The sequence below is a fragment of the Deminuibacter soli genome, assembly GCF_003412455.1.
Taxonomy (GTDB): domain Bacteria; phylum Bacteroidota; class Bacteroidia; order Chitinophagales; family Chitinophagaceae; genus Deminuibacter; species Deminuibacter soli.
Genome location: NZ_QTJU01000014.1, coordinates 57,672 through 100,891, shown reverse-complemented (window position 1 = coordinate 100,891; position 43,220 = coordinate 57,672). Strand labels below are relative to the sequence as shown.

Below are 43,220 nucleotides of genomic sequence, written 5' to 3'. Positions count from 1 at the left end.
AAAGCAATGTCTTTTGCAAATGAACCGCTTTAATCAGCTGTATCAGAAAAAACATTACTTTACAACGAGGTCTATTATCTACAAAAAAAGTCAACCTTATTCAGGCAAGTACATTCATTCACTATTGACTATTCACTATTCACTGAAAGATCTTCGATAACGTTTCCGTAAAGCGTTGGATGCGGTATTGCTAAATGATGTATTATTGGCGAAAAGATCAACAGGCGTATGCGATTAAAACAGTCATGGCGTTGGTTTGGACCCAACGACCCGGTTTCCCTTCAGGATGTAAAACAAACAGGCGCTACAGGCATTGTAACGGCATTACACCATGTACCGCATGGCGCTGTGTGGACAGTGGATGCCATTGAACAGCGCAAGAAAGAACTGGCTGCCTATGGCTTTAACTGGGATGTGGTAGAAAGTCTTTCCATACATGAAGACATCAAAACACGCAGCGGCAATTACCTGCAGTATGTTGAAAACTATAAAGTATCTCTACGCAATATTGCAGCATGTGGTATTCCTGTTGTAACGTACAACTTTATGCCGGTAAACGACTGGACACGCACCGACATTGCTTATCGCATGCACGACAATTCAAAGGCGCTGAACTTTAACTGGACAGATCTCGCCATTTTTGATATTTACCTGCTGAAACGTGCCAACGCCGCAGCTGCCTACCCCGAAGCCATTGTGCAGCGTGCTGCCAGCCGTTTTGCACAATTCACACAGCTGGAAACCGATACCCTGGTAGATACCGTTTTGTTTGGCATACCCGGTGAAGAAAGAAGAAGTGTGGATGCCATGCGCAAACAACTGGCTGCCTACGATGACATTAACCACGCAACGCTGAAAAGCAATATGGCTTACTTTCTGCAGCAGGTAGCACCTGTAGCAACAGAAGTGGGTGTGAAGCTGGCCGTGCATCCGGATGATCCCCCGTTTGACATACTGGGCCTGCCGCGCATTGTATCCACCCACCAGGATCTGCTGGATGTGCTCAGCGCAGCGCCTGAACCTGCCAATGGTATCTGCTTCTGCACCGGCTCACTCGGCGCCAACCCGGTAAACGATTTGCCGGCCATGATTAAAGCACTGGATACGCGCATTCATTTTGTACACCTGCGCAATACCAAACGGGATGCAGAAGGCAATTTTTACGAAGCCGATCATCTCGATGGCGATACCGATATGTATGCAGTAATGCGTGAACTGCTCACCATTCAGCAAAAGCTGGATACGTCCATTCCCTTCCGGCCAGATCATGGGCACCAGATGCTCGACGATATGGATAAGATCACCAACCCCGGTTATTCAGCCATTGGCCGTTTACGTGGCCTGGCCGAACTGCGCGGACTTGAATTAGGCGTATTGCGAAGCATGGGATGGGAGTGAGAATCGTGAGTGGTGAATAGTGAGCGGGTGGGGTCACTGTCCAAGGGCTCCTTCGGAGGTGAACAGTGAATAGTCAATAGTGAATGAAAAGCCGGCAAAAAGTATAATACTCGCTAAAATAGTCTCGACGTGTCGATGTCTCGGCTCTCGGAATTAATACTCGCTAAGGTCACTGACGACTGACGAAAAAAAAGGCTATCCGTTTTCGGATAGCCTTTTTTTGTTATGCGATCAAACCTGAATTAGTGGCCTGCTGGCTGCTGACCAGGTTGCTGTGGCATAGCACCACCGGGGAAACCGGGCTGTGCAGCAGCAGGGGCTGGTGTGGTTACATCGGTAACTTCGATGTCGAATACCAGTGTTGAGTAAGCAGGAATACCGGGCATTGCCTGGTTCTGGTAACCGAGCATGGCAGGTACATAGATAGTACCTTTACCGCCTTTACCAAAGAAAGGCAGCGCTTCGTGCCAGCCTGCAATTACCTGTGACTGACCCACTACTACAGGGTAAGGCTGTGTATGACCCTTGGTAGTATCCATGTTGGTGTCGAATACTTTTTTCTCGCCGCCTTTTGCATTGAACAGGTAGCCACGGTACATTACCAGTGCCTGTTTGCCGGAATCGGCTTTGTTGCTCTGGTCGCCGGGGTTGCTCACTACTACAAAAGTACCTTTCTTGCTTTTCTGTGCTTTTACGCCCATTTTGCTCAGGTCGCCTTCAATAGTTGCAATTTCACGGTTGGTTTCTGACTGAACTTCGTTCTGGTAGTCGGCAACCATGTCAGCTTCTGCTTTGTATGCTTTCAGTATTTTGATACGGCCGGTAATAAAACCGCCGCGTGTAAAGGTTTTGTTGTAGTCGGGAATAGCGCCGAGTTTTTTCAGGGTATCCACGCTGTATTTGAAGATAAGGCTGTCACCTACGCTACACAGGGGCAGCAGTTCCATAAATGTACCGCGGCCGCGCTGGCTGCTGTCAACGGTTAAGAAACCGGGCATTTTATCGAAAGTAGTGGCAAATGTGGTATCAGCTTCGGGGATACCGATGAAGATATTGAATTTGATAGCGGTGCCGCCTTTCAGCTTTTCACCACCTTTACCTTTGATAATTTTATACGTGAGGCCAGATTTTGTTTTTTCGTAGTTAACACCCTGGCAGGCAGTCATGGCAAACATAGCAAACGCTGCCACACCTAATAAGAATTGCTTCATGTTATTGTAGTTGAACTTCATATTGTTGAATAACCTGTTTGAATTTCTCTGTTGTTTGTTCGAGGCTTTCGCTGCTGCGGCCGCCTGCAGCGTTTTTGTGTCCGCCGCCTTCAAAGTGCGTGCGGGCAAAGGTGTTTACATCAAAATCGCCCTTGCTTCTGAAACTCCATTTTCTTTCTTCATCCCTGTCTATCACCAACGCACCAAAACGGATGCCTTCAATGGTAAGCAGGTAGTTAACAAGACCTTCAGAATCGCCGGTTTTGATATCAAATTTCAATAGATCAGCCTTGGTGATGCTCATGATGGCTGTATTGTATTCGTACAATACATCAAGGCGGTTAAGCAGGGCATGACCAATAAAGCGCAACCTGTTCTCCAGGAAATTATCATAAATGTTTTCGTGGATAGGGGTGTGCTTCAGACCAAGATCTTTGAAATGCGCAATAATGCGGTGTACCGATGCCGTGGTGCTGGGAAAGCGGAACGAACCGGTATCCGTCATTAAGCCGGTGTACAGGCAGGTGGCAATGGTTTCATTCAGCACTTCGTCATAACCTGCTTCGGTTATAAAATCGTACACCATTTCGCAGGTAGAGCTTTTCGCGGTATTGCTTGCGCCGTAAGCAAATGCTTCTACCTGTGGTTGCTGGTGATGGTCAATTAATATGCGTATGCCTTTTGCTGCAGCCACCACCGGCTCAAAATGACGGGTGCGGTGCAGTACATTAAAATCAAGACAGAAAATCCAGTCAGCCGCCTTTACCAGCGCTGCAGATTTTTCCCTGTTAAGATCATAATCAATCACCTGCGCGCAACCAGGCATCCAGTCCAGGAAATCAGCCCAGTTAGTGGGCGATATAACGGTAACATCATGCCCAATGGCTTTCAGGAAATGATACAGCCCAAGCGCAGAACCCATGGCATCGCCGTCAGGCTTCTGATGCATGGTAATAACGGCCTTTGAAGGCTTTGACAATAATGGATAGAAGGCTTGAATTGATTGCATAGGAACGGCGGCAAAATTCAGGGATTCGTCCCACACCTTCAAATCTAATTTCCGGGAACCAGCGGCATTATCCCGTTTCCCAAACTTTTTTCCCAAAATTGGTGCAGGGGTATAGTTAATTCCTGCTTCAATGACTACTTTTGCGCGCGTCAAATACGGCAAGTACAACTATGAGTAATAGAACATTCACAATGATTAAGCCTGATGCTACTGCAAAAGGCCACACTGGTGCTATCTTAGACCAGATTATTAAAGCCGGCTTTACTGTTAAAGCCATGAAATGGACCAAACTGACCAAAGAGCAGGCTGGTGCTTTTTACGCTGTACACAAGGAAAGACCTTTTTACGGTGAGCTGGTTGACTTTATGAGCAGCGGGCAGATTGTTGCGGCAATTCTTGAAAAAGACAATGCTGTTGCCGATTTCAGGAAACTGATCGGTGCAACCAACCCTGCACAGGCTGAAGAAGGCACCATCCGTAAAAAATTCGCAGCTTCTGTAGGTGAAAACGCCGTACATGGCAGCGACAGCGATGAAAACGCAGCTATTGAAGGCAGCTTCTTCTTCTCTGGTCTGGAGATATTCTAGTTGGCCCGGTGCCAACAGGCAGTAAAAAAGGTGATACAAATGCTATAATGGCTGTTTGTATCACCTTTTTTCATTGGAATTACACTAAAAATGACTGCCAAAGTTTGGAAACTGCCAAAATTACTGGCAGTCGATGTTGCGGCACTGATTCGCACTTGTTAAACTTTATTAACAGATGCCAGGCTGTCGGATGATCATTATGAATACGGTCTGGTTGTGCAAATGCTTTTAGCAGCTGCTTTTAGCGGCGGATTTGTGTATTAAATAATTGTGTACTATGAGCGATAACTGATTTTAAAAAAAGGCCTCTTTTTTCATATTGGCATGGTTTTTTCTAAAAAATCAATGTTTTTTAAGGGTTTAGGGTTGAAAAAGGGGCGGTTGTTTCCAACTGCCCCTATATTTTTTATAGCAGGTGCTCTGCTCAAAATTTTATCCCTTCACATACCAATTACCCGTTATCCGGGCCTGCAGTTCACAACTCCCGGCTGCAATAGCAAATTATCATTTTGGGCATTTCTAAACCTTCAGCTTTCCCAGGCTTCCATTGCGCGCAAACAAGGCGTCTACGCTTTTTTCTACTGCAGGGTCTTTTTCCAGCGGCGGCGCATGGTGCGGTTTAATGCGTGCATCAATAATCATCGGTCCGCGGCAGCCCCAGTGTTTGAATTGGGTGAAGGCATCAATACCATAGATATCGTGCGACGGATTGCTGCGTGTATACGTAACCCAGAGATAATTGTTTAACGTAGCGCCGGTAAAGGCGGCATCATCGGTAATCACCAGCAGGGGCACCTGCTGCAGGGCATCGGTTTTATCAACCAGCTGTTCATTTAACATAGCCATTTCACGCTGTGCCTCATCGTAACTGGTAAAAGGTTTTGCCTGCAAACAAACCACGCCGGGCATGGCCAGCACAGGATGATTAAACTGTTGCAGGTTGTACAAGGCAGCGGGTATTTCTGTACACAGCTGTCGCTTTATTTCACCATATGCAGCAAATACTACCTTGCTGCCTGTGTTGAGGCCGGTACCGGAGTAATCCAACGTATCAATAGTGGTATTGGTAAAGAAATGAATGTCACGGGTAAGATCCATACGTTCGAGTATGTACTGCATGGTAGCCTGTATATCGTGTATGGACAGGCGGTTGGTGGGGTCGGCTGTAATAAACAGGAATTTGGCCAGGCTTAGCTGACCTGTGCCGAGTATGCGATTGGCCAGCGTCAGCAATTCAGCAGGTTGTTTTACCTGCGCATACGGTGTGTAACGTTCGCTGCCAATAGCCAGCAGCAAAGGGTGTACGCCTGCGGCATCAACCGCATGTACTGCTTTAACACCCGGTATTTCTTTGGGAATAGCATCACCCGTAAGTGCATGAATCAGTTCGCCAAAGCTGGTATCTTCCTGCGGCGGGCGGCCCACTACAGTAAATGGCCAGATGGCATTATTACGTGCATAGACTTTATGCACCCGCATTACCGGGAATGGGTGCGTTAAACTATAGTAACCGAGGTGATCACCAAAAGGACCTTCGGGTTTGGTTTCGTTGGGATAGACTTCTCCTGTTATTACAAAATCCGCATCTGTGCTAATGCAGTAGCCATCTTTGTACGTATACCGAAACCTGCGGTCACCCAGCGCACCGGCAAAGGTAAGTTCACTTAAACCTTCGGGCAGGGGCATTACTGCAGAAAGGGTATGGGCCGGCGGGCCACCTGCGAATATGCTTACTTTCAGCGGTTGCCCTTTGGCATTGGCAGCAGCCTGGTGCACGCCGATGCCGCGGTGTATCTGGTAATGCAGTCCTATTTCCTTATTGGTTACATAGTCGTTGCCGGTAAGCTGAATGCGGTACATGCCCAGGTTCGATTGCATAATGCCGGGGTGATTGATGTCCTCGGAATACACCTGCGGCAGGGTTACAAAAGCACCGCCATCCATAGGCCAGTGCTGAATAAGCGGGAGATCACTGATCTGTATTTCCTGCGCCAGTACCGGCTTAGAGGCAGGGTTGCGCAAAGGCAGGGCCTTCCACGCGGCCATGGCGGCAGACAGGTTGCTGAAGGGCTTCTTTAAAGCCTGCATAGGATCATTCTTCAGTGCAATCAGCTGCTGAATGACAGGTATCGTGTCCCGGAAAATAAACCGGCTGCGCTCCAGCGTGCCGAATATATTCGATGCTGCCCTGAAACGGCTGCCCTTCACATTTTCAAACAACAAGGCCGGTCCGCCTGCCTCGTACACGCGCAAATGAATGGCCGCCATTTCGAGGTAAGGATCCACTTCTTCTTTAATGCGCACCAGGTGTCCGTTTCTCTCCAGGTCGGTTAAACAGGCTTCCAGCGATGAATAGGGCATACGTATATATTAAATGGTTGGGGTGGTTAGGATTGTTGTACGGCCTGCACCAGCGTTATGGCTTCGCGGGCCTGTTTTACATCGTGCACACGCAGTATGTGTGCGCCGCCCATTAGTGCAATGGTATTGAGTACGGTGGTGCCATTCAATGCCTCTTCGGCACTGATGCCCAGGGTGCGGTAAATGGTCGACTTGCGTGAAATACCCACCAGTACCGGTCGTTGCAGTACCGAAAATAAGGGTAATTGCTGCAGCAGGCGAAAATTATGTGCATAGGTTTTCGCGAATCCATAACCGGGGTCTATAATTACGTCGTTTATACCGGCCAGGCGGCATGCTTCGGTTCGTTCAATAAAGTAATCGATCACCTCGCTGGTTACATCTTCATAGCTGGCCAGCTGCTGCATGTTTTCGGGTGAGCCTTTCATGTGCATGCAGATATACGGCACCTGCAGTGCGCCTGCCGTGAGCAGCATGGCTTCATCAAGCAGTCCGCCGCTGATATCATTAATCATTGCAGCCCCTGCTTTTACCGCTTCACGGGCCACATGGGCATAATAGGTGTCTGCTGAGATAATGGCGTCCGGGAAAGCGCGGTGTATGGCTTCAATCACCGGCACCACGCGGTCAGCTTCTTCTTCGGCATTTACCTGCGGCAAACCCGGCCGCGTGCTTTGTCCGCCCAGGTCAAGTATGGCTGCACCCGCTGACAGCATTTTACCGGCCTGCGTTACAGCCGCGTCAATGGTGGCAATGCGGCTGTTGCCGTAAAACGAATCGGGCGTGGTATTAATAATGCCCATCACCACGGGCTGGTGGAGGCTGAGCAATCTTCCGCTGCAATTGATCGTAAACATTGTTTGCTTTCCTTTATTTTTGGTGCCGGATGCAAACTTAGCGTAGCATAAAGATATGAACAACACAATCCAACAATACGACGAGGCGGTAGCAGGCTGCAAGGACATATTTCTGAAGAAAACAAAAGATTACGGCACCTCATGGCGTGTACTGCGTACCATTTCCGTGGTTGATCAGCTGTTTATCAAAGCGCTGCGCATACGTACCCTGCAGGATAAAAAAGAGCAGAAAATAGGGGATAACATCACTTCCGAGTTTAAGGCGATTGTGAATTATGCCGTTATCGGCCTCATCCAGCTTGAACTGAAAGTGGCGGCCATTGAAGATGTGGAAGTGAGCAAAGTAGAGCAGTGGTACAACAAAACCATTGCACAAACCCGCGCCGTGATGGAAGACAAAAACCACGATTACGGAGAAGCATGGCGCGAAATGAGCCAGGAAAGCTTTGCCGACCTGATTCTGATGAAACTGATGCGCATACGCCAGATACTCGCCAACGACGGTAAAACCATCGTAAGTGAAGGCATCGATTCCAATTATACCGATATATTGAATTACGCCGTGTTTGCGCTGATACTGATTGGCGAAGGCAAACACGCTGCTTAACATAACCCTTAACAACAGGCAGCTGGAAAACACCTGCCGCAACACCGCAATGGCATGAAAACATTACTTACCCTTATTCGCTGGATTGTTGGTTTGCTGTTTATATTCTCCGGCCTGGTAAAAGCCAATGACCCGCTTGGTCTCAGCTATAAAATGCAGGAGTTTTTCGAGGTATGGGGCTGGCAATGGCTCAATAATTACGCGCTCGCACTTTCCATTGTAATGAATGTGTTTGAAGTGCTCGCCGGCGTGGCGGTGATTGTGGGCTGGCGTATGCGCCTGTTTAGCTGGCTGCTGCTGCTGCTCATTGTTTTCTTTACATTCCTCACGGGCTATGCACTGTTGTCGGGAAAAATAAAAACCTGTGGCTGTTTCGGTGATTGTTTGCCTTTAACACCACTGCAATCTTTCCTGAAAGACCTGCTGCTGACGCTGCTCATTGTAATACTCTTTATTAACCGCAACAGGATAAAATCTGCCCTGCGCACACCCGTACCGCAGGTGTTGCTGCTGGCCGTATTGGTAGGCGCTGCCGGTATGCAGGCTTATGCACTGCAGCACCTGCCGTTTGTTGACTGCCTGCCTTACAAAAAAGGCAACAACATTCTGCAGCAGATGGAACCGCCGGCAGGCTCGGTGATCGACAGCTTTGCCATCACGTTCAAATACAAAAAGAATGGTAAAGAAATAGAGTTTGACCAGGCAAATATGCCGGCAGATCTTGATTCTACCTATGAATACGTTGACCGTTACGACAAGCTGGTACGCAAAGGCAATGCAGTACCGCCCATTGAAGATTTCGCGATGACAGCGCACAGCGGTTTTGACACCACGCACGAAATACTGGGCCAGCAGCGCAAATATGTGCTGGTATTTGTGCAGCACTTCAATACCTGGAACAAGTCTGAGGCGGCTTACAAAGCCATGCTGCAAACCGCGCAGGCACAGCGTATGCCGGTGATCGTGGTTACACCTGCCGCATCAACGGCAGTCCAGCTGTTAGATACCACCAAAGTAGCCATTGTTACCTGCGATGCCACTGTGGTAAAAACAGCTGCCCGCGTGGTGCCTACATTCTTCCTGATGAGCCAGGCCAATGTACTGGAAAAGAACAGCTACCGTGACGTGGCCGGTTTTGTAGACGCCATGAAGAAATAATTTAACCGCTCATTGATTCACTGCTTATTTAATACCACACTATGCTTCGTTTTATTACACGCAAACTTTTATATGGACTGCTGGTACTGGCGGGCGTAGTGATGCTGGTGTTTTTCCTGTTCCAGGGTTTTGGCGATCCGGCACGGCTGGTGCTGGGCCAAACAGGCGACAGTGCCACCATGCGCAACATTCGCCGGGAGCTGGCGCTGGATCAGCCCAAATGGAAGCAGTTTGTACTGTACATGAACGATGTATCGCCTGTGGGCGTGCATACACGCGAAGAAATACAGCAAAAACAGCTGAAGGGCTTTTTTATTGGCGGTGAAACCAAACTGGGTATTAAACTGCCGTACCTGCGCCGCTCGTACCAGAGCAAACGCAATGTATCTGAAGTATTGCTGCAGGCCCTTCCGGCCACTTTTGTGCTCGCGCTCACCGCTATGCTTATCGCTACCGTGCTGGGTATTTTACTGGGTACGCTGGCAGCGGTAAAACGCGATACCTGGCTGGATACCAGCGCAGTGTTTTCCAGCGTGCTGGGCATATCGGTGCCTTCGTTTTTTATGGGCATCCTGCTGGCGTATATTTTCGGGTTTGTGCTGAGCAATTATACCGGCCTGCATATGACCGGCAGCCTGTTTGGTGTAGACGCTTTTAACGGCAGCACACTGCAGCTGAAAAATCTTATCCTGCCTGCCATAACACTGGGCATACGCCCGCTGGCCGTTATTGTGCAACTTACGCGCAGCGCCATGCTGGATGTGCTGAACCAGGATTATATCCGCACTGCCTATGCCAAGGGATTAAACAGGCGGCAGGTGATCTTCGGTCATGCCCTGCGCAATGCCTTAAACCCCGTGATTACTGCAGTTACCGGCTGGTTTGCCGAGCTGCTGGCAGGCGCTTTTTTTGTTGAATACATATTTGGCTGGAACGGCATCGGTCGCGTAACTGTAGACGCCCTGGAAAAGCTCGATTTCCCCGTAGTAATGGGCAGCGTGCTGATCACCGCGAGCTGTTTCATCGTCGTAAACATTCTCGCCGATCTGCTCTACGGCCTGGTAGACCCGAGGATAAGAATGTCGTAAATCGTGAGAGGAAAATACATCGAGAATCGAGACATCGACACATCGAGACTATCTTAGCGGGTATTAATGCTGCACTTTCGCCGCAGGTGACTTTGGCCAAACAAGCTCGCAGCTTAAGCCATTGAACCATAAAACCATTAAGCCATCCAACCATTGATTCGGTTCAAACATTGGTTCTTTCATTTTCAAATTTTCAAATCAGCACACTTTCAAATTATTCCCTCTCTCCCTTGCTGCTGTTGCGTTTTAGCGAAAATTTAATAATGCAGTTGTGCATTTTTATCGCTGTTTAATGTTTAACTTTAATCTCACTCCGTTCCCGATTGCATAAAAAATTGCCTGTTGATAGGATCCTAACAACGTACATGCTTCAATCCCTACGCCCGGTATTTCTTCCTGATCATTTAAAATCAATTGTATGCGTACTATCTCCGCTATTCTTGCGGCAAAGGGGCCGTTGTCAAATACCATGGAGGCAAGCGCTACCGTGCTCGAAGCCCTTGGATTGATGCAGTGTTTGAATACCCAGTTTGTAGTGGTGATGCGTTGCGGCAAATATGCCGGCGTGTTTACCGAAAGTGATTACACCCGTAAGGTAATTCTGCGCAACAGGCATTCGCACAATACCTTGCTGCACGAGGTGATGACAGCCGATTTGCCATTTGTATCTGAGCTGGATACCGCAGGACATGCGATTTTGATGATGAACCTGTATAAAACCCGCTACCTTCCCGTGTTTGAAGACTTTGCTTTCTCAGGCATGATTACCTTCAACGACCTGATGCGCGAAGCCATGCGCGACAAGGAGTTAATGCCCTTTATGGAAGAAACCATACTCAGCAGGTCTGCATCAGAAAGCATGAGCAGGGACGCACTGTATTAAGCAGTTCATTTGCTTGCAATAAAAATTCCGGGTGAAATATGCGGCGCAGTGCCGTAGGGATAATCATATAAACAGAACAGCGGTTACTGTATCACCACTTCGCGAACCATTTGTTCGCCCATTACTTCATTTACCCTTTCTATAATCTTCTTCTTCTGGTACATCAGCTCCTGCTTCAGTGGGCCTACATTTGTTTTGATAAACAGGGTGTGGTTTACAATCTGTACTTTCTCCGTGTACTTGGCAATGGTTTTACCCATAATCTGCTCCCATAATTCTTCTATCTGCAGGGCACGGATACCGTTCTTCAGCTGGCTTTTGTTGAGGAATTTTTTGATGGCTTCGCCGATGGTAAGTTCAGACATGGAACAAAGATAGTCAGATGTTTCAGAGTTTCAATGTTTCAAAGTTCCAGAGTTTCAAAGTTTCAGAGTTCCAATGTTCCAGAGTTCCAAAGTTCCAATGTTCCAGAGTTCCAATGTTCCATTTGGTGCCTAATTGAACTATTGAACAATTGAACTTTTTGAACAATTGAACCATCCAAACAATTGAACCATCCAACAGATTGAACCTTCTTCACAGCTCGATGATCCCGAATGGTACGGCGAGTTGTTCGAGCGCGATATGCAGTCGGTCATGATGCGTGTCGGTAATAAATACCTGGCCCTGTTCTTCTGTACATACTTTGTGCAGGAGGTTGTGCATGCGTTGGGCGTCGAGTTTTTCGAATACATCATCGAGCAGCAGCAGGGGGGCAAAGCCGTTGTGCTGTTTCAGGGTAATAAATTCGCCCAGCTTCAGGGCAAACAGCAGGCTTTTGCGCTGGCCCTGCGAGGCAATGGATTTAAATGGCTGTTCGCCCATTTTCATCACCAGGTCGTCTTTGTGAATACCGGCACCGGTACGCTGCAGGTACAGGTCGCGCTGGCGGTTTTGCTGCAGCAGGCTGGCGAATGACTGGTTATTCAATTGGCTGTCGTAATTGAGGGTTACACCATCGTTGCTGCCTGCAATGGATTGGTATTGCGCCTCCACAAGCGGGATAAACTCAGCGGCGAATTTTCTCCGTTCTGCGTAAATGTCCTGGCCTTTAGCGTACAGCTGTTCGTCGAGAATATCGAGCAGGGCCTCGTCGAGGCGGCGGTGCTCGGCTGCTGCTTTCAGCAATCCGTTGCGTTGCTGTAATATTTTGTTATAATCGATCAGTTGCTGCAGGTAGCCGGCAGAGAGCTGGGCCAGCAGGGTATCGATCATTTTACGGCGTTCTTCACTGCCGCCGGTAATGAGCTCGGTGTCGTCGGGCGCAATCATTACACAAGGATAGCGGCCAATGTGCGAGGAGAATTTTTTGTACTCGCTATCGTTCAGGTAAAATTCTTTCTTGTTGTTCTCGCGCAGTATGCAAACCAGTTTCGCGGTTTCGCCGTTTTTCTCGAACAGGCCTTCAATACGCAGTCCCTGCATGCCGTGGTGCACGCTCTGGCTGTCGGGCCTGGAAAAATAGCTGCGGGTGAAACAGAGGTAGTAAATAGCGTCGAGCAGGTTGGTTTTGCCGCTGCCGTTGGGGCCGCTGATACCGGTGACCCGGTTGGGAAACTGAAACTGCTGGTATAAATAATTCCTGTACTGTGTAACGGTTATGTGCGGCAGATACAACATAAAGCTGCAAGTTAGCCCTAAACAGCCAAACAGGGGCGGGGATAAAATTCACAAACAGGATATTTTTAACCATTAACCCCTATATTTGCCCCTCAAATTTTAATACCGTGGCTACCAAGTTTTCAAAAGAGACATATTTATACTGGTACGAGCTCATGCAGCTGATTCGCCAGTTCGAGTTAAAGGCAGAGGAAATGTATAAAATGGCCGGTAAAATTCGCGGTTTTTTCCACGCTTACATCGGTCAGGAAGCCATTGCAGCAGGTTGTATGACTGCAACACGCCAGGAAGACCCATTTATTACGGGTTACCGTGACCATGGTCTGGGTTTGGCGAAAGGTATTTCTGCCAATGCTGGTATGGCCGAACTGTATGGAAAAGCGACCGGTTGTGCGAAAGGCAAGGGTGGCAGTATGCACTTTTTCAGTAAAGAGCATTATTTCTACGGCGGACACGGCATTGTAGGTGCGCAGATTGGTACAGGTGCAGGTTTGGCTTTTGCTGAGCAGTACCGCGGTACAGACAATGTGGTGCTGTGTTTCTTCGGTGACGGTGCTGCCCGCCAGGGTTTGCTGCACGAAGCGTTTAACCTGGCCATGCTGTGGAAGCTGCCGGTTGTATTTATTTGTGAGAACAACAACTACGCAATGGGTACTTCAATTGAACGTACTTCAAACGTGGTGGATATTTATAAACTGGCCGATGCTTATGAAATGCCTGCTGATAAAGTAGACGGCATGAGCCCTGAGGCCTGTCACAATGCGGTTGCCCGTGCGGTAAAACGTGCGCGTGAAAAAGGCGGCCCTACTTTGCTGGAAATGAAGACTTACCGCTACAAAGGCCACTCAGTTTCTGATCCCCAGAAATACCGTACCAAAGAAGAAGTGGAAGAGTACAAAGGCAAAGATCCTATCCAGGTGGTATTACAAACCATTCTTGACAACAAATTCGCTACCAAGGAAGAAATCGCTGCGATTGACGCACGCATTAACGCCGTAGTGGAAGAAAGCGTTAAATTCGCTGAAGAAAGCCCATGGCCGGATGACAACGAATTGCTGAAAGATGTGTATGTAGACCAGAACTATCCGTTTATTGTTGACTAAGCGGAGTAACCTTATCATCTCTTATAAAAACATACTGTAAATTTTATGTCTGATAAACAAGTGCAGGAAGTTGAAGTAAATGAAGCGCTGGTTAAAGCGCAGAGTTTCTGGCACAAATATCAAAAGCCTGTTGTTTCGATTGCAGTTGCTGCAATAGTAGTAGTAGGCGGCTATTTCGGTTACCAGAACCTGGTAGTGAAACCGAAAGAAGAAAAAGCCGGTGAAGCCATATACAAAGCCCAGGAATATTTTGCAGCCGATTCGCTGCAGAAAGCCCTGAACGGAGACGGATCCAGCAAAGGCTTTTTGTATGTTGCACAAAACTATGGCGGTACTAAAATCGGTAACCTGGCTAAATATTATGCCGGTGTAAGCTATCTGCACCTGGGCGATTATGCCAATGCCATTAAATTTCTGAAAGATTTCAGCACAGACGCCAAACAGGTACAGATGATGGCCTACGGCTGTTTGGGTGATGCTTACAGCGAGCAGGATAAAAAAACAGAAGCAATTGAGTACTACACCAAAGCTGCTTCTACTTTTGAAAAAGATGAAACCAATTCATCTGAATACCTGTTCAGGGCAGCCTTGCTGACCGAGCTGTCTGGCAAAAACGAAGAAGCGCTGAAATTGTACAAACAGTTGAAAGAGAAATTTCCAAGAACAGATAAAGGTTTCCAGGCAGATAAATACATTTACCGCCTGAGCATCGAAAAAAACGACTTTAGCGTAAAATAATGGCAACAAAAGGAAATACGGCATTAAACGAAGGCATCCCTCAGTTGAAGGATGCCTTTGTAGTTATGGTGAAAACCGAGTGGAACGCAGCGATCATCAACAAGCTGGAAGCTGGCGCAAAAAAGATATTCAAGGCACAGGGTATCAAATTCAAAACCATTACCGTTCCGGGTGCTTTTGAAATACCGTTTGCCATTAAAACCTATGCAGAAAGCGAACAGCCTGCTGCGGATGCATTCATTGCATTCGGCACGGTAATACGTGGCGATACCCCGCATTTTGACTATGTATGTAAAGCCGTAACAGACGGCGTAGTGTCACTGAACCTCACGCTGGATACACCCGTTATATTCGGTGTATTAACCGTAGAAAACGAACAGCAGGCATTGGAGCGCGTAGGTGGCAAACACGGTCACAAAGGCGAAGAAGCAGCCGTTACCGCAGCGAAAATGATTGAGCTCACCAGGAAGCTGAGAGGAGGCAAGTAGGAACAATTTGGGAATTTGAAAATTTGAAAATGTGCTAATGAAAAGAATGGCCTGATGGCTATGTATTCATTCACTATTGACTATTCTCCAAAGGAGTCCTATGGACACTACTCACCCGTGCGTTGTGCTTACTTACCACTCACTACTCACCACTCACCACTCACTATCATGAATGTTCAATTATTTATTCCCTGTTTTATAGATCAGCTGTACCCGTCGGTCGCATTCAATATGGTTAAAGTATTGGAGAAGGCGGGGTGTACAGTGCAGTACAATACCAACCAAACCTGTTGCGGTCAGCCGGCATATAATGCAGGCTTCAGGAATGAAGCCAAAGAAGTGTGCACCAAATTTGTGAAAGACTTCAGTGGAGCCGATTATATAGTGGCACCCAGCGCCAGCTGTACCGGGTTTGTGCGCAATTATTACCCGCAGCTGTTCAACAACTCCTCTATGCACAACGAAGTGAAAACACTGGGTGAGCGTACGTACGAGTTGTCTGATTTTTTAATCAATGTACTGGGTGTTGACGACCTTGGTGCAAGACTGGATGGCAAAGCCACCTACCATGACAGCTGTGCTGCCCTGCGTGAATGCAAAATCAAACAGGAGCCGCGCAGGTTGCTGCAAAAAGTAAAAGGACTTGAACTGGTAGAAATGAACGACGTGGAAACCTGCTGCGGCTTTGGCGGTACATTTGCCGTTAAGTTTGAACCCATCAGCATTGCCATGGCCGATCAGAAAATTACCAATGCCGCCGCCACAGACGCGCAATACCTCATTAGCACAGACATGAGCTGCCTGATGCACCTCGATGGCTACATCAAACACAAAGGCAGCAACCTGAAAGTGCTTCACCTGGCCGAGGTGCTTGCCAATGGGTGGTAAGGAACTGTTTAAAGTTTAAAGTTTACTGTTTAAAGTTCACAGTATATATTATAAAGAGGTTAACGTTAAACTTCAAACGTTAAACCTGAAACAATCAAACAATTCTAACCAATAACAATATCTCTCCATGTCACACTGGCTTATCAAATCGGAACCTTTTAAATACAGTTGGGATCAAATGGTGAAAGACGGCGTTACCTTTTGGGATGGCGTGCGCAATTACCAGGCCCGCAACAATCTCCGTTCTATGAAGAAAGGGGATAAGCTGTTTTTTTATCACAGCAATGAAGGCATGGAAATAGTAGGCATTGTACAGGTAGCCAAAGAAGCTTACCAGGATCCTACAACGGATGACACTAACTGGGTAGTAGTGGATGTAAAGCCCGTAAAAAAACTGAAAAAACCGGTTTCACTGGTGCAGATGAAGGCAGACGAAAGACTGGCCAATTTTGCACTGATACGCCAGGGCAGGTTATCTGTTTGCCCGGTAACGGATGAAGAGTGGAAAATTATTATGGAACTCGCAGGCGAAAAAGCAAAATAAATCAGCTGTTGTACCTGCACCTGTTGCAGCAATAAACTTTCACCGATGGCAAAGAAAAAACTGGTTGTATTAACAGGTGCTGGCATCAGCGCTGAGAGCGGTTTGCGTACCTTCCGCGACAGTGATGGATTGTGGGAAGGGTATAACATTGAAGACGTGGCCACACCGCGCGCCTGGCGTAAAGATCCGCAACTGGTGCTTGATTTTTACAACTACCGCCGCCGTGATGTACTGGCTGCGCAGCCCAATGCAGCGCACACGGCCCTTGCTGCCCTGGAACAGGATTTTGACGTACACATCATTACCCAGAACATCGACGACCTGCATGAGCGTGCAGGCAGCACACATATACTGCACCTGCATGGTGAAATTCTCAAGATGCGCAGCGAACGCGATGAGACACTGGTAACCGGTATTACAACAGATATAACGCTGGGGCAGCTGGCCCCCGATGGCGCACAGTACCGCCCGCATATTGTATGGTTCGAAGAACCTGTTCCCCTTATTGAAGAAGCCGCGGAAATTACATCTACCGCCGATATACTCGTTATTGCCGGCACATCGCTGGTCGTGTATCCTGCTGCCGGTTTACTGCATTATGCACGCAAAGGCATCCCCAAATTTATCGTTGATAAAAAAATCCCGCACACCAACGTGGTGATCACTCCCATAGAAGCACCTGCAACGGAAGGCATGCAACAGCTGCAGGTGATGCTGAAACAGTACCTGTAATCAGGTAATTTTATCTATCATTTGACGGATTAGAGGAATTTGTCATGCATTCTTTTGGTAGGGTTATCATTCTTATTTAACATTGTTACAATATGTCTTTGCCCATAACAGAACCCTGTTGCAAAGGCTACCCTTAAAAAAACAGAATGATGCCCTTCAAACCTACGGGGAAAGTTGTGTATTGCCGATACGCAATGTCTTTCCTGCTGCTGCTTATCATAGGTATTAGCCAGGCGTTTGCAGGTGAAACACCTGGCAGCAAATCTGCTTCTCCTTCTTATGTTTCCGCGCTGTTTCAGAAGATACAGGATAGCGGCCGTTATGCAGGCAGGCTCGACGCCAAGGCACTTACCAGTTTGCCTGTAGGCATTCCCAAAGAAATTAACGGCCAAACCTATATCATCGGCATCGACAGTGCCCGTTTTACCACGAAAGGCGGTTTTTTCAGCGTATACATTGAGTTGCCTGTTCCGGGTACAGATAAAACTATGGCCTTTGGCGCCAAGAATGTTGCCTTTAACCCGGGCGGCATTTCACTGAGCACCTCTACCAAACTCATCCTGCTTTCAGCCGATACCATTGCATTAAACGATCATGTTGACCTGCTGCTGCCTGCTGATGGCAGCAACTATGTGGAATGGGACTGTAACGGCTTTAAAGACGTGAACCTGCATGGCCAGTTTCGCTTTGATTCGGGCATGATAAAACCGCTTGACCACAATGGTTATGTATCGGCTGATTTTTCGGTAAATGCCAAAGACATTCACAACATACTTGCTACCGTAAACATTGCCCCCTTTGCGTTAACCAGTGTACCTGATTTTACGTTTAAGGTAACCAATGCCGTGGTAGACATGAGCGATATTGCCAATCCCGCCAGCATGCCGCTTTCGGGGCTGGATGTGAAAGGCGAGGATGCGATGTTGTGGCGCGGTTTTTTTCTGCAGGATTTGGAAATAAGCCTGCCCACACAGTTTACACAAACCAATGGCAAGCGCCCGGTGATCAGTGCCAAAAACATGCTGATCGATGACAACGGCGTGTCGGGTGATTTTGCAGTAGAAAACCTGGTACAGCTGGGGAATGCATCGGCAGGCGGCTGGCCTATTTCGATTGATAAAATCGGCGTAAGCTTTAAACGCAGCCAGGTAAGCGCCGGCACACTGGCGGGTTTAATGCAGCTGAGTTTTTTGAGTGAAGATACCTTGCGTTACAGTGCCACCATGGGCATGCAGGATAATGACCTGAGTTATGCGTTTAGCATTACCACCACTGCAACCCGCAACTACAACTGGTTTGGCGGCACGCTTACACTTGATAAAAACTCAACTGTTACACTACAGAAAGTAAAAGACGATTTTGTAGGTGGTGCCGTGCTCAACGGTAAAATGAGCATCAACAAAGGGCTGCTGAATGTACCGGATGTAGCTTTTCAAACACTTACGCTGTCTACCCAGAAACCTTACCTGCGCAGCGGCGTATTCAAACTTGATGGCAAGCTTGGGTTTTCGATGGCCGGCTTCGGCATATCGCTCGATTCGCTGCAGCTGGGTTTGATGAACGGACAGGTAGCCATTGGCGCCAAAGTGAAACTGAACCTGATGGATGGGGCTGATAAAAGCTTTACTGCCAGTTCATCGTTTGTAGTGACCGCCAACCAGGTAGAAAAAACACAGACCGTCCAGGTAGGCAAGGAAACCATACAAAAAACCAGCACCAGCTGGAAGTTTGATAAAGTAAAGATCAATGATGTTGCGCTAACCTGCGATGTGCTTGCGTTTCATTTAAAAGGCAGCTTAACGCTGTTTCAGCAGCACCCGGTTTACGGCAACGGTTTTAAAGGCAACCTGGAGTTTAACATACCCGGCTTAATACCCGAAGCGCGCGCCAACATGTACTTTGGTACAAAAGATGCTTACCGCTACTGGCATGGCGATTTGTATGTGTCTACACACCTGTCTGTCGGCATGCTGGAAATAACCGGCCTCATGGGTGGTGTATCGTACCATATGGAGCGGCCGCCGGCATTCGATCCCTTCAAGGCACAGGCCACCGTGAAAGACAGCATGATCAATAACACCGAAGTCTTTGCCTATGTACCCTCTGCAGATGCAGGACTGGGACTGATGGCCGGTGCTTCGCTGGCGCTAAGCGGGGCCAATACACTTGTTAACGCCAACGCCATGCTTGAAGTGCAGTTCGGCACCAACGGTTCGTTCCGTTATGCGCAATTCGACGGGGCTGCATATGTGTTGAGTAAACCGGAGAAGCCGCAGAATATACAGGACACAGTGGTTAAAACCAGTGCACCCATTTGCGGCAAGCTGTACATGCGTTTTGATAAAACCAACAACACCTTTAATGCCAACCTCAAAATATATGTAAACGTATACGGCATCATCAGGGGCACCAATGCCAATAACCTGATGGGCGAAGCAGTGATGTATTTTTCACCTGATGACTGGTGGGTATACATTGGCAAACCTTCGCAGATGATGGGACTGACCATTGCCGATATTGCCACCGTTCAATCGTATTTCATGATTGGCAGCAAGGTAGAGAACATGCCGCCACCGCCTCCTGAAGTAACCGGTGTGCTCACGGGCATTAACGCCGACTTTATGCAGGCAGAAAACGCCATGTCTAAAGGTCAGGGCATGGGCTTTGGTGCACATTTTAAAGTAGGTTTCAACTTCGACAAAGATGGCATACCCATCTACGCCTCGTTTGGCATAGGTGCGGGTACCGACATATTGCTGCGCAACTATGGCGAGGCACGTTGCAAGGGCAGTGAAAACCCCATTGGCGTAAACGGATGGTATGCATCGGGCCAGGCATATGCATACCTGCAGGGCAAGGTAGGTATCAAAGTAAAAATATTCGGGAAGAAGAAACGCTTCGATATTGTAAACCTCGCTGCTGCTGCGTTATTGCAGGCCAAGCTGCCCAACCCATCGTGGATGCAGGGAGCTGTGGGCGTAAAGTATTCCATACTCGGCGGTCTCATCAAAGGATCGGCCAGCGTGAAAGTAACCATCGGTACGGAGTGTGAAATAGTAGGTGCCCGCGAAATAGAACTGCAGGTCATCAGCGATATTAAACCAGACAGCAATTCAACCAATGTAAGCGTATTCGCCACACCGCAGGTGGCATTTGCACTGCCGGTAAACAAAGCCTTTTCGATGATGAACAACGACGATGAAATGGCTACTTACCGCGTGCAGGTAGATGAGTTTAAATTATCAGATGCCAAAACCGGTGTTATCAGCAGCACAATGACATTAAGCGATGATGCCACCTCAGCATCACTCAACCTGCGCGATATATTACCGCCCAACAGCAGTTTAACCGCATCGGTAAAAGTGCACTTCGATAAACAGAACGGCGCAGCCTGGGCTCCGCTGGTAGAAGAAGGTGTAGTGAATTATGAAGTAAAAGCAGCAACCTTTCAAACAGGCGAAGCACCGGATAATATTCCCTGGGAAAATGTGGCTTACTGTTACCCGTTGAAACGGCAGTATAATTTTTATCCCGGCGAGTACCCGAAAGCCTATATAAAACTGAAACGCGGCCAGCCTTATTTGTTTGCAGGAAAAGACGACAAGGGCAGCTGGAAAGTACAGGCGCATTTTCAAACACCACAGGGTGCAACCGCCGATGCACCGGTAAGCTATGATGCAGCCAATACACAGGTAAACCTCGATTTGCCCAATGGTTTGAAAGCAGCATCCATTTATCATTTTTCATTACTGCGTTTGCAGACAGATGGTGTGCAGGCAAAAGACAATATTACACAGGCAACGCATACCGATAGCGGTAATGATGATACCACCACCATCACGCAAACCAAACTGAAAGGCGTAGCCATGTCGGGCGGCAGTAAAGTGATGCTGGAAAACGATTTCCGCACCAGCCGTTACAGCAGCTTTACGCAAAAGATGAACGCCTTTGCCAATGCCTATGATGTGTTTGATGTGGCAGAGGGCTATATCAGCGTAATAGGTAAACGTTTTGATGCACCGGAAACATTCGACCGCTATGAATTGAACAGCGATGCAACATTTAATACCCTGCCGCTGGTAAGCGCAGCAGCATTGCCGCAGAACAACTGGCTGCAGCAACAGCTGATGCCGCTGCTGTATAATGGGTATCCGTTTGTAGCCGATTTAACCATTACACACAGGGATACTGCTATATCGGGCGGCATACCACCAATGCGTGCCGTGCAAACCTATAACAACGATGACCAGGGATACGATTTAACCGATGACGACATATCCGAAGGGCAGGCTGCCAGCAAACCGGGCCGCTGCAGGGTGATGTATTATGTTTCGTACGTAGGTAACATGGATTACCACGAGCTGCTGAACAAGGCTACCGATAATGTGCTGGCAGGAAAAGCGGCATTTATTAATAACCCGTCTGTACAGCGTTTGCTGGTATCGAAATATGTTGACCTGCAGTCTAAGCAGGATTATCCTGTGCAGTTAACTTATCGCTTGCCGGGCACCAGGCAGGTAACCTCTTCGGTACAATACAAAATTCATTTTTACTAATGCAAATACTGCATCACTATATGAGAAAAACAGTGGCTACAGGCATGTTGTTATGGATATTGGGCAGCACAGTTGCGCAGGCACAGGAAAACGGTATTACTGCACTGGCAAGCGCCAGGAAAGACCGCATTGTGCTGCGCTGGGTGCCTACCAGTTTCGTGGTATGGCAGCTGGGCAGCAAGTATGGGTATAAAGTAGAGCGCTTTACCATTGCACGCGACGGCAAACTGCTGCTTACCGACAGCATTAACAAGCCTTCGCAGCCCGTGGCCTTGCTGGAACCCTATACGCAGATGCAGATGGATAACCTGTCGCGTACGGATGATAAGGTCGCGATTGTACGGGAAATGATATATGGTGAAGGGCAAAAGAATGTATCTCCCGACAAAGGCATCGGTGCATTTTTAGAAAACAGGAATATACAGGACTGGCGCATGGGCATGGCCTTGCTGGCCTGTGATTTTTCCAATGCTGCCGCACGCAGCGCAGCGCTGTATTACGAAGATAAAAATGTACGGCCCGGTGAACGTTACGGGTACCGCATTTCTGTGGCCAGGCAGCCGGTGAATGCGCATGTAGACAGTACGGTGGTAGTGGCTTCACCCGATGAGCCTTCTTTTTTGCCGCCGCCGCGTGAGTTCAGGGCCGATTTTACCAATGGGGTAGCCGTGCTGTCGTGGTATACAGCCATGGACAAAGGCATTTATTCTGCTTACATCATTGAACGGTCAACAGATGGTAAAAACTATGCACCGGTAAGTGAACTGCCTGTAATGCCGGTAGAGGCCAATAAACAGTCTGGCGATTCGTATTATAAAGATTCGCTGGCAGATAACGAAACACACTATTATTACCGCATCAAGGGCCTCACGCCATTTGCAGAAACTGGTCCGTACTCGAAAATAGTAGACGGGCAGGGACTTTCAACACTGGACAGGCCCATCGTAGATTCGATAGGCATCATTAGCAATAAAACCGTATACCTGCAATGGCTGATGCCAGCCTCATTAAAAGGACAGGTAGCGCAGATACAGGTAACCCGTGCGCCTGCCATACAGGGGCCATATACACAGGTAAATACACTGCCGCTGAATACAACGGCAACGCAATACATCGATCAGCACCCGCTCAGCAATGCCTATTACCGTTTGAAAGTAGTAACCAAACGCAAACAAACCGTATACTCCTTTCCCTACTTTGCACAACTCATCGATACCATAGCGCCCGCCAAACCGGAAGGGCTGGCCGCCACTATCGACAGTGCGGGTATTGTACAGTTGCACTGGGCATCCAACAAAGAAAGTGACTTACAGGGCTACCGCGTATTCAGGGCCAATGCAGCTACGGAAGAGTTTACTGAAGTTACACAACATATCTGTGTACCCGCCAGGTATGCCGACACCGTGAATATTCATACACTTACCAAAAAGGTGTATTACAAGATTATTGCAGTAGATAAAATGTTCAATACCTCGCCATATACAGATTCCATCGTATTGAACAGACCGGATATTATACCTCCTGCCGCACCGCTGATGACCAGCGCAGTAATAGTTGATTCGCTGCACGGCATACAGCTGCAGTGGAACAACAGCAGCAGTGATGATGCCGTGCGTTACGCATTACTGCGTACCAGTAAGCAGCATCCGGCAGATACCATAAAAGTGGCAGCATGGGATTCGGCACATGTACCTATTGCTTATACCGATACAGCCCTGGTAATGGGCAGCACCTACAGCTACCAGCTGCAGGTATGGGACGATGCAGGTAACAGTGCAGCTGCACGCAGCCATGATGTGCTGTTTGAAAACGGCAGGCGGCCAATGATACAACCCTTTGCCGCAGCAGCCAACAGGGACAAAAAGACCATTGAGCTAAACTGGCAGTGTAACAGGAAAGATGTAAAGCATTTTGTGGTTTACCGCTCTAAAAGTGATACACCCTTTATACTGTTTGCCACACTGCCTGAAGGCACAACCGCATATACAGACAAAGCCATTTTCATCGGCAATACCTATCGCTATAAAGTAAAGGCCGTTTTGCAAAACGACCTGGTTACTGAAATGAGCAAGGTTGCTGAAGTTAAATTTTAATAGTGACTATGAAAACATTGCATTTTGCAAAGGTGTTTTTGCTCACCGTTTCATGCATGGGCATAGCGGTTTTTGCTGCAGCGCAAAACTGCTCCAGGTATGTGAGCATTTTTTCAGATGCCCAACTGGCAGGTGCTGACTGGAAATACAAACATTGTTGTGCGGATTCTTACAAGAATGAAGGCAATCCCTATTATACGAATTTGCCTGCGTACAACAACAAACTCATGTATATCGACCCGGATATACCTGCCGGTACACCCAGTTATTATTTCCCCACCTGGAACCCTACCATGGGTAATGATTGTACCGGGGGCAATGTATGTATATCTACCACCAGCCCGGGACGTGTATTTACCGGTGGCAGTTTCAGGAAAGCCAACGATGTAAGGGTTGTGTACAAATATGATAATCCATATTATTCGCAGGGCAATGCAGCGCAGCAGCCCAAGGGAGTGGAAAATGGAAGCTCGGTAATTTCCGGTACTGATATTACGTCTTTCTGGTTTTCACCATATAACAATGGCGTTGGTAACAAAATCATCTGGCTGGTAGATTTATGGAATGAAGACTGGGGCCGTAACCACAGCGCACACGAGTATCATTTTGCCTATAGCAGCTTTACCATTACCGTTGAACGGGGGCCCAGCTGGAAAACCAATGTGCCTTTTACGAACGTATGTGCCAATGATAATACGCAGTACAACCTTGCATCTTATGTAGACAATGCTTCCGGTGTAACATTTACGGTTGATAACAACAGCACCCCTGTAACTTATTATCAGCCCAGTGCGTATGCGCCAGGCGTGCAGCATACTATTACGCTGCATAAAACATATGCCAATGGAGCTTATGCCAAAAACCTGGTGGTAACCACCCTGCAGGCCGCACCTGTGGTAAACACGGGCATGATTATCCGCAAGAATTCCTGCGGTGATGTAAACGGACTGGTAAAGAACGGGCGTATCACCATACCTGCCGGGGCTATCACTACATCGCCTGCAGGCAGCAATATACGCTGGATACTGAAAAAAGGAACCAATGCCAGCCAGCCCTGTAAAATTGATTTTTTGCAGCCTTCTTCATCTGATTGCGGTGTAATTGAACAATGGAGCCAGGGTAATGTGCCTTCAACCAGTGCTATTGTGATCAATAACCTGCCGGCAGATTCGTACAGTTTGTGGATTGTGAACGCAGGCGAAACAAGTGGCAATTGTTACCAGGCTATCCCGGAAACCATCGGGCTTTATCCTGATCTGCAGATAGCAGTAGATAATAACCCTGCACAAACACACACCATCAGCTGTTACAATGCAGGCGACGGACAGATACGTGTGAGTGCCGCCGGTGGCGACCTGGATGCAGCGGATAATGGCAGCTACCTGTTTTCATTAACGAAAAACGGGGTGCCTGTGAATGCTTCAATAGTGGCGCAGGACGCAGGCAGCATTACCTGGGGTGGCCTTGCAGCCGGAGATTATGTAGCAACAGTAGACAATGCCTGCCAGCCTTCAAAATCAGTACCTGTTACACTGGCTGATATTGTACCTGTAAGCGGCTCTGCCAGTGTACAGGACCCTACCTGTACTGCACCTGCCAACGGCAGCATTACAGCGAATGCAACCGGGGGCGCAGGTAACTTTATTTATACCCTGTATAACAACGACAATAATACACAGCTGGCACAGGTAACTGCAGCGCAGCCGCAGTATGTATTCAACGGCCTGCCTGCAGGCAATTACCGGGTAGTGATCACCGATGCACTGCATCCCGCCTGTACAGGCTACAGTACAGTAAAATCGCTGGCGCCTGTAGTGGCATTAACACCGCAGCTTATCCAGCAAACCAATGCAAGTTGTGCCGGTTATAACGATGCATCACTGTCGTTCAGCGCTACAGGAGGCACACTCAGCTACCGGTATACGCTTACCGGCGGCAGTTATAATACAACCAATACTACCGGTGCATTTACCGGGCTTTCAAAGGGTGATTATCAACTGGTGCTGAAAAACAGCAATGGAACCTGTACAGATCAGCAAACAGTAGTATATACCATTAGTGAACCGCAACCTTTGGCAGTTACGCTGCAGGCAACCAACGTAACCTGTAACGGCGATGGTGACGGTGTAGTCAGCAGTACTGCTGGTGGTGGCTCAGGTAATTATTCCTACACCTGGCAAGCTTACCAGGGCAGCAGCTGGCAAACAGATAATTTTAATAGTGGTACAGATTATTCATCGCTCGCGCCGGGCAGGTACCGCCTGGTACTCGGCGACCGCAACAGCAATGCGGCATGTATAGTGGTGTCTGAAGAAAAGATCATTACACAACCTGCTATCCTCAATATAAGCCAGGTTGTTATCAGCGAAGCAGTTTGCCTGGCGGATGGTGCACCGGTTGCACTAACGGTGACCGGGGGCAATGGCGGCAACCAGTTTTTTTATAACAATGGTGCTGGGCATACCGCTATTGCAGCGGGTGAAGCTTTACACCAGTCTGGCGACTATATTTTTAAGGTGGTTGACCAGAAAGGATGTGCGTATGAGCAACCGCGTTCCTACACCGTTACGTTGCCGGATGCAGCGCTGAGCTTTAGTTCAACAGCAACAAATGTATCGTGCAATGGCCTTAGTGATGGAGCGCTTATCGTAACACCAACCGGTGGTAACGGGGGCATTTTTACAGGCTACCAGTTTAAAATTAGCGGTACCGGTTATAACAAGCCATATGCTGCAATAACGGGGTACAGCCAGCTACCGGCCGGCAGTTATGTGGTTACCGTGAAAGATGGCAGGGGCTGCGAAGTGCCGCAAACCATAGCCATTACGCAACCGCAAACACTGCAGTTTGCATCGGTCAATGTAAACATTGCCTGTTATGGCAATGCAACCGGCACTATTACACCTGCTGTTACCGGCGGTACATTGCCTTATGCTATTTCCCGCGACGGAACAGCGGTAAACAATAACCAGGCGATAACGCAGTTGCCTGCCGGTGATTATGTGTTTCATGTAAAAGACAGTCATGGCTGTACGGTTGATAAAACAGTAACCCTGGTAAACAGTTATGCAGCTTTAAAAGAAACAGGCATTTCGGTATATGATATTCATTGCCGCAATACGCACGGCCATGTCGCTATCCAGGCAAGTGGCGGTGATGGTAACTATCACTATGAATGGTCAACAGACAATTGGAATACCGCACACAATTACCTGTTAACCGATAGCCTTACTGCAGGCAACTATGCTTTCAGAATTACAGACGGGCAGGGTTGCGTTACGCCCGTACAGGAATCTGTTTCTATCACAGAACCGGGTACTGCGCTGGCTTACAGCGAAACCATATCCAACTATAATGGCGTAAACATTGCGTGTTATGGCGGTGCTACCGGTTGGATTGAAGTGAATGCCACCGGCGGTAATGGAGCACCGTATAACAACAATTATATGTATGCCCTCAATAGCGGGGCATATGGTACAACGGCACGGTTTGAAGGGCTTACAGCAGGGAATTATACGGTATATGTAAAAGATGACAGGGGATGTATTGTACAGAAACCATTTACATTGGTGCAGTCTGCAGCATTGCTTAACCTCGGCTATACGCAGCAGCACATTCAGTGTTTTGGTGAGCATACAGGCAGCATTGCCGCAACAGCGGCAGGAGGTACTGCGCCTTACCAGTTCAATCTTTCCGGCGCAGGCTGGGGCAATAATGGCAGTTTTGCGCAGCTGGCTGCAGGTACTTACCAGCTGCAGCTGAAAGATGCCAATGGTTGTACCGCAGCAAATGACGTAACACTGGTAAACAGCTTTCCCAAACTGGAAATAGCCAGCGTGCAGTTCAGCGATATAGTTTGTTTCAATGATAAGGCAACGATTGCACCTGCTGTAACGGGTGGTGACGGCCAGTATCATTACTGGTATGCTGCCGATGGCGGAAGTTACCGGGAACAAACCATCACCAACCAGTTTACCTCTGCGGTATATCAATTGCAGGTGCGTGATGGCCAGGGTTGTGTAGCCGATGCAGGGCGCCGGTTTGAAGTAACTGCCCCGGTGCAGGCGCTTGATTTTGCCTATGTCTTATCTGACTATAACGGTGTCAATATTTCGTGCTATGGTGGCAGCAATGGCTTTGCCACGCTCACGCCATCGGGCGGTAACGGGGCAGATTATACTGGCTATACTTATGCACTGGATAACGATGCATATGCTGCTGCGAACCTGGTTGAACACATCAATACGGGAGCACACACCCTGCATGTGCGGGATGCACGTGGCTGTACGGTGGCCAAACAGGTAACGCTTACACAAAGCAGCCTGCGTTTAACCATATCGGTTGTACGCATACAAAACGTAAAATGTGGCAACGATCAGAACGGCCGTATCGAGGTAATGGGACAGGGAGGCTCAGGTCAGCTGCGGTATTCACTCAACGGTGCACCGGCACAGGGTTCACCTGTGTTTGATAACCTGGCTGCAGGTGATTATGTAGTAAGCGTGCTGGATGTTAATAATTGTAACAATGATATAGCAGTGTCGGTTAAAAGCGCTTATCCTGCCATTGCTGTGAATGGGTTACAGGCAAAAGACATTGTATGTTTTGGAGATAAGGGACAAATTAATCTCAGCGCTTCAGGCGGTAACCAGCAATACAGTTTTGAATATGCGCTGCAGGGCGGCAACTACCAGCCTTTTCCGCAGGATGCCAGGTTTGATGCAGGCAGTTATACCGTACGGGTAAAAGACGGCGCAGGCTGTTATTCAGCAGAAAGTAATGTGCTTACTATTACAAGTCCGCCCGCTGCATTGGATGCTGCTACTGCTTCTACAGATTATCATGGTGTAAATATTTCGTGTTATGGTTTGCAGGACGGTGGAATTGCCGTAAGCGCGTTTGGTGGTAACGGCGGAAGTTACAGCGGTTACCAGTATGCACTGAACAATGGTACTTACCAGGCCGAAGCAGCATTTGCCGGTTTAGGCGAAGGCAATTATATAGTGTATGTGAAAGATGCCCGTGGTTGTACCATACAGCAGCAGGTACAATTGCGCCAGCCGCAACAGCCACTTGTACTGCAACTGCTGAACCAGACTGATGTGGTTTGCGCAGACAGTCTTACCGGCGTGCTCCAGGCCGGCCCTGCAGGTGGTGTGCAGCCTTATCGTTTTGCGTTGGGCAGCGACTGGCAGAACAGCAACAGCTTTTCCGGTTTGCACAGTGGTGTTTATACCATTCGTGTACAGGATGTAAACGGCTGTGTTGCTGCATTACAGGCAACTGTTAAAGATTTATACGATCCTGTTGCTGCTGCCGTTACCAACAAGGCAGTGAGTTGTTATGGCTTGTCAGACGGGGCCCTGCTTGCAACAGTAAGCGGTGGCGATGGCACTTATACGTATAGCTGGCAGAACAAGCCTGCTGCTTCATCGCAATTGCTGAATATACCTGCAGGTACTTACGGGTTAACGGTTACCGATGGTCACCATTGCAGCAGGAGTTACCAGTATGAAATTACGCAGCCTAAAGCGCTGGGCATGAAAGTGAGCGCGCAACCCATATGCGAAGACACCTATGCCGGTATAATTAACGCAGTGGCTACAGACGGTACATTACCTTACCAGTTTTCGCTTGATAAAAATACCTGGGCTTCCACACCCGTATTTGCAGGATTACCTACCGGCAATTATTCGGTCACAGTGAAAGATGCGAATGGTTGTGTGGTAACGAATGATATCGCCATTGTGAAGAACAACATAAAGCCTGATATCAACTTCCTGGTAGCGAGCAGGCAAAATGCAAGGGATACACTGGTGCTGAAAGAAATCAGCAGCCCGGCACCTGATTCGGTAACCTGGGCTTTCGATCCCCTGGCGATTGTTGTAGGTAATAACCCCGATTCGCCACGCATACGTTTTGCACAGGATGGACAGTACTGGGCAGCCATGACCGGCTATTTCAGCGGTTGCGCATATACATTGAAGAAAACCATTTTTGTTAACCCGTACGATGCGAATGCAGGCCCAAGTTATATAGTGCCGGTGAGCATTATTGATACTGCCGGTTTGTATCCGAACCCCAATAACGGCCAGTTCCGCTTTCATGTAAAATTAAACCGGAAGCAATCGGTGATTGCCTGCGTTATCAGCAGCACCGGCACCTGGATGGCCAGGCAGTCGTATGACAGAACAGATTTGATTGACGATAATATGTCGCTGGGAACAATCCCGTCGGGCACTTATATTTTCCGCATTATTACGGAAAATGAAAGCCGCGACATTATGTTCCTGGTAGGCAGATAAACCCGGCCAGAACCCTTATTAAACGTGTACTATGATACGTGCGACCCTGTATGTAAACGCGCTGAAAAGCGGTGTGCTGCTGTTGCTTGGTTGCGTTTGCAACTACGGCTTGCATGCGCAGTCGCTTGACCAGCTGAGCCTGAAAAAAGGCATTACCATGAATGGATCTATTGCAGCCAATACTGTTGGATATGCCGCATCGGGCATTGACAACCGTCGCGATCCGTTTACCTGGTATGCCAGCGGCAACCTGAACATTGTTGCTTTTGGCTATGCCATGCCTTTCAGCTTCAGTTACAGCAACCAGAACCGCAGCTATTCGCAGCCTTTTAACCAGTTCAGGTTTGCGCCCACCTACAAATGGGCGAGGGCTACATTCGGCACATCGGGCATGACGTTCAGTAACTATACGCTGGCAGGTCACCTGTTTAACGGCGTTGGTATAGAGTTAACCCCGGATAAATGGCATGTGTCTGCCATGTACGGCAGCCTGCAAAAAGCAGTTCCGTACGATGCAACCAATAAGGATAGCTACAACAGGGCCGCATTTGAGCGCAAAGGATATGGTACCAGGGTAGAATACAATGACAGGGGTAATAGCTATGGCATCGCTGTATTTCATGCAAAGGATGATCCTGCTTCCATACCGTTTATACCGGCTGATGCTACTGTTACGCCACAGGAAAATTTAGCCGTGGCGTTTACGGTAAAACAAAATATCGGCAAACATCTTTTCGCTGACCTGGAATATTCTGTTTCTGCACTTAACCGTGACATACGTTCCGGTACAAAAGGGGCAGATACTGCTGTGCCTTCCTCCAATTTGCTCAGCAGCTTTTTAAAATCAACCGGCTCTACCCGCTATTTCGATGCAATACAAGCCGGTGCAGGGTATAAAGGCAGTTTTTACAGTTTGCAGCTGCGGTACGAACGGGTGGCACCTGATTATACCACGCTGGGTGCCTATAACGTGGTAAACGATATGCGCAACATTACCGTAGCACCCTCCGTGCAGTTATGGCGCAATAAAATCACACTTTCAGGCAACGCAGGCATACAAACCAACAACCTCGACAAATCAAAAAGCAGTGCCACCAAACGCTGGGTAACTGCCGGCAACATCAATTTTATACCTGAAGAGCACTGGATGATGAGCGGCTCTTATTCCAACTTCAGCAACTATACCCGTGTAAGGCCGCTGGTTGATCCGTATTTCAACAACCAGCTGGATACGCTGAACTTTTACCAGGTAAGCACCAGCTATAACACCATGCTGATGCACTGGTGGGGCAATAAAGAGCAAAAGCAAACCATTACACTTACCGGCGCCTACCAGCGTGCAAGTGAAAACAGCACACAGTCAGATTCAGTATCACTCAGTAATTTTTACATGACCAATGCGGCATATGCCTACAATTTTATACCGCAGAACCTCACGTTAACATCAGGCATTAACTATTATATCAACAAGGCGCCGGGCCTGCGCACCACATTCGCCGGGCCTACCATCAGCGTAGCCAAAGCCTATTACCAGCAACAGCTGCGTACTTCACTGGCGGGTACGTACAATGTTACCAAAGCCACGGTTGCAGGGGGTGTTGCTACCTCTTCCGGTGTGTTCAATACTACGCTAACGGCCAATTTCTCGCCCAGGCCAAAGAAAGAGGAAAAGCATGTACGCGGGCATAGTACCATCGGGGCATCGCTTGCACTGCTGCACAGGCAGGCAGCAACAGGTGCACCCGCATTTACTGAATTTACCAGCAATATTAACTACGTATACAGTTTCTAATGTATCACAACGCTTCATACCACCCGAAACCTGCTGAAAAAGCTACCGACCGTCAACCAATGCGGCTATTGCGCTGCGTGCTGCTGGGCATACTGTTATTTGCCCTTGCGTGGCAGCCTGCAAAGGCGCAGGGTATTTACCCGGTAACTGCCAGCACACAGATAGTACCGCCTTACAGTGTTTACCTGCCCGACTATGCTGTGCCCGGTTCTGACAAACTGCGCGTGATTCTTGTGCAGAACGATTTGTCGCAGCCCAGTTACCAGGTGCGTTTGCGCCTGCGCGTGGAAATGAATGGCAGACTGATTATGCAAACTGCTGCCGGTTTTATGCCACAGCCTATTACCTTGTCGGCAGGAGTGCCCACCATTATCAGCGGTGCTGAACTGAGTGCTTATCTTGACGACCGCAATATAGAATTCACCGGCGGCTTCAGCAGGGACAGCTACCTGCAATCGAAAGCCCTGCCTGAAGGTGCTTACCGCATTTGTTTTACTGCCTACGATTACCGGCGTGCCGATAATGTTCAGGTGAGCAATGAAGGATGTAATATTTTCTATTTCCAGAAAAGTGATCCGCCGCAGCTGAACCTGCCGGTATGTAATAGCCGCGTTACCATGCTTAACCCGCAGATGGTCACGTTTAGCTGGAGCAGCCGTAATACACCCAACCCAATGCCGGGTGCAGGTACAGAATACCAGTTTGAATTGTTTGAGGTGCGGCCTGCAGGCAGCAACCCGGATTATATTACGCAAAGCACCAAACCGGTGTTCAGTGCAGTAACAGAATCGCCGCTGCTGATATATGGCCCGTCTGAACCGCTGCTGCAGGATAGCATGCAATATGTATGGCGTGTACAGGCCAGGGATAAAGATGGCCGTGCATTGTTTTCCAACAACGGGTACAGTACCAACTGCACCTTTACTTATGCCGGTTTTGATCCGTTTACAACGTACAATATCACGAAACCCGATCTGCATGCGCAGGCCACCGGCGAGCGAACCGCGCATTTGTACTGGCAGCCCGCCACTACCGGTGCCGGGTATAAAACAGAAGGTTTCCGTTTGCAGTACCGCGCCAAATCTGCCGACCCTAAAACAACATACGACTGGTTTTCAGAAAGCCTGACAGATACCGCTTACAACTTATACAGCCTTGAGCCGGATCACGATTACGAGGCACGTCTGCAATGGAAGGTATCGGGCGTATATGGTCCGTACAGTGACCTGGCACCATTTCATACCAACCCGCTTACAGTGTACCGTTGCGGTGAAGAAGGCGGCCCTGTTGCAACAGGTACAGGCAAGCCGTTAAACGCACTCATAAACGGCATGATCGTAAAAGTGGGCCAGTTTGATATGCAGGTATTGCAGGCCCAGGGTGGCAATGGTGTATTTACCGGTTACGGTTCAATCACTACGCCTATGCTGGGCTTTAGCCTGGGCGTTCAGTTTAAAAACATCACGATCGACGAAAACAGTGTAATGACGCAGGGTGAAGTAATGGCACTAACCAATGGCATACAGGAGCTGAAAGATGCCGTGAAAGCAAAACCCAAACCTGCTGCAGCCGGCAGCACGCCGCAGCAACAGCTGCTGGATTTGCTGGGCGAACTGGCCAACCTGGATATTACCGACAATATCAGTGATATCAAAGATATCGTGAATGATGTGAAAGCACTTGAATCGCAGCTGCCGCCCGATCAGAAAGAAAAACTGGACAATGCTGTAGCAGCCATTGTTGAAGCAAAGCAGAATTACGACGATGCACAGAATGCCTATAACAATGCCGCCAGCAACGACGATAAAAAAGCCGCGCAGCAAAAAATGGACGCCGCGCAAACCGCCTTTATGCAGGCGAAGCAAAGTATTGCCAGTGTTAGCGCAGAATATGCTGCTATGACTGGTACCTGGTATGAGCGTGCGCGGGGCTTTCTTGGAGCTTACAAAGGCGGAGATTCAGATATGCACACGGCCAAAAGCTGGCATATGCAGGTAGATAGCGCAATGAATATTGTAAGAGGCATGGACAATGTACCTGACAGCCTCATTCAACAGGCAATACAGGCTGCAGATGCAGCAAAAGAGGCATGGACTGCATTGGAAAACGGAAGTGCATCACCGGCATCTGATGAAGCAACTAAGGGGCCCTCTCTGGATGTTTGGGATAATTTGTATTCACCGGAAGCTATACGGCTTGCAAGGGCTGAAATAGATGCTATAGAAGCTGCAGCTGATTTTTTAGATGGTAATCAGGATAAAATACTCACTGAGTTTACGTCGTTGGGTAACCCAAGTGATATTGTGTATACACCTGACGGCAGAAAATATGAAACAAACGGAACTGCTGCCACTTACAGTGTCGAAGTAAATGGCACACTTTCCGCTTTTGTTTACAATAAAGATAAAATAAGGTATATCGCAGCATATACTTATGACAGGGCTACGAACAAGCGAACGAGATTTAGTGGTTATGTGAAGGAGACAATAGTCAATATATGGGACAAGAAGGATTCTACTTTCAGTTTCGAAAAAGCACGACGTTTAGGTTATGTATTTGATATTGATAATGTGTGGAGATTGGTAATAAAGAATGCAGACAAGGTTGAAATGATGCAGAAATATTTCGACACCTATGGAGATATACTAACCAATAATGATTCCACAACAAGGAGAGAAATATTGGAGTTATTGTCTAAACTGCCAGGGTACATACTGATTATTGACAAGGACCAATATTACATCGGATACCGGGACCTGATGAAACTGAAGAAGCACTTGGAAGAAATCTTAAAACTGGTAAATCGTAATGTGGTTCGGTTGCAGGAGCTGATTGACAATTACAAAAAAGTGAAGGCTGATAAAACCGCCGACCAGATATGGACTGAACGTGCCGCAATAGTAGCTAAAATTGTAAGCGCTGGCTTGTCAAAATATGTGCCTACGCCTTTAGATGAAGCCAGGTGTGAGATTACCAAGTTGCTGGAAAAATGGAAAGTGTCTTTTACCAATGAAAACAATCATGTTGCGGCACTAGGTAATTTTGAATCATTAACCACGCAGCAGCGTTTGGATTTGCTCGACATCATGTACGATGCTTCTGATTTATATACTTCTGCCTGGGGGGTAAGCGGTACTAATTGTGGACTTGCCAACTTTGGGGAAGAAATTGTAGATGCAGTATTGAAATTCGCAAGTAATGAGGACAAGGTTCAGATCATTAAACATTTCCTGGCAAATCCTTCTATGATTAGCAGGTTTTACAAAATGATCGATAATAAAATGCCTTTCCCGATACCTGATGATAACAACTTCGATGTCTTTATCAGGGAAGTAATTAAGGCCAATTCGGCTTACCGGAAATCTTTGGGGCAGAAGCCAACTGATCCGGCCCTGGGTACAGCCGGTGCTACTAAAATTAAAACCATCCTGTGGCAGGGCAAAACATCGGCAGAACTTATAAAATATGTTACTGTTAATGATAAGGGCCAGCTACAGATTGCGCACATCGGGTTGGATTTATCGCCGGAAAAGGTGCTGTTGCCTTTGATTATGCCAATGGCTTCAGTGAAAACCGTAAAAGTTGAGTATTCAGATCCGATAGATCCGCTGGAGACGGTGAACCTGGTGATACCAGAACCCAATGAAAGTTATTTCCCAGAACTGTCAACAAATCCTTCAGATTATCCCATTACCATTCCTGTGCCAGCGCTTTCTGCCGCGTGGATGGTTAATAAGACTACCAATGCGCGCATTCAAACAGGGATTGATCTTGCGTTGATTGCGCTTTCTGCAGGAGAATATGGTGCTGCCAGAGGTGCATTGCAGTATATATGGATTACTGCTAAAATAGCAGTACCAACATTTGACGTGTTCCTGAAATCAGATGAAGGACACAATTTCATCAGAAAGGCATATGGGCTGAATAATTTAAAAACTGGTACAAAGGAATATGATTCATGTTTGAAGAAGGCCGATAAATTTATTGAGCGGTATGCATACTTTACAATGGCGGTAAACCTTGGCGCAGTGGGTGAGGGTATTTACACGTCCTATAAATCTGTGCGGAGCGGCCTGGATGATATGCGCATGGCAGATGCATTGTCTGACGCAGAAAAAGCCAAATTGCAGAATATTGAAAATGAACTGCAGAGCTTTGATGATGCACTCCCATCTAACTTTAAATGGAGCCGCGTGGCCAGCAAAGCAGATGAGTTAATTGATGCTTATTATGATGCTTCGCTGAAAATATTTAAAAATGCAATGAAGGCCGATAAGGCTTATTTAAGTATTGTGCCGGGCAAACAGCTAATTGCGTTCACCAACTATGCAGCGGCCTATGTAGTAAAAACTGCCAGGGATGCTACCAAGGTAACTTATGTTGCTTTTAAAGAATACATTGCTGCAAGGAATGCTGCCAGGGTAGAAGAAGAACTGAATTCAATACTTGCATTGTTTAAAGATGCAGATGTAGCAACCGAAAGTAATTATAACCAAATAGTAGCGTTATTTAAGCAGGTACAGGATGAAGGTAAAATGGCAGAACTGCTTGCAAAAATGCCCGCTGAAAAATGGAATCTTGTGGCCAAATTTATTCCTGAACTTAAGCAGGTTGAAAGTGTGGTGGATGACTTGAATGCAATGGGCTTACTGGAGAAGTTCCTGGATGATCTCTCGGTGAGCGAAAATTTTGGCAATTGGATAAAAGCCAATGGGAAAGATGGAATTGGTTTATGGAAGAAACTTGCATCAGCCGGCAGAACAGGAGTGAGATCGGATGTGGGGGCACTTGAAGCAATTAAAAAGATCAGGAAAAATCCTATGCTCAGCAAATTTGAGGGGATGGAAGAAGATTTGCTTACGTATTCAGGTTGGAAAAATAATGGCGTTGCCAAATCGTACCAGGAAGTGCTGGAAAATATCGATGCCTTTTTAACACAGCTGGGCAAAGCCAACATTGAATGCGAAAACTGTACTTATTTATTCTCCAGGTTTGAAACGGCCGCCAATAATGACAAACAAGCGGTGTATTGGATTATGGACGATATTGCGCGTGATGGGAAAACTTTCTCCAATAAAACAATACAAATTGAGTATAGAATACAGGAGGGTAAGCGTATTGATGTGCGTATTGCAGGTGAGGATACATGGATTGAATACAAGTGGTATGCAGGGGATGAAACCGTTGATGCCGGCACATTCGTCAATGAGTTTATCAGTAGGGATCTGAACTATATACCAGATATAAACAAGTTGCAATGGCGTATCAACGGACAAAAGCTTAGCAGGGAAAAAGTTTTTGACTATCTTACTTCCGCAGAAGGGCGAAAAGCACTTAATTCGTTAACCAACGAACGGAAAGCAATTTTGTTTGGAAACGATTTTGATTTGGTAGAGGGTGTAACGAACGAGGACATTAATACATTTTTGAATAAATACTATTCTTCTATTTTTAAATAAGTTGTATGTATAAGGAGTGTTGTGTGTTTTCTGATATGCCGGTGGATGTTTATTTTGACAAGGGTAATGTGTATTTCGGAAAAGAATACTGTATATATCACATCAATGATAATCTGGAGCTCAGGGAGCTATTTGTAAATGACAACACCTCTTATGGGTTTGAACAGGCAATAACAGCGCGTGTGGTTGTACGGGATAAAGACAAATTATCGGTTTACAAACAGGGACTGCTTACAACAGTTCCGCTTATGTATGGAAGCAAGCGGCAGGGAAAGTATTTTGGAGATGATAACTTTCTGTTAAGGTATAAGGAAGAAGATACATGGCGGTTTGGCTTATTTGATTATGAAGGTAAATTGTTGTGGACGTCATTGAATGCAGCGCCTTTTTTTTGTATCGGCGGCGAGGCGGTGCTGGCATTGGCAATGACGGATGAGGGGATAATTAATGGCTATTCTCAGGCAAATGGAGAGCTGAAGTGGAAACTTAATCTGAACAATGTGCTGCGGGCAACCAAAGCCAAAGCACCCACAGCAGGCATTATTTTTAATAACCAGCTTTTTTTCTACACTTATGATATAGAGGATCCGGGAAACCAGGCAACCTTTAGCGTAGATATGCATAGCGGCGAGGTGCTGCAAGAATATCCATATCTACACGGCAAACTTCAGAAGGCCGGTGCCGCTATCTACAGGGTTGGTTGGTATATTGTTGAAATGTTCGATCTGCTTTCCGGTAAGTATGCGGGTATTGACCTTCAAAATGTTCTTAAAGAAAAACAGCTCCATATGAATTACAGCCTCTCAGTTGTAACAGATGAGCAGCTAGTTTACTTTGTGGATGGTGCAAGTGTGCCTACCAACCAGGTTTGTGTGGTGAATTTAACGAATAGTAGCATGGTGTGGCAGCACCAGCTGAATATTGCTGAACAAGGGCATATAAAACAGTTGCATGTTTCCAAAGAGCGTCTGTTTTTGTTGTGTACAGACAACAGCTTGCGAGTGTTCGAAAAGGAATAATTGATTCGAGCTCTGCTTTAAAAATCATGCACCAGCTGCCTGAACGAGCTTCGCAAGCCAAAGCTGAAGAAGGTTTCCTGTTTCTTCCACTGGCTGTTGGTTTCGCTGCGGCGGCCTACGGTGAGCTCTAAACGCAGGTTGTTGGCAGGGTTCAGCAAAAAGGCTGCTTTGCCCTGCACAAATACTACATTGGTGCCCAGGCCCTGCAGCAGGTAGTTGCCGTACTCATATGCGCGGGTATCATAAGATTTAAAAATATCGTGTCCGAAATTATACCCCGCACTGTCCAAACCTTCGCGTGCATACATCACTTCTCCGCGAAAAAACCAGCGTTTTATGCGATAGTCTGCTATGTTTACCCATTCAACAAAATTAGCACCCATCGGGTGGGCAAGCGGCAGGTTATCATGACCATAATTGTTCAGCGTGCTGCGTTCTGAAAAAGTAAACGGGCGCGCAAAATTGGTTTCGGTTAATACATTCAGGTTGGCTATACCAAAAGCATCATTCGCCCTGAAACCCAGCTGGCCGCCGAATTTGTTGGCCCACCAGCCTTTGCCTGCTTTCAGTTCTTTGATCTTGAATTCATCAAGCAACAACTGTCCGTATAAAGCAGATTTACGGCCGGTGGCATATTTAAGGTTAAATCCAATCAACGCATTATCAGGCGAACCATTGGCAAATTCTACCGGGCGTAAAAACAGGATGGGGTTTAAATAACTTACATCAAACCCGCGCTTGCCGGTTGAATCAGAATCCTGCCATATCACCGATTCAAACAGGCCAATGGAAAACTTTTTGGTAACATTCCAGTCCAGGTAGTTGAAGGCGCCCCATTTTTTTCGATAGCCATTGTCGTAAGATGACATGGGGTAAGCCATATCAATAAACTGTGCCCACATGGCCGTATACTGTACCTGCCCGGCGGTAAATTTCAGCTTGAAGAAAGGGTAGTTAAATGCGTTATCGGATAGCAGCATTGACCGGTAACCATCGCCGATAAAATTTTTATCATAACCCAGTTGAAAATCGAAATACTTGCCTGCCTTGTAATTGATGAGGGCAGTAGAGTAGGCGAAGTCGTATGCATGATTCAACTCATGCGGTTTTACTTCACCAAGGCCGCCCGGCATTACCCCTGTGGCTTCTGCAAAGTCGCGCGTGTATTGCGGAAACTTGCCCTGGTTCTCGTAAAACTCAGAACGGAAGGTCAGGTTATTACCTACTTTTCCGCTCAGCGATACGCCGCGTGTGTTGAGCCAGTTGCCGCCGTTAACGCTGCTGTGGCCCGCCTGCCAGTCGGGCAGAAAGCTGATATTAAAACTATAATCTTTGTCTTTTATCACCACCAGGTCTTCGCGCAGCAATTTGCGGTAAACCCATCCTTTAAAACCGCTGAACCTGGCAGAATCTGTTGCCGGCAAATCAAACTGTGTTTGGGTGCTGAAATCGCGCATAGAAGAATGCACATTGCCGCTGTCACCTGCGGGTGTATAAAAGCCGAGTGAAAAGGGGCGTCCGCCATTTTGTGCATTTGCCTGCTGGTAGCCACAGAGAAGGAACACCGTAAAAAACAAAACACACGAAAAAAAGGGTTTTATATACATAAGATATTGATACACCTGTTGAAATACAACATTCCACCCGGCTGTTACGTTTGAAATACTTAAAAACGCGCAAAAATAAGGAGAAAGGATATTCAGTAGTCACTGCAGGGTAAAACAGGCTTGGAATGATAAAGTATTTAAGTTTACAGATTGATAATAAGCGTATTGAGTATTTTATATTGCTTCATTCATTAAACCTGCAACTCCTATTATGGTCATAGCTGAAAAGCGCATGCACGATCCCGGGAATAACAGTAAACCGGTGCCGGCTATCAATGCAGGCATCAAACGTTTTAAGGGCAAATGGACGCCGGCGATGGCGCAGCACCTCGCGAAACGCACTTTGTTCGGGGCGTCTCCGGATGATATCCGTTTTTTCGCGGGCATGTCTCTGCAAAAAAGTGTGCACCAGTTACTGAATGCAAATGAGGCCATGCCAGAACCGCCGCTGCATTATTTGAATGACGAGAGATTTACCGATCCTGATGTGCCGCTTGGCAGCACTTGGGTAAACCAGCTTACTTACACAGGTATGAATAACAGCAGGCGTGAAAATAGCTTTAGGGCCTGGTGGGTAGGATTGATGATAAACCAGGAGCGTAGTTTACGCGAAAAAATGGTGTTGTTCTGGCACAATCACTTCGTAACTGAAATGCGCAGTTTAGGGAATGCTTTATATGGCTACCGCTATAATTCGTTGCTGCGTACGCATGCGCTTGGCAATTTTAAGGTGCTGGTGGCTGCCATAACACGTGACACCGCGATGCTGCGTTACCTCAATGGTCAGTCAAATACCAAAAAAGCGCCGGATGAAAACTATGGCCGTGAGCTGCAGGAATTGTTTACCATTGGTAAGGGACCGGGTTCGCATTATACAGAAGACGATGTGAAAGCTGCTGCACGGGTGTTAACCGGTTACGCCATAGACACCAAAACATTGACCAGTAATTTCATCGGCAACCGCCATGATGATACAGATAAACAGTTTTCTGCTTTTTATAATAGTACAGTTATCAAGGGGCGCAAGGGCAATGATGGAATACTTGAACTCAATGATATGCTGGATATGATTTTCGCGCAGGAAGAAGTATCGCGCTTTATTTGCCGGAAATTATATCGTTTTTTCGTGTATCATGTAATTGATACAATCACTGAGCAAAATGTGATTGAGCCGCTGGCGAAAACTTTTCGTAAAAATGATTATGATATCAAACCCGTATTACAACAATTGTTTGAAAGCAAACATTTCTATGATGCCGGTAACAGGGGAGGAATGATCAAAAGCCCGGTGGATTTTACATTAGGCTTGTGCCGTGAGTTTAAAGTTGCTTTTCCTCCACCACAAGACTACGTGAACCAGTATGGCCTGCAGCAGCAGTTATACCAGCAGGCTTCCAACCTGCAGCAAACGCTTGGCGATCCTCCCAATGTGGCTGGCTGGCCTGCTTATTACCAGGCACCTCAATACGACAAGCTTTGGGTGAATTCAGATACGTTGCCTAAGCGAAGCCAGTTCTCTGACCGTATGATGCTGTTTGGCTTTAATACAAAAGACAAAACTAAAATTTTAGTTGACCCGGTTGCATTTGCCAAACAAACAAGTGATCCCGGTAATCCCGATGTGCTGATCAATGAATCGGTGCATTTGCTGTACATGGTAGAACTGCCGCAGAAAGACAAGGATTATATTAAAACCAATATCCTGCTGTCTGGTCTGCAGGGCATGGCCAGTGATCATTACTGGACACAGGCCTGGCAAACCATGCTCACAAAACCGGCGGATGCGGCTAACCTGAAAAACGTAACAGGCAAACTGAAAAACCTGTACAAGTACCTGATGAACCTGCCACAATACCAGTTAATGTAAACCATATGCAGCAGGCATTACAGCTTGCTGCAACAAGATGCCAGTAAAACAAGCAATCATGAAAAGAAGAGACTTTCTTAAAAATACAACTGCCGGTGTAGTGATCCCTTACCTGGTAAACGGCATGCAGGTAAAAGCTATGGCAGGCACACCGCTGATGAACGCCATGTCGCGTTATATGAACGATGACCGCGTGCTGGTGCTGATACAGCTCAATGGTGGTAACGATGGGTTAAATACCGTGGTGCCATTTGATCAGTATGCGGCATACCAGGCAGCACGTACCAATATTGCCATTCCGCAAAACAAGGTGCTGCGTTTGAATGGTACCGAGCAAACAGGTTTACACCCGGCGCTGTCTGGTTTACAGCAGTTGTACAATGCAGGTAAACTGGGTATTGTGCAATCTGTCGGTTATCCCAAACCCAATTTCTCGCATTTCCGCGCAGCAGATATCTGGATGACGGCCAGTGATTCGGACAAGGTGCTGAATACGGGCTGGGCAGGCCGTTATCTTGATACAGTGTTCCCGCAGTTTCCGCAACAATATCCCAGCGCTGCCATGCCCGATCCGCTGGCCATCCAGGTAGGTTCTGTGGTTACCACTGCTTTACAGGGGCCTGCATTCAGCATGGGACTTGCCATCAGCAACCCGGCAAACTTTTACAACCTTATTGAAGGCAAAACAGATGTGGATGTGAACTCCAGGTGGGGCGAACAAATGGATTACCTGGAAACCATGTCGCTTAAAACCGATGAGTATGCCGCGGTAATTAAACAGGCTGCCATGAAGGTGACGAAGCAGGGCGACAAATATCCTGCAGCAGGCAAAAACAGCCTGGCAGACCAGCTGAAGATTGTGGCAAGAATGATCGGCGGCGGCCTCAAAACAAAAATATACATGGTGAATATGGGTTCGTTTGATACGCACGCAAAACAAACCGATACCATGGATACTACAACAGGTTCGCATGCGCAGCTGCTTACAAAACTCTCCGAAGCCATTACTGCTTTTATGGACGACCTGGATTATTTAAAAGTGGGCGATCGTGTAATGGGGATGACGTTTTCTGAATTTGGCCGTCGTATAAAATCCAATGCCAGCGGCGGTACGGATCATGGTGCAGCTGCCCCCATGTTTTATTTTGGCAACCAGGTAAAAGCAGGTGTTGCAGGGCACAGTCCTGTATTGCCGGCTACTGCTTCGGTGA

27 protein-coding genes (1 of these 27 only partly in view) are annotated in these 43,220 nt (G+C 47.5%); 20 read left to right on the top strand and 7 right to left on the bottom strand.

Translation table 11 applies throughout. The features are described from left to right. Positions 1-228 precede the first annotated feature (228 nt). Positions 229-1,398, top strand: a complete 1,170-nt coding sequence (gene uxuA, locus DXN05_RS23190) for a mannonate dehydratase (protein ID WP_116849700.1) — start codon at positions 229-231, stop codon at positions 1,396-1,398. A gap of 242 nt (positions 1,399-1,640) precedes the next feature. On the opposite strand, the gene DXN05_RS23185 is transcribed toward uxuA, so the two are convergent. Together DXN05_RS23185 and DXN05_RS23180 are read right to left on the bottom strand one after the other, a co-directional pair. Next, positions 1,641-2,609 (bottom strand): FKBP-type peptidyl-prolyl cis-trans isomerase, encoded by a 969-nt coding sequence (locus DXN05_RS23185; RefSeq protein ID WP_158559417.1) that lies wholly within the window; start codon positions 2,607-2,609, stop codon positions 1,641-1,643. A gap of 1 nt (position 2,610) precedes the next feature. Next, complete coding sequence (locus DXN05_RS23180; protein WP_245975285.1) at positions 2,611-3,558, bottom strand: DHH family phosphoesterase; 948 nt, start codon at positions 3,556-3,558, stop codon at positions 2,611-2,613. 230 nt (positions 3,559-3,788) lie between these two features. On the opposite strand from DXN05_RS23180, the gene DXN05_RS23175 reads away from it, so the two are divergent. Beyond that, on the top strand, positions 3,789-4,205 hold the full coding sequence (locus DXN05_RS23175) for a nucleoside-diphosphate kinase (protein ID WP_116849698.1): 417 nt from the start codon (positions 3,789-3,791) through the stop codon (positions 4,203-4,205). A 519-nt stretch (positions 4,206-4,724) separates the two neighbouring features. Here the strand turns inward: DXN05_RS23175 and DXN05_RS23170 are convergent. Further along, positions 4,725-6,566 carry a UbiD family decarboxylase gene (locus tag DXN05_RS23170; protein ID WP_116849697.1) on the bottom strand — a complete coding sequence of 614 codons (1,842 nt, stop codon included), beginning with the start codon at positions 6,564-6,566 and terminating at the stop codon, positions 4,725-4,727. A gap of 26 nt (positions 6,567-6,592) precedes the next feature. Further along, on the bottom strand, positions 6,593-7,423 hold the full coding sequence (folP, locus tag DXN05_RS23165) for a dihydropteroate synthase (RefSeq protein ID WP_116849696.1): 831 nt from the start codon (positions 7,421-7,423) through the stop codon (positions 6,593-6,595). Between the two features lie 55 nt (positions 7,424-7,478). Between folP and DXN05_RS23160 the strand changes: the two genes are divergently transcribed. From DXN05_RS23160 to DXN05_RS23145, 4 genes are all read left to right on the top strand, one after another. Continuing rightward, positions 7,479-8,030, top strand: coding sequence for a DUF1599 domain-containing protein (locus DXN05_RS23160; protein WP_116849695.1), 552 nt, complete (start codon positions 7,479-7,481; stop codon positions 8,028-8,030). A gap of 54 nt (positions 8,031-8,084) precedes the next feature. Beyond that, positions 8,085-9,188: a BT_3928 family protein gene (locus tag DXN05_RS23155; protein WP_116849694.1), complete on the top strand. Its 1,104-nt coding sequence runs from the start codon at positions 8,085-8,087 to the stop codon at positions 9,186-9,188. Positions 9,189-9,229: 41 nt separating this feature from the next. After that, complete coding sequence (locus tag DXN05_RS23150; RefSeq protein ID WP_116849693.1) at positions 9,230-10,276, top strand: ABC transporter permease; 1,047 nt, start codon at positions 9,230-9,232, stop codon at positions 10,274-10,276. A gap of 418 nt (positions 10,277-10,694) precedes the next feature. Next, complete coding sequence (locus DXN05_RS23145) at positions 10,695-11,159, top strand: CBS domain-containing protein (RefSeq protein WP_116849692.1); 465 nt, start codon at positions 10,695-10,697, stop codon at positions 11,157-11,159. An 83-nt stretch (positions 11,160-11,242) separates the two neighbouring features. Here the strand turns inward: DXN05_RS23145 and DXN05_RS23140 are convergent, their stop codons facing one another. Together DXN05_RS23140 and recF are read right to left on the bottom strand one after the other, a co-directional pair. Then, positions 11,243-11,524 (bottom strand): DUF721 domain-containing protein, encoded by a 282-nt coding sequence (locus DXN05_RS23140; RefSeq protein ID WP_116849691.1) that lies wholly within the window; start codon positions 11,522-11,524, stop codon positions 11,243-11,245. A gap of 211 nt (positions 11,525-11,735) precedes the next feature. Next, positions 11,736-12,818, bottom strand: a complete 1,083-nt coding sequence (recF, locus tag DXN05_RS23135; protein ID WP_116849690.1) for a DNA replication/repair protein RecF — start codon at positions 12,816-12,818, stop codon at positions 11,736-11,738. 107 nt (positions 12,819-12,925) lie between these two features. On the opposite strand from recF, the gene pdhA reads away from it, so the two are divergent. From pdhA to DXN05_RS23075, 12 genes are all read left to right on the top strand, one after another. Further along, entirely contained in the window at positions 12,926-13,921 is a 996-nt protein-coding gene (gene pdhA / locus DXN05_RS23130) for a pyruvate dehydrogenase (acetyl-transferring) E1 component subunit alpha (protein ID WP_116849689.1), read from the top strand. A 45-nt stretch (positions 13,922-13,966) separates the two neighbouring features. Further along, on the top strand, positions 13,967-14,659 hold the full coding sequence (locus tag DXN05_RS23125; protein WP_116849688.1) for a tetratricopeptide repeat protein: 693 nt from the start codon (positions 13,967-13,969) through the stop codon (positions 14,657-14,659). Then, a complete protein-coding gene (gene ribH, locus DXN05_RS23120; RefSeq protein WP_116849687.1) occupies positions 14,659-15,147 on the top strand; it encodes a 6,7-dimethyl-8-ribityllumazine synthase in 489 nt (162 codons plus the stop codon). The genes DXN05_RS23125 and ribH overlap by 1 nt, the downstream gene beginning before the upstream one ends. Before the next feature lie 168 nt (positions 15,148-15,315). Continuing rightward, positions 15,316-16,035, top strand: coding sequence for a (Fe-S)-binding protein (locus DXN05_RS23115; protein ID WP_116849686.1), 720 nt, complete (start codon positions 15,316-15,318; stop codon positions 16,033-16,035). 127 nt (positions 16,036-16,162) lie between these two features. Further along, positions 16,163-16,579 (top strand): EVE domain-containing protein, encoded by a 417-nt coding sequence (locus tag DXN05_RS23110; protein ID WP_116849685.1) that lies wholly within the window; start codon positions 16,163-16,165, stop codon positions 16,577-16,579. A 45-nt stretch (positions 16,580-16,624) separates the two neighbouring features. After that, positions 16,625-17,311 carry an SIR2 family NAD-dependent protein deacylase gene (locus DXN05_RS23105; protein ID WP_116849684.1) on the top strand — a complete coding sequence of 229 codons (687 nt, stop codon included), beginning with the start codon at positions 16,625-16,627 and terminating at the stop codon, positions 17,309-17,311. Between the two features lie 194 nt (positions 17,312-17,505). Next, the gene (locus DXN05_RS23100) at positions 17,506-21,867 is read left to right on the top strand and encodes a hypothetical protein (protein ID WP_116849683.1); all 4,362 of its coding nucleotides are present in this window, start codon (positions 17,506-17,508) and stop codon (positions 21,865-21,867) included. A 20-nt stretch (positions 21,868-21,887) separates the two neighbouring features. Next, the gene (locus tag DXN05_RS23095; protein WP_147314066.1) at positions 21,888-23,960 is read left to right on the top strand and encodes a fibronectin type III domain-containing protein; all 2,073 of its coding nucleotides are present in this window, start codon (positions 21,888-21,890) and stop codon (positions 23,958-23,960) included. An 8-nt stretch (positions 23,961-23,968) separates the two neighbouring features. Beyond that, complete coding sequence (locus tag DXN05_RS23090; RefSeq protein WP_116849681.1) at positions 23,969-30,265, top strand: hypothetical protein; 6,297 nt, start codon at positions 23,969-23,971, stop codon at positions 30,263-30,265. 31 nt (positions 30,266-30,296) lie between these two features. Continuing rightward, positions 30,297-32,057, top strand: a complete 1,761-nt coding sequence (locus DXN05_RS23085) for a hypothetical protein (RefSeq protein ID WP_116849680.1) — start codon at positions 30,297-30,299, stop codon at positions 32,055-32,057. Further along, positions 32,057-37,516 (top strand): fibronectin type III domain-containing protein, encoded by a 5,460-nt coding sequence (locus DXN05_RS23080; RefSeq protein ID WP_116849679.1) that lies wholly within the window; start codon positions 32,057-32,059, stop codon positions 37,514-37,516. Before DXN05_RS23085 ends, DXN05_RS23080 begins: the two co-directional genes overlap by 1 nt. A gap of 5 nt (positions 37,517-37,521) precedes the next feature. Further along, positions 37,522-38,535, top strand: a complete 1,014-nt coding sequence (locus DXN05_RS23075) for a hypothetical protein (RefSeq protein ID WP_147314064.1) — start codon at positions 37,522-37,524, stop codon at positions 38,533-38,535. A gap of 17 nt (positions 38,536-38,552) precedes the next feature. Here the strand turns inward: DXN05_RS23075 and DXN05_RS23070 are convergent, their stop codons facing one another. After that, positions 38,553-40,100: a hypothetical protein gene (locus DXN05_RS23070; protein WP_147314062.1), complete on the bottom strand. Its 1,548-nt coding sequence runs from the start codon at positions 40,098-40,100 to the stop codon at positions 38,553-38,555. Between the two features lie 253 nt (positions 40,101-40,353). Here DXN05_RS23070 and DXN05_RS23065 point away from each other — a divergent pair, with 253 nt between their 5' ends. After that, positions 40,354-42,009 carry a DUF1800 domain-containing protein gene (locus tag DXN05_RS23065; protein ID WP_116849676.1) on the top strand — a complete coding sequence of 552 codons (1,656 nt, stop codon included), beginning with the start codon at positions 40,354-40,356 and terminating at the stop codon, positions 42,007-42,009. A 58-nt stretch (positions 42,010-42,067) separates the two neighbouring features. Then, positions 42,068-43,220, top strand: partial view of a DUF1501 domain-containing protein gene (locus DXN05_RS23060; RefSeq protein WP_116849702.1) — the 5' portion only. The gene runs 131 nt beyond the window's last position; only the first 1,153 of its 1,284 coding nucleotides appear in the window; it begins with the start codon at positions 42,068-42,070; its stop codon lies off the right edge, out of view.

Bases quoted from the DNA above. Each gene is read 5' to 3' on its own strand.
- DXN05_RS23185 (WP_158559417.1), bottom strand. From the start codon at position 2,609: ATGAAGCAATTCTTATTAGGTGTGGCAGCGTTTGCTATGTTTGCCATG.
- DXN05_RS23155 (WP_116849694.1), top strand. From the start codon at position 8,085: ATGAAAACATTACTTACCCTTATTCGCTGGATTGTTGGTTTGCTGTTT.
- DXN05_RS23140 (WP_116849691.1), bottom strand. From the start codon at position 11,524: ATGTCTGAACTTACCATCGGCGAAGCCATCAAAAAATTCCTCAACAAA.
- DXN05_RS23160 (WP_116849695.1), top strand. From the start codon at position 7,479: ATGAACAACACAATCCAACAATACGACGAGGCGGTAGCAGGCTGCAAG.
- DXN05_RS23075 (WP_147314064.1), top strand. From the start codon at position 37,522: ATGTATAAGGAGTGTTGTGTGTTTTCTGATATGCCGGTGGATGTTTAT.
- ribH (WP_116849687.1), top strand. From the start codon at position 14,659: ATGGCAACAAAAGGAAATACGGCATTAAACGAAGGCATCCCTCAGTTG.
- DXN05_RS23150 (WP_116849693.1), top strand. From the start codon at position 9,230: ATGCTTCGTTTTATTACACGCAAACTTTTATATGGACTGCTGGTACTG.
- DXN05_RS23170 (WP_116849697.1), bottom strand. From the start codon at position 6,566: ATGCCCTATTCATCGCTGGAAGCCTGTTTAACCGACCTGGAGAGAAAC.
- DXN05_RS23180 (WP_245975285.1), bottom strand. From the start codon at position 3,558: ATGCATCAGAAGCCTGACGGCGATGCCATGGGTTCTGCGCTTGGGCTG.
- DXN05_RS23145 (WP_116849692.1), top strand. From the start codon at position 10,695: ATGCGTACTATCTCCGCTATTCTTGCGGCAAAGGGGCCGTTGTCAAAT.
- DXN05_RS23065 (WP_116849676.1), top strand. From the start codon at position 40,354: ATGGTCATAGCTGAAAAGCGCATGCACGATCCCGGGAATAACAGTAAA.
- recF (WP_116849690.1), bottom strand. From the start codon at position 12,818: ATGTTGTATCTGCCGCACATAACCGTTACACAGTACAGGAATTATTTA.
- DXN05_RS23085 (WP_116849680.1), top strand. From the start codon at position 30,297: ATGATACGTGCGACCCTGTATGTAAACGCGCTGAAAAGCGGTGTGCTG.
- DXN05_RS23095 (WP_147314066.1), top strand. From the start codon at position 21,888: ATGAGAAAAACAGTGGCTACAGGCATGTTGTTATGGATATTGGGCAGC.
- DXN05_RS23110 (WP_116849685.1), top strand. From the start codon at position 16,163: ATGTCACACTGGCTTATCAAATCGGAACCTTTTAAATACAGTTGGGAT.
- folP (WP_116849696.1), bottom strand. From the start codon at position 7,423: ATGTTTACGATCAATTGCAGCGGAAGATTGCTCAGCCTCCACCAGCCC.
- DXN05_RS23090 (WP_116849681.1), top strand. From the start codon at position 23,969: ATGAAAACATTGCATTTTGCAAAGGTGTTTTTGCTCACCGTTTCATGC.
- DXN05_RS23080 (WP_116849679.1), top strand. From the start codon at position 32,057: ATGTATCACAACGCTTCATACCACCCGAAACCTGCTGAAAAAGCTACC.
- uxuA (WP_116849700.1), top strand. From the start codon at position 229: ATGCGATTAAAACAGTCATGGCGTTGGTTTGGACCCAACGACCCGGTT.
- DXN05_RS23105 (WP_116849684.1), top strand. From the start codon at position 16,625: ATGGCAAAGAAAAAACTGGTTGTATTAACAGGTGCTGGCATCAGCGCT.
- DXN05_RS23175 (WP_116849698.1), top strand. From the start codon at position 3,789: ATGAGTAATAGAACATTCACAATGATTAAGCCTGATGCTACTGCAAAA.
- DXN05_RS23115 (WP_116849686.1), top strand. From the start codon at position 15,316: ATGAATGTTCAATTATTTATTCCCTGTTTTATAGATCAGCTGTACCCG.
- DXN05_RS23100 (WP_116849683.1), top strand. From the start codon at position 17,506: ATGTCTTTCCTGCTGCTGCTTATCATAGGTATTAGCCAGGCGTTTGCA.
- DXN05_RS23125 (WP_116849688.1), top strand. From the start codon at position 13,967: ATGTCTGATAAACAAGTGCAGGAAGTTGAAGTAAATGAAGCGCTGGTT.